This is a genomic window from Dyadobacter sp., assembly GCF_017744695.1.
In the GTDB taxonomy this organism is placed as follows: domain Bacteria; phylum Bacteroidota; class Bacteroidia; order Cytophagales; family Spirosomataceae; genus Dyadobacter.
Genome location: NZ_JAGIAS010000005.1, coordinates 461,372 through 517,002, shown reverse-complemented (window position 1 = coordinate 517,002; position 55,631 = coordinate 461,372). Strand labels below are relative to the sequence as shown.

Here is a 55,631-nt window from a genome sequence, read left to right as displayed (position 1 = left end):
TACGTACGAAACAAGCATCACGATGGCACAAGAACAACAAGAAGGGGTCAAAAGCGAAGAGCAGGACGACCTGGCACCCAAAACGATTGATACCCTTGAAATTGATCTTAACAATGAGTTGACGGAGGAGCACGAGGAGGAAACGCCTGATGTGGATTACAGCCAATTATCTAAGGAGCAACTGGTTAACCTGTTGGAAAACGAACTGGCAGGCATTCGCGGCGAGGCAGCAACTGCTGCTCAACTGAAAAAGGCGGAGGCTGTGGCCAGAGGGGTTCGTACGGTGCTCGACCAGATCAAACATAAAGACCGCGAAGCTGCGCTGAAAACGTTTGTCGAAGAAACAGGCGGTGAAGACGGGTTCGAATACAAATACGACGGCGATACGCAGAAAATCGACTCGCTGAGCCGTGAGATCCGTGGTCTTAAAAATGCCTTCTATCAAAGCCAGGAGAAGGAAAAAGAGAAGAATTTCAATGTAAAAACCGCGTTGCTCGGCCGCCTGCGTGCGCTCGTGGACGAGGAGGGTACGCGCGAAACGGATGCAACCGGCCTGAAATCGAGTTGGGAAGAATTCAAAAAAATCCAGGAAGAATGGAAAGCCGCAGGCAACGTGGCGTCGCCGCATAACGGTACGCTTTGGGCGACGTATAATGCGCTGATCGACCGCTATTTCAGCAACCGCAACATCTACTTCGAACTCAAAGAACTCGACCGCCGCCGCAATGCGGAACTGAAGGCGGAGTTGTGCGAGAAAGTGGAAGAGCTTGGAAAATCGCTGGAAAGCCGTCCGATGACGCGCGAGATCCTGAACGAAGCCAACCACATTTTTGAAGAATACAAACACTTGGGCCCTGCTCCGAAAGAAGATCAGGAAAAACTGTGGCAGCGCTTCAAAGAGGCACTTGACGTGCTTTATGATGCGCAGCGCGGCCAGTTTGCCGAGCAGAAGAAATCCATGCAGGAGAACTACGAACAGAAGCTGAAAATTTACGAAGCGATCGTTCCGTTCACTACCTACAACTCGGGAAGCATCAAAGAATGGAATGCCAAAACGAAAGACATTATGGCGTTCCAGGATCAATGGGTGGCCCTGAAAGGCATTATGCCGCGTGAGGAAGGCAAAGAGCTGAGCAAGAAGTTCTGGGCTGCGCTGAAAACGTTTTTCAATAACAAAGGCGAATTCTTCCGTCAGCTGGAAGCTAAACGCGAACAAAACCTCGACCTGAAAAACCAGCTTTGCGAGGAAGCCGAAGCCGTACTGTCGACCGGTGAGGACAACCCGGCCACCACGCAGAAGGTAATCGAGCTGCAAAAGAAATGGAAAGGCATCGGCCAGGTTCCCGAGAAATTCAAAGACACCATTTACGACCGCTTCAAAAAGGCTTGCGACGCTTATTTCGACCAGAAACGCGCCAAAAACCGGGAAGTGGAAGAAGAATTCGAAAACAATCTGAAACTGAAAACCGACCTCATCGACCGGATCGAGGCCGCAGCGAAGGACAAAGACGAGTCTTCGCTCAATTTGCTAAGCGCATTCAAGTCGGAATGGTCGTCGATAGGGTTTGTACCCAAGAAAGACATGCAGGCTATTCAGAAGCGTTATATCGCGGCTATCAACACCTATGTAAGCGCCATCGGCCAGCTTTCGACCAAAGAGAAAGAGCAAGCCGTGCTCGAAAGTGAAGTGGAACTGGTACGCGACGGTGAAAGCAACCGCAACCTTTACCGCAAAGAAAACGACATCCGCCGCAAGATCACGCAACTTGAAAACGACATTGCACTTTGGCAGAATAACATCGAATTCTTCGCGAAATCGAAAACTTCGGATCGTTTGAAAGCAGAATTTGAAAGAAAGATCAATAATGCATTAAGCCAGTTGGACGAGCTGAAACATCAACTCACTATTATTCAGGAGGCTATCTAAAACCTGAAAAAAAAGTTGAAAAATTTACTTTGAAAAGGTTGCATTGTATATCCCGCTCGACTACTTTTGCACCATGATAACGGAGTAACAAACGGTATCACAAAGAAAAAAGGCCTCCATAGCTCAGCTGGTAGAGCAACTGACTTGTAATCAGTAGGTCGTTGGTTCGATCCCGACTGGGGGCTCTTGAAAATCAAGCACTTAACAATCATGTTAAGTGCTTTTTTCTTATATTTGCCTCCAACTTGCAATGAAACTTGCAATGTTCTCGGCTCAATGCCAAAACTTGTGGAGCGCATAGGATTTTTCTAGGTTTGTGTTTTTAATCAACCTGGTCTGTTTTGGAGAGTTTCTTGCCTATCATTCAGTTCCTACTACCCGAGTTTATCCTCGAAAATTTTGAGTTAACTTCTATCGACCGGCAGGACAGTGTCTTTCATGTGCATATCGATGAGAAAAATACAGACGAGAATGATCCAGAAAGAAAGAACCTGCTCTCCAAAGGCTTTTTCCCGGCGATAACAGTTCAAGATTTTCCAATCCGTGGTCATAAGGTGTTCCTTCACATCAAACGCCGCAGATGGCTGAATGCCAAGACTGGTAAAGTTGTTTACAGAGACTGGACTGAGGTGGCTAATGGAACGCGGATGACGAGTGAGTTTTCCGCTTTTTTAAAAGAAATCGGTAGATACCAACCCGAATAATATCGGGTCTATTGGAGGGTTCTACGGAGTTGGTGGTAGAGCATTATTGCGTCAATTCGGATCGCCGAAGCGACCGCGATTTTCAAAGTGGGTTTAAAGATTGGAACCAGCGAGCCCATGCCAAAAAGTGGCTGTTGTTTCCTGAAAACATCGGTTCTCATTTATCAATCGATGAGACTAGCCTTTCTCACGGTGAACTGTACACTATTCTTACCAATAAATCTGCCAAAGGTGGCCGCGGCTGCATTGTAGCAATAGTGGCTGGAACTAAGGCAGAAGCAGTGATTGAGGTACTTCGCAAAATCCCGGAACCGCTGCGGAAGAAAGTGTCAGAAATCACCCTTGACATGGCAGGCAGTATGTCCATGATCGCCAAGCGATGCTTCCCACGGGCGGTGCGGGTGACCGACCGTTTCCATGTTCAAAGACTAGCCATTGATGCCCTCCAAGATATCCGGATCAAACATCGCTGGGAAGCCCTGGATCAAGAAAACGATGCTATTGAGCAGGCTAAAATATCTCAGAATGAATATCATCCGGAGATATTATCTAATGGCCACACCATTAAACAACTATTGGCTCGAAGCAGGTATGCGCTATACAAAAAGCCCAATGCCTGGATAGATAGCCAAAAAGAACGCGCCCTGCTTCTCTTTGAACGCTTCCCTGATTTGAAAAAAGCGTACGAACTGACAATAGAGCTCAGTAACATCTTCACGACTACGACCCAGAAAATATACGGATTGACCAGACTGGCCAAATGGCATGAAAAGGTACGGCAGTCCGGCTTTAAATCATTCAATACCGTTGCCCGCTCGATCCAGAACCATTATAAGTCTATCGTAAATTATTTTGATAACCGAAGCACCAACGCCTCGGCAGAATCTTTCAATGCCAAGATCAAGGCATTCAGGGCACAGTTCCGAGGCGTTCGGAACATTGAGTTTTTCCTTTACCGGCTTACTCAACTATATGCTTAATCCAAGTCGCTCCACAACATTTGGTCTTGATCCAGTAAAAGAGTAGAGTTTTCGACCGGACGGGAATGCGAGCCGGGTCGATGGAATGCGGTTGCGGGAAGAGTTACAGGTATCAGGGAGGCTGTAAAGTCGCTTAATTCTTATCTCAATAACTTGGAACAACAATTACTGGACGCTCATGCCGCGTTGGTTCGTGACAATGCTTTGATAACAGCGGAAACAATCAAAAACAAGTTTTTAGGGGTCGGCCCCAAGCAGCGGCTACTGATGGAAGTGATCGCTGACCATAACGAGCGGATGAAGGCATTGATCGGCCAAGAATATGCTATCGGCACATTCAACCGCTACAAGGTGCTCGAACGCCATACAATGGCATTTTTGAAGCATGACTACAACGTTGCGGATACCGACATCAGCCGTATCGATTTCGCTTTCATCGCCGATTATGAGTTCTATCTGCGCTCAGTTCGTAAGATGGGCAATAATGCAGTGGTGAAACATATGAAAATGTTTCGTAAGATCATCAACATTTGCCTGGGGAATGGCTGGATGAATCTTGATCCTTATCTGAACTTTAAGGGCAAGTTTAAGAAGGTCGATAAAGCGATCCTTACCCGCGCCGAACTTGATTTGATGGCGAATAAAGAGTTCGCCAGCGACCGGCTCGCCCAGGTCCGGGATACCTTTCTTTTTTGTTGTTTCACCGGCCTGGCTTACTCCGATGTCCAACTCGAAAAAAGCCAGATAGCGCGAGGGATTGACGGCGAGCAGTGGATATTCAGCCAGCGGAAGAAAACGAACGTCAAATCGCATATTCCGCTGCAGCCAGAAGCGCTTCAAATCATCGACAGATATAAAGACCATCCGCTTCGTGAATCTCGCGGCCTCGTGTTGCCAGTGCCGAGCAATCAAAAGATGAATGACTACCTGAAAGAGATTGCCGTGCTCTGCGGGATTGAGAAGGTTCTCACCTCACACGTAGCCAGGCATACGTTCGCCACGACTATAACGTTGCAGAATGGTGTCCCGATTGAGAGTGTTTCCAAGATGCTTGGGCATACGAACATTCGAACAACGCAGATTTATGCAAAGATCCTTGACACCAAGGTTAGCGAGGATATGCAGGCTTTGAAAGGGCGGCTTTCGAAAAGATCTGGCACGGAAGGTTAGCGCTGCACCTTCTCTCTCACGACCCCTCCTATTTGAGAGAGGGGATCGCGAGAGAGAAGGTGAAAAACAAAAAGGCGGAAATTAATTTGCACTTAAAACCGCAGGCCTTGTCTCGCCACTCCAATTCGATTGAATTCGACGACAGCATCGAATGAAAGATCCCATAAAATAAAGTTACCAACCGCAATTCTTTCTCTTAAAGAGCCTATCAGATCTTCTTTTACAACACGCTTGGATTCATGCCGATCAGTGACAAAATAGATTTCATCTCCTTCTAACACAGATACCAAGTCAGCAGCCCTAGCAGAATCAAAATCGGTTTCAGTGCCAATATAGATCCACTCTTCACCATTTTGCCTTTGCCAGGTGATAAGCCGAAAATAAGTACTACTTTTTATGAAAAGGTTCTTGGAATCCATTGAATAGGAAGGAAAAGTTCTACTTAAATACTGTATTGACCAGACCGTAATCTCTTCACAAACTCAATTGCTTCTTTCATCGTTTCTGGATACTTAAAATATCCGTTTCCGCCAGGTTCAGCGATATAGTGAAAGGTAAGACCGTTCTGATATAGATATCGCACTACAGCCCATTTCTTATTAGCGTTTTTCCTTGGCGGTCTAAACCGGTGGGGATACAGGGCCATTGCTCCTGCACATTCCGGGCACTTTCGTGATTGCTTTTCCGCTAGGGTATAGTCAGCATTTAAATTAGCAGCCTTTTGACAGGTCAGGCAAACTAGCTTATGTCCCATACAATGAATATGTTTCTAAAAATCCCGTTGGTGTTACTAACAATATTAAGGAATTTTAGTGGCACGTCTAACATTCGGGTGTACATAGGATTTTTCCTCTTTCTCTTCATAAGCCAATCTAATTCTCTAAAATTTAATGATTGCCTCTTACCTGCAATCGGCCAGATGTACAATTGTCGGACAATTGAATCTGGCCGCCCAGTCGCTCCGAAGTCGCGGGCGGAGAGTTTTATAAATATTCGTAGATATACGCTTGGGATAATTACTATTTCAGAATGTTCGAAATAGTCAAATATTTGGTAGCTTATGGCGGCAAACGACGATAAGGAAGCCTGAATGGTCTGAGGCGTCGGCTTGTGACGACGCTTGAAATGTATGATTAGGTTCTACGCATTTCAGACCTCATGGCTCGCAATCAAGCTTATATAGTCTCTAACATTAGGGGTAACATGAAAACAAGAACACTTCAATATTTTGTAATTTTCTGGATTACATTGAGTGTTATCTACTATTATTTCGTCCCCTACTTCCTAGTTGTTCTCCAATTTTTTATAATGCTAATTGGGTTTTTCGCTTGGGCTTTTTATCAAATTATTAAAACTATCCAAGAGATAAGGGCCTTGTCAAGACAAAGGATATTATCTACATTAGCGGCTATCACTCTCTTTTTGTGTACTCTATACCGTATACCTAACCGGCTGATAGAGAAAGTTGATTGGCATATTTACTACTCAAGGAGAACTAAGATTGTCGAGCTGGCAAAAATCGGCAAATTGAATTCAAATGTCAGTTGGAATGAATGGATATGTCAACTACCATACGAATTTCCCATCGTCTCAAATGGCGGAAATGACATTGGTATCCGTAGAAACAAAAGCACCGGAAAAATAACAGTATCATTTTTTGTTTTTAGAAACTTTTTCAGTGCACCATCTACCTATTTTGTCTACACAAATGATCCTAACGAAATCAAGACAATCAATGAGTTAATGGAAAACGACCCGGATAACAATTGGAAAATCGACAAAAATTGGTATCGCACACACCACGAGTAAATTTTGGTTCTTGCGATCGAGTCAATCCGTAAATGGACAGCCACCAACTACAAGAAAAAACTTACCTTTGTGACAATTGCAAGCCAGCCACCACAATCTGGTGAGCGACAAGGTGAGTAAGAGATTTGACAGGGGGCAAATAGTTGATATGCAATTTGTTACATGATAAAGTATGTTCCCAGCGGGATCACTTAAAGCGCCTCAAAGGGCGCTTTTTTCGTTTAAAAACGTCATTTTTTCACTGTTTTCGAAGATAAGCACATCATTGACTGGTTCCATGCCAAAACAAAATAGGTTAAGAATTTCAGGCAACGCTGTACATCGATTCCATAGTCTTAAGGTCTGACTTATTAACTTCCCAATTATGCAGATTCCCAAATTCTCATTTCTGACACTATTTACAATCGCCGTGGGTTTCATAGGCTGTACCAATTCCATTGACCCCGTTGAAGAAGAATGGGTATTATTGATCCAGAACGTAAAAAGGCCCGACATTGGGGCTATCAAGCGAAAAAGTGTAACCCCTGCCGGGGCATTAGATAAGATTGTTACAGAAGTCGACGGCGAGCAGTATGCTCATAGCTCCCCCGGGGTTCGGCAATACCTTTACGACACCCTTGGCAGGCTTGTAGGTTTTGCAGATCAGTTGTTGCCTGAAAACAGCCCGCCAGGATTATGTGACGTGATTTACGAGTATAAAGATGATAGGATCTTCCGGCTGTATTACACGGTCAGGGGAGAGGGCTACTGGGGCGATTTGGATCCAGGGCTGAGCATGCGGGAATTTGTGTACGACAGGCATAATCGGGTTACTAAGACTTACTCGTATTATGTGGATGGTAATGGTCTCGCCCGCATGGATGAAGATAACACTTACACATTACAGTATGACCAGGAAGGCCGCCTTACGGAGATAAGAACTGCCGGTATCACCAACCTGCGGACGATTTACACTTATTCCGGTAAAAATTTAATGTCTTCGACCCTTACCTACAACGAATCTGAAAAAGTAATAGCGGAACACCGATCTGAGTACAGATATGATGACATAGCCAATGGTTTGAAAGGCCTTCCGGAAATACCCAAGTTGTTTCAACCGGGATCTGCTTTTCTTGATCAGGTTTTTGGGGCAAACAACTTGGTTTCGATTAAGACTGTCAGCAATTTTTTTTCGGCCAACATAGAAGCGAGCGAATCTAATGTTGACTATAAAAACACATTTGATCAGGCGGGGCGGGTGATTGAAAAAGTGGCAGATTTCAAGGATAACACTCCGTTGGTAAAAAATAGCTATCACTATAAGTAGCGCTCTAACTCCCTCACATAATCTGACTGGACGAGCTCGCCGGGATTAGGCTTCCGCTCTGATCAACCTTTTCATTTTCCCAACCCGCTCAGCCACCGTCGTATCCCCCCGAATCTCCACGACACGCGATTTAACTTTCATCAGCCATTCTTCATGGACCTCAATATTCCGCCCCGAAAAATCCCGGTCGTCATATTTTGACGCCCAATCGTAAAACTCCCTGAAAAGACGGCTTCTTTCAGGATCGGTGTAGATAATGTTGCCGTACCGTTCAATTTCGCGGTTTACGAGGCGCTGCATTCTGATCTCCTTCGGAACGTAAAGGAAAACCACCAGGTCAAACAGGGACAGCCATTCATCTCCCCAGCTGATCAGCGAGCCACCCACAATGTAGCTGTTGTTCTTCGAAATGGCCTCTTGCAACATCCTGCTCCGCGTAGGCGCATCCCTGCGTACGGTGTAAGGCACCTCCGATCGTTCCCAGAAAAAGTCGTCGGTATCGAAATACGGTATCTTTAATTCCACCGATAATGCATTCCCCAGCGTGGTCGACCCCGCGCAAGAGGCGCCCATGATGTGTATTTTCATAACCAATAATATACAATCGGACACAAAGTATTAAAAAAGTAAAGTGTGTACAAAACCGTCATCTCCGTTCTATATTTTGAAATGGCCGCTGCCTAACATTGTCCCATAAATCCGGACAACGAATCTTGCAATGATGGACATTTCCAACGACACCCGCGTACATGCATATAGCCTCGCAGCGCTCACCAGGTATTTTCTCAAACTGGGCACCTTTGGCTTTGGCGGCCCCGTTGCCCTGATCGGCTACATGCACCGCGACCTCGTCGAGCAACGGCAATGGATCAGCGAAGAAGAATACCGCGAAGGACTCGCACTTGCCCAACTTGCTCCCGGCCCGCTGGCTGCGCAGCTGGGTATTTACCTCGGATATGTGCATTACGGTGTTTGGGGGGCTACGCTTACCGGCCTCGCATTCGTTTTGCCGTCTTTCATCATGGTCGTCTTGCTAGGAATGGCTTATCAGCAGTTTGGTGGCCTACCGTGGATGCAATCGGTATTCTATGGGGTCGGCTCGGCTGTGATCGGTATTATCGGGTTGAGTTGCTATAAACTTACCATCAAATCAGTCAGTAAGCTCGAAGTCGCCGCGATCAAAAACAAGTGGATCTTATGGCTTTTCTTTGCGGTAATGGCGGTGGTGACAGCCATCACCGAGCGCGAGGAGGTTTGGCTCTTCATCGTGTTGGGCCTGGCCTACATGGTAATCAAGGCGCCGCCGAAATGGCTTCAACGAAGCGGTACTCCCCTTTCGGCAGTAATACTGGCCGGTACAGGCTTCTGGACCGCCAACCCTGCCAAACTCCTGCAACTGGCCCTGTTTTTCACCGAAGCCGGTGCATTTGTGTTCGGAAGCGGCCTGGCGATCATTCCGTTTCTGCACGCGGGCGTGGTAAATGAAATGGCATGGCTCAACGAACAACAATTCCTGGATTCTGTCGCGGTGGCCATGATTACCCCGGGTCCCGTAGTAATCACCGTCGGGTTCATCGGGTTTCTCGTTTCCGGCTTTGCCGGTGCCGCTGTGGCCGCGCTGGGTGTCTTTCTGCCATGTTTTGTATTCACAGTCCTTCCTGCACCCTATTTCAAAAAAATATCCAAAAACGAGAGCATCAAAGCCTTCGTTGACGGCATCACCGCGAGCGTGGTAGGCGCGTTGGTCGGATCGGTGTTCGTGATCGGTACGCGGTCCATTGTCGATGTGACCTCCGCGGTTATCGCTATCGCCACCGTATTGGCATTGATTTACATAAAAAAATTACAGGAGCCGTATATTATCGCGATCGCGGCAGTGCTTGGGTTCTTCCTGAAAGGATATTCCTGGTGAATGGCGGTTGCTCCATCCACGGACGTTCACGGTCTGCCGTAACCATCGGAGCACTTACAAATCCCGAAAAATTGCACCGAACTGGTACAAGATGGCATTTTAATACCGAATATCAATGCGATGCCATCTCGCTGCATACTGCCTCGTCACCCGGCAGCAACCACAAAAAGAACCCGACCAATCCCAGCAATATTATATTCGTAACCGTGGCAATACGGTATGCGGAAATGTATGCCGCCACATCCGGCAGCGTGCCCAGACCGGAAAAGAAAATCCCGCCTATGACCCCTATTCCCAGCGCAATGGCAGTTTGCTGAAAAGTCGAAAAGGTACCGGAAGCCGCGCTGGCCAGTTCAATTGGAATGTTTTTCAATCCGACGGCCAGCAACGAAGGTAACACGGAGCCGCACCCCGTGCCATAGGCAAACAGCATCGGATAAAGCAGCTGCCGATTGACCTCCGGGCCGTTGAGCACTACAATATGCAAAGCCAATGTGACGACCATGATCAGCACGCCGGCCTGTAATACTTTCTTGCCAAACAGCGGGACCAGACGCAGCGAAACCAGCGAAGCAATCACATAACCCACTCCCTGAAATACAAATAGCATCCCTGTTTCCGCGGAACTGAATCCAAGGCCAGTTTCCAACAACAGGACGTTGATCAGGAAATAGGAATCCTGTACCATGAAGTAGAACAGGACAATGGCCATCCCGATATTGAAATCACGGAAACCGAATAGCCGCACATCCAGCAATGGCAAATGCCCTTTCAACCGCTTTTGCTTCTGATCGCTTATAAAAACAACGAGCAAAACAACTCCCGCGACGAGCATTCCAATACACCACAACGGCCAGTTCAGTTCACGCCCGCGTATGAGCGGGTATATCAGGCAAACGAGCGCCCCTGTGAGCAGGAACACGCCGGATTGATCGAATCCAGCGTTCTGCCGGCGCCGATCGGGAGGTAAAAAGAACAGCGCGAGGGGCATCACGAGCAAGCCAATGGGTAAGTTAATGAGGAAAATAAGCCGCCAGCCATCCAGCATCCCATCCATTTCAGGCAAAATACCTCCCAAAAACTGGCCGATCACCGAGGCGCTTCCCGCCACGCTTCCGTAAATTCCCAGGGCTCTGACCCGCTCCCGGCCACCTGGAAACAGCTCCTGGATATAAGTGATGCCTTGCGGGATCATCCAAGCGGCGCTGACGCCCTGGAAGAAACGGGCGATATTCAGCTCCCAGGGTGTTTGCGCAAACCCGCATACCGCCGAGGTTGCTACAAACAGCAGCATAGCCGCTATAAAGACCTTCTTTTTACCCCAATAATCCCCTGCCCGACCGCCCGTTACCAGAAAGGCCGCATAACCCAGCAGGTAGAGCGCAATCACAAGCTGGATATCGCCATCGGTGCCGCGAATGCCCGTTTTGATATGCGGAATGGCTACATTGACGATGAAAATGTCCATTACCGACAGGAATACTGACGACGAAATAATGGCCAGCAACAGCCATTTTGAAATTTGTACGTTCATTGCTTTGTTGGATGATCAGAGCGTCCCGAAATGGCCGGTCCGCATTCAATTGCGGTCAAAAGTCAGGCTACCGGCGCTCGTAATCAAGTAGTTTATAACACGATACCAGGTATGGCGAACGATACTATTGATGTAGATCAGGCAATTACAAATGAAGGTTCTGAATCTTTTTCAGAAAAAAATAATCCGATGAATATCGCGCTCGACATCATTGGCGGAAAATGGAAGCTGATGCTCCTGAACAGGATCCGGGAAGAGTGCCCGATGCGTTTCGGTGTGCTGCGCCGCAAACTTCCCCACATTACGCAGGCGACGCTTACGGCGCAGCTGAAACAATTGGAACGGGACGGCATTCTGCTGCGCGAAGCCTATGCAGAATCGCCGCCACGGGTGGAGTACAAACTGACGGAGATCGGCAAAAGCCTGATCCCCATTATGGATTCGCTCTGCGCGTGGGGAGAGAATTACCAGCGGCGAACCCTGTAACAGGGCGATACGATTATTCCCTAACGGAGCTTGCCTTTAACACCTTTTCCGGCGCTTTGCGTAAGCTAAGTACCTTAAAAGTCTTCGCCTCCGCATTCACGCGGGTGAATGCATACGCGCACGAGCCCGCAAGGACGATGAACAACGCGTCGATGAAAAAGATGTCGAAAGCCCCTTGCTGCCAGGTATTCCAGATCCAGAGATCGGTAGAAATGCCGTTGGCAATGGGTACACCCGTGCAAAGAACAGCCGAAAATAACAAGGTGTGACGGTTCATTAGCGGAAGGCTGCGCAGGACCATCAGGTAAGTGCCGAGTACGAGCCAACTGTAAAAATAGGTTCGGTAAATCACCGCCTGATCGACGTGATCGAGCATTTTAACCATGATAAAGGTGAATGCCGTCACAGGTAACATGCTCAGGCAAGCAGCCAGGAAAAAATTGCTCGCCCAGAAATTGAACCGGCGTTTGCGGAGCTCGGTAGCGACCTTGTCGCGCGCCACCAGCCAGATCATAATGCCCGAAATGATCACTGCGCAACCCATCAGTCCCAGCAGAAAGAACACGATCCGAAGCGGCTTGCCACCAAAGTCCCCGAAATGCAGGTGGTATACGAGGCTTTTGACCCCGTCGATATAGTTGCCATCGGTATTGGGCGATTTTTGTTCCAGCACTTTTCCGTTGGCAATGTTCACTGTCGCGAATCCCGATCCGGCGAAGTTGGTCTCGGCGTTTGGTTTCGCTTCCAGGCTTACCTGCATGCTCTCGTCCATATAGTTACGGATATAAATGCGCGAGATTTTGCTGCCTTTCCATTCATTTTGCCATTTCTCCACGAATGCATCCATGTCGAACTTACCGTTCATGGGCTTGTAGGTATATGCTACTTCGATGGTCTTGTTGTATTGCAGGCTTTCGTATAGTTTATCGGTATCGCCATTGTACAGCAGATTCGCAAAAGGGGCCAGTAACACAAAGTTCACGATCAGCACGACGCCCGTCACCGCAAATACCAGCTGGAACGGGAAACCGATCACGCCCAGGACCGTGTGCATATCCGTCCAGACGGTCTTCCATTTGCTCATGGGCCTGAACAGGAAGAAATTGGATTTGATCTTTTCCCAATGCAGCAGCAAACCGGTAATCAATGCAAACAGGAAGAGAAAAGCGACGATACCCGCGACCAGGTAACCGAACGGCGTACCGATATTAATTCCCACCTGATTCAGTTGCGCCAGGAAATGCAGGCGGTACAGGAACTCGGCCATGTCGTAGCTATCGGAATAATCGCCGGCCTTTTTGTCCGCAAAGTGATAGCGGAAATAAGCCGCATCATCGTCCTGCTTCCTCCCTCTTCCCCTTTTTCTTTCCTCCTTCGCCGATTTCGGCTTAGGCTTGCTGATCGTCGTATCCTGCGAGGCCGTCATGTCCACGTACGTTCCCTGTCCCTGGCGCAGCAGGTAAAAATTGAAGTTGCGGCCCCTGAGGTTATAATGCTGCGAAAGCGAATCGAGCAGGTGATTGTACGGTGGATCAAACTGGTGCCCTACTTCCGATTTACCCTTTTGCCAGGCAGAAATATCGTCTTTAAAAAAGGAAAAAGACCCCGCGAAAAATATGACATACAACAACGCGGCAATGATGATCCCGCTGATCGTATGGGTGTGAAAATAGATATTATACTTCCTATGATCCATGGTTAAGATTGAATTTCAGTAGATAAGGCAATGCAAACACGATTGTCAGCAGGATGTAGAGCCCCCACACGCGCCAGACATTCGTGGCGATGAACGCATAAAGCAGCAGGAAAGCCCAAAGCAGGTAGCCCGTAAAACAGGCAGTGATGATCACATATTCTTTGGGCAGGAAAGCCGTGAAAAACAAATGCAGGCTCATCATAACGACATATCCGCCAACACTTCCGGCGAGGATTTTGCTCAGGCGCAACCAGGGCGATCGGGTCAGGTATTTCTTATTGGCAGGCATAAAATCAGTTGATAACAAGTTCGAGTGTGACCCCACACAGGTAAAGTATCGCAACTCCCGCCGGGCCGAAGTAGCGGAATGGAAAAAAGAGCACGGATACCGATCCCGCCATCATCAGGATCACTACCGCCGCAAACAGGCCGCTTCCTGTTCCCAGCAAACTGACGCATAGCACGGTCGCGATCAAAAACAACGCGCCTGCCGCAAGACGGCTGTACAACGGTTTGGCGGCCAAAGAGGCCATCACCGCGTTTTTATCGGGCCAGGAGATTCGTGTGGAGGTGTTCATCCAGAAAAGGAACCCCAGAAAGAATAGTAGACAAATGGTACTGAACATAAGACTGGTTCAAAAGACGCACCCGCGAAGAAATGCGGCTTAGGCTATTGGCTATGAGAAGTTGAGAGTAAATTATTTATAATTAGTTTAAATAAATTTCACAAATATAAACCCAAACGCGGAAATGGCTGCAAAAAATTGCGCAGTACTGAAAAAAAAAGAAACAAAAGGTTACATGGTTAGCAGCACGAAAGCGGAGTATATTAAATTTATTTATACATTAATAAACCCAAATACCCTACACATGCCCTACACGGATCGGTTATGGGAACGGCATTACCAACATCTCGTAAACCACTTGACATGCAAACATTTAACCTCCCATCCATACTGGTATTGTTGTCATTGACCTGTTCAAATTCGATCGCCCAGGGTGACCTGAATAGCGCCGAACGCAAAATCGACAGCCTCTTCCAGTGCTATTCGCAAGATAAACCAGGCGGCCAACTGGCCGTGAGCCTGAATGGGCAAGTGGTGTATTCCAAAGCCTGGGGATTGGCTAATCTGGAAACCGGCACCGCGCTCACCACCGAATCCCTCATCGAAGCGGGTTCAGTGTCCAAGCAATTCACGGCGGCGGCCATTTTACTACTGGAAAAACAGGGGAAATTGAAACTCGACGACCCGGTAAGCCAATATATTTCCGGCCTCCCCTCCTACGGCAAGCCGATCCTCATCCGACACCTCATTCATCACACAAGCGGGCTTCGCGAATGGAGCGACATCGCCGAGTTGGCGGGCTCTCCGCGCGTGTTACGCGTGATGGACAACCTTGCAGCGCTACGCATCATTTCCCGCCAGAAAAGCATTAATAACCAGCCAGGGGAAGCATTCCGGTACAGCAATTCCAATTACATTCTGCTGGCACTGATCGTCGAAAAAGCTTCCGGGACGTCATTCGCTGATTTTACGCAGCAACACATTTTCGGACCAGCCGGCATGACGCACACCCAATGGCGAAGTGATTTCGGCAAAGTGATTCCGGGGCGCAGCCAGGCTTATGAGATCGTCAAAGGAACGTTCCGGACGCTCATGCCGGACGACGAAATACATGGTCCTGGCAGCTTATTGACAACCGCTGAGGATTTACTGAAATGGACGGCATTTTATTCATCCGGGAAATTAGGAGGTCACGCACTATTGAATAAGCAAACCGCTTTGGACACCCTCAACGACGGCACGATTAACAACTATGCCGCCGGGCTTTTTATAGAACACAACATGGTCAAACCGATGTTTCATCACGGCGGCGCAACCGCCGCTTACCGTGCCAGACTCATTTGCTCACCCGCACTCGGCCTGTCTGTTGCATGGCTCAGCAACACTTCCATGCTGGATACCGTCGGTTTTAATCCCGCGACGGCAGTCCTGGAAATCCTCGCAAAGCCGGAGGATATAGCCGCTTTGCCGCGGAAAAAGTCAGAGGGTTTACCCATAGATCTAAAACGACTGCAACGGTTTACCGGCTTTTACAAAAGCGCCCAATCCATGCGGGACGTCGGGATTACATTGGGCAAGGATGGGCTGCAATTGTCGGACATACTGTTAGAACCCATTGACGATCATCAGTTCTACTTTTTCAATATTCACCTCAGGTTCAACAATGCAGGCGGACTCACGGTAACCCCGCCTTCTTCCGAGCCGATGGCCTATTATCTCATTGACAGCATAGCGATCAAAACACCGTTGCAAGATCACATCGGCAAGTATTTGTCAAGCGAGGCCGAAACCACGATCGAGATCGTAAAATCAACGACGGGACCAGCACTGCAACTTGTAAGTGGGGTGCGCTACGCGCTGATACCTTGTTCCCGCGACCGGTACCTGGTACCCGATTTGAAAACCGATCTTCTCATCAAAAGGAACAAAAAAAATGAAATAATCGCTATCGACCTCACCACGCCGCGAACGCTGGGCCTGCGATTCGAAAGGGTTAAATCAAACACTTTATAGCGAGGAAACCCTGAGGTTATTTCTATTACATAAATTATAGAAACCTATGATCTATGTTATTTTGAGAATACATGAAGGCGAATGAATTTTGTGGCCGGAAATATCATGTTTATCAAAATGGGATACAGAACATTAGGAAATACCGGCCTCGAACTATCAGCCATCACGTATGGCGCATTTGCGATCGGCGGTACGATGTGGGGTGGGAACGAGAAAAAAGATTCAATCGAAGCGATTCATGCTTCTATCGATCATGGGGTTACTTCGCTGGACACCGCTCCGTTCTACGGCTTCGGGCTGAGTGAAGAACTGATTGCCGAAGCGCTCAAAGGCAAAGACCGGACCAAAGTGCAGATCCTCACCAAGTTCGGGCTCGTTTGGGATGGCAGCAACCACGGAAAAGGAATGCATTTTTTTGATATGGAGGACAATGGTCAAAACCTTGCCGTTTACAAATACTCCTCGAAAGCGAATATCATCAAGGAAGTGGAGGAGAGCCTCAAAAGGCTGAACACCGATTACATCGACCTGTTACAACAGCACTGGCCGGATATTACGACGCCCATCGATGAGACGATGGAAGCGATGGAAACACTCATTCAGCAAGGAAAAATCCGTGCGGCAGGTGTTTCCAACCACGGCTTGCCATTACTGAAAGAGGCGTCCAAAACATTCGTCCCGGCATCCAACCAGGTAGCTTACAGCATGCTGAACCGCGCTATCGAGGCGGAGCTGGTGCCCTACACGGTTGAAAACAACATCGGCATCATCGCTTACAGTCCCATGGAAAGAGGGCTGCTATCCGGCAAGTATTTCCGGGATGAAACCCTGAAGAGCGACGATCATCGGAACGGTTACTTCGGCCAATTCGACCTGGACAAAGTGAAGGCGCTGCTGGAAAAGCTTTCGCCGATTGCCGAGGAAAAGAAAGCGACGCTCGCCCAGCTTGTGTTGCGGTGGACCACACTCCAAAAGGGCATTACCGTCGTGCTGGCGGGTGCACGCAATGCAAGTCAGGCCATTTCCAATGCCCAGGCAATGAGTGTCGTGCTTTCAGCAGACGAACTGCGGGCTATTGACGGGCATTTGGGCGATTTTGGGCTGTAAGCCGTAGGCTATAAGCTGTAAGCTGTACGCACGCTTATAGCTTATAGCTTAACCCATTCACACACGCAGCTTGCCGCGGAAGCCTCTTGCCGCATAATACGATTCGGCCCCGTTATGGTAGTAGAAAACCGTGTCGTAACGGCGATCGCAGAATACCCCGCCACCGAGCTTGCGGATATCGGCCGGCGTTTTGACCCAGCTGGATGTTTTAAGGTCGAACTTTCCGAGTGTCTGCAAATGACGGTATTCTGCCTCGTCCAAAATTTCGATCCCGATTTCGGCCGCAATATCCAATGCCGTGTTTTCCGGCTTGTGCTCTTTTCTGAAATTCCACGCGTCGCGATCGTAACAGAGGCTCCGGCGGCCTTTGGGACTTTCCGCCACACAATCGTAGAAAATATATTCGCCGGTCTTTTTGTCGAAACCGATCACGTCCGGTTCGCCGCCGGTAAGCTCCATCTGGTCGAGCGACCACAGCTTTTCGCTTTGGGCATTCAGCCTCGCCTCCACATCCGCCCACTGAATGCCTTCGTGGCGATTTTTATGTTTTTCAAAACGTGCTTTTAAAGTCTTAATCAGTTCGTCGCGACCTTCTGCTGACAGTTCTTTTTTATCAATGGCCATAATACTTCTTCTTTTAATTTAACTCACTAAAAAACGCTAGTCGTTCAAACCTTTGCCATTCAGGATGCGCTCGATATTTTTCTCGATGCGGAGCTGGCGGGTCTGGGATTGTTTGGGAGCAGAAAAATAGATATTGTATGCCCGCTGCCGCCCGGGCGTCAATGCATCGAAAGCTTTCTTCAATGCGGGTATTTCGTCGAAAGTGTCCTGCAATTCGGGTGGCGCCGGCAATGATTTGTCGATCGTTACCTTCATACCCGACTGCTCCGCCTGCACGGCTTCCCGGATATAGGCTTTGAGGACCGGCTCCAAAACCAAGACGTCCTCCGCTGTGGCAAAGCGTATCTGCCGTCCTACCTTCGTATTTTCACCCGTTTTGATCAGTACGTTTTCGGGATCGCTCAGCAAGTAACCTTTCATGAATAGCAACGCGCAATAAGCCTTGAAGCCCTGAATGACCGCGATATTGGTGCCTTCGAACGAATAGCAGGGCTTGCCCCATTTAAACTCCTCCGTCAGTCCGCAATCCAGCAAAATGGTTCGCAATTCTTCAATCACTTCCCGCCATTGCGCGGCCTGGACTACGTATGCATCGACTTTGGTATTCATGATAAAGTGCTTTTAAATTTGAACAGGGACCAACCTTCTGCTTGCGGGCCGGAAATACCATGATATCACCGTCAGCACGAGCAGCAAAAGCGGCGGCGCCACTTCACCGATCGGATCGCCGAGCGCCATGTGCGAGACGATCGCCCCCGACATGCAAAAGAAGAACCCTGCGTATGTCCATTCTTTCAGAAGCGGGAATTTAGGAATAAGTACTGCCACTACACCCAAAATTTTCCAAACGCCGATGATGGTCAGCAGGTATTCGGGATAGCCCAGGTGCGCAAACATAGTCACCTCCTCCTTCATTTTCATCAGCTGCACAATGCCGGTCGACATCATGCCCAGGGCGAGCCAGGCAGTAAAAATCCAGTAAATAATTCTGTTTCTCTTTTCCATAACCATTTATATTAATTGTTTGACAACTTGTTCCAACCGGTTGTGTGCCATATTGATACCCTTCGCAAAAGGTAGTTTCAGCATGGCCTCGCGGTCGGCGGGAGATTTATATACAATCTGCATGGTGAGCTTGCTGGTGCCCTCGGTGAGCTTTTCGAACACGAGAAATTCGAGCTGTACGGGGAAAGGCGTATTTTCCATCTGGAACGTCCGCGTGATCTTTTGCTCCGGCACAAACTCATGGATGACGCCGTTCGTCCTCAATACCACATTACCCTGCTGGTCCGACGTTTCGTACTGCCAGCTACCGTGGGGCCTGCTTTCGAGTTTCACCACCTTGGTGCTCATCCACTGCTCCACGATCTCCGGCTCCACGTACGCCCTGAAGAGCAGGTCCAGCGGCAGGTCAAACTCCCGGGTGATCACCAGGTCCTGCCTCCCGTCTTCGGCGTTGATTTTCGTTTTCATTTCCATCTGCGCTACTTTTTGGATTGATAGTTTTTCATAATGGATTCCAGTTTGTTGAACCGGTCATCCCACATTTGCCGGAAAGGCTCGATGAAGTCGGCGATCTCTTTCATTTTGTTGGGATTTAAGTGATAGTAAATTTCCCGGCCGGTCTGCTCCTGATTCAGCAATTCGCATTCGGTCAGAATCTGCAAATGCTTGGAAACCGTTGGCCTGGCCGTGTCGAAGTTCGAGGCAATCGCCCCCGCCGTCAGGGATTGCGATGCCAGTAATAGCAGGATCGCCCTTCTGGTCGGGTCTGCTATGGCTTGAAAAACATCTCGTCTCAGGTTCATTGTGTAGTTATTTGGCTACGAATTTATATGTAGCCACTTAACTACGCAAATTTTTTGTGAATTTTTTTGAAAAATTATTAGTTAAATCACTTTTTGTAAGCGTATTAGGGCTTTTACACTCATTCTGAAAAACATGGCACGCGGTTATTTTCTTTTGATTGCATTGCTTTTGACCGGCATCGTCGCGCGGGCAGCACAACCGGTCAATATCATATTCATCATCGGTGACGACATCAGTTGGGACGATATCGGCCCCTACGGCAATGGCAAGGTGAAGACGCCCAACCTTAACAAGCTGGCACGTGAAGGCATCAAGTTTACGAACATGTTCCTCACAGCCAGCTCTTGCAGCCCCAGCCGCACGAGCATTCTCACCGGCCGCTACCCGCATAATACCGGTGCAGCCGAACTGCATTCTCCGCTCCCGGCGCATTTGAAATACTTCCCCGAAATCCTGAAACAGAAAGGATACTACACTGCATTGGCAGGCAAATGGCACGAAGGCCCCAACACGCGTCGTGCTTACGACACGCTGCTGGTCAACCAGGCGCAAAATGGAGAAGGAGGTGAAGCGCAATGGGTCAATCTTTTGAAATCCAGGCCGCAGAACAAGCCGTTTTTCTTCTGGCTATCGCCCTACGACGCGCACCGGCCCTGGTCGGCTTCGACGAATGGCCCGCAGCACGATCCCGAGCGCGATGTAGATGTACCACCCACGCTCGTGGATACGCGCGCGACCCGGGAAGACCTCGTGGCCTATTACAATGAAATAGCCCGTTTGGACCATTATGTAGGGGAGCTCGAAAACGAACTTGCCGCTCAGGGACTTGCTGAGAATACCCTGATTATTTTCACAGCAGACAACGGCCGCCCGTTTCCCGGCAGCAAAACCCGGCTGACGGATGCGGGCATTAAAGCGCCGTTCCTCGTGAAATGGCCGGCGGGAATCGGGGCTGGACAAACCTGCCAGAGCTTGATCAGCGCGGTGGATATTGCTCCCACACTACTGGCTCTGGCAGGTGTCGACGCCGGGCCTACGTTCCAGGGCAAAAGCTTCGCGCAATTATTTAAAAAACCAGACCAGGAGTTCAGAAACTACGTTTTCGCCGAGCATAACTGGCACGATTACGAGGCTTACGAGCGCGCTGTTCGCACGAAGGATTTTTTATACATCATCAACAAAAGGCCGAAACTCGACAATGGCGGCCCGATCGACGCAAACCAGAGCCAGTCGGCCAAAGCCCTGAAAGCCGCACGGAAAACGGGCAAGCTAAGTCCATTGCAGGAGGATGCATTTAAGGCGCCACGACCATCGGAAGAGTTCTTCGATAATTTTAAAGATCCTGCGCAAGTGGAGAACCTGCTTGGAAACAATACCTATTCCCAACAAATCCAGGCATTAAAAAAGATACTTGCGCAATGGCAGAACGACACCGGCGACACCGCCCCCGAACACCTCACCCCCGACTGGTACGACCGCGAAACCGGCGAACCGCTACCCGCCAAGGACAAACGCGGTGAAATGCCCGGAGCAGCAAAGCATGCGGACAGGATTAATGCGAAGGGGCCGTTTTAATGACGGTCGAAATTATTTCAAAAGCACCAGTTCCACTGCGCGAATATCGGCGAATTGACCTCCTTTGACGTCCGTAGCCAGTAATTTCAACTCGCCGCTGCCCTTTTCCAGCCTGATTTCACCGACTTTCAGTGTACGGAACTCCTTTTCATAAGATTCTGCGGTCCTTTTCACGCGATCAGGGCTTGGGATTAGTGGAGGGTCAAATGCTTCGGGGATACTGCCGGAGATTTGGCTCGTATTCAAGACCAGTTTGAATGTATCACCCGCGTCGGCGCTTGTGTAACGCACATTTACCTGGTACTTCCCGCTGGTATGGACATCCACATTCCAGCTCACATAGGAGGCGGTATCCGACCAATTTGCGATCCACGAAGAATTGGGAGCGGAAGCACTGTACGAAAGAGTACCCTTGGGCGATTTGTGCAAAACGGCATCCTGGGAAGGTAATACCGTCTTTGGAAATTGGCTATAACCAACCGGCAACCCGCGCGACGAATTTATATTTTTATAAATATCCCCATACCAGGCATCGAATGCCATGCGGAGACTGTCGGCTAACGCAGGGTGCCAGGAAGCGATATCGCGTTGCTGCGCCGGGTCCGCTGCGAGATCGTACAGCGCGTTGTTCTGATAGACGTAATGCCCTTTTCTAACGCTATTATTTTTATTGATGGATAAAAAAAGCAGGCGGTCCGGCAGTTCCGCGGCTTCTGTCAACGCGGGTTGGAGGCTGATACCGTCGTGCGGTTTGCCGGTCTTTTTCATAGGTATGCCTGTCAGATCAATCAAGGTAGGAAGCAGATCGATGTATGCCGCATTACCATTCACCACCTTTCCTGCGGGAATAACGCCCGGCCAGCGAATAAGGAACGGGACACGCACGCTACCCTCTCCGTCAGTGCCTTTCCTGCCCTTCATATCTCCGTTCCATCGCCAGGAATTAGGCCCGTTGTCGCTGAGGTAGATGACGATGGTATTGTTCGTAAGGTTCAGGTCTTCGAGTTTTTGAAGGACCCGTCCCACATTATCGTCAATGTTTTCGGTCATCGCCAATGCCGCAATCGTCGTTTCTTCGTCCTCCTCGCCTTTGTTCCGACTGAACTGCCGGATACCCCGCGCCTTCACCCTGTTATAATATTCATCCGGCACCTGAAAAGGCGAATGCGGCGTATTGTAAGGGATATAGCACAAAAAAGCCTTATTGGCCTTCTTACTCTTTTCAATAAAATCAATGGCCTTCGTTGTCAGATCATCCGCAATGTAGCCGGTGCTTTTTGCCGGCTCGCCATTATGATCAACGGTTGTATTGAAATAATTGGCGTAGTGCCCGCTGAGCATTCCGTAAAACTCGTCGAATCCGCGGCCGTTGGGATGGTAGGGATACTGGCTGCCATTATGCCATTTACCGAAGCAGCCCGTGGCGTAGCCGTCCTTTTTGAGCAGATCGGCCAGCGTAACCTCATCCAGGTTCATAAATTCCCGCGAGTTGGACACACCCCACACGCCCGTGCGGTAGTGGTAACGCCCGGTGAGCAGGCCCGCGCGCGTGGGGGCACATAGCGGCGAGACATAAAACCTTGCAAACTGTGCCCCCTCCTTCCCAATCCGATCGATATTTGGCGTGCGGACGTTGGCATTGCCATTGATACTCAAATCGCCCCAACCCTGATCGTCGGCCAGGATGAGAACAACGTTTGGCCGCACTTGCGCGTCGGCCTTTTCATTCCGGAACCATATCGTGCACAGTACCAAAAGGATCGTGCGGAGGAAGCGTGTGTTTTTCATTTTCAAAACCTATTTCTTGAAATACCTGTCCTGTGTATACTTCGGCTGAAACTTGTCCATTGTCCGCTCGAACTTTTCAGGCTCGTATTGTAGCGGAAGAATCGTTTTAGCCGTGTAAGCCACAGTGTCACCCGTTTGTTGCTGCCATTGGATCAGCAGTTTTTTCAAACTTTCCTCTTTCTGGCGGTATTCGGCTTTGCCCGACAGGTTTTCCGTTTCCAGCGGATCTTTTTGGAGGTTGAAAAGCTGGGTGTAATCGCGGTTTGGGTAACGGATCAGCTTCCATTCCTCGTCCCGCACCGCCCTGATCAGGTTTCGGTATGCTGTAAAACTACTTTCCCGGACGCCTTTGGACTTCCCGGCGATCACATCCGCAAGGCTTTTGCCATCAACTGCCTCCGGCTTGGGAAGGCCGGTTACCGAGGCCAGCGTGGGGAAAATATCATAGAGATACACCAATGCATTGGATACCTGACTCTTCGGAATGCCCGGTCCGGTTATGATGAAAGGCACCTTCATGCTGTGCTCGTACAAGCTCTGCTTGCCCAGCAGCCCGTGGCTACCCACCGCCAGACCGTTATCGGCAGCATAAACGATGATCGTGTTTTCGTAAAGCCCCTTTTCCTTCAACGACCGGATAATGTCGCCCACGCGGGCATCGAGATGACTGATCAGCCCATAGTAGTCCGACAATGTAGCCTTAACAACTTCCGGCGTGCGTGGCCAGGGCGCCAGGTTTTCGTCACGCACCTGGGCCTCACCATAGTCGAACGGGTGCACCGGCTTGAAATTGCCGGGCAATGGAATGTCTTTTTCGGGGTATTTGCCGACGTAATCCTCTCGCGGCGAACGCGGATCGTGCGGCGCTGTGTAGGCAATGTAGCAGAAGAACGGATTGGTTTTTTTGCCTTTTGCATATTCATCAATATAAGAAAGCGCTGCTTCGGTGAAGATGTCGGTCGAGAACCCTTTTACCACCGGCTCGCCGAGTTTACCATTGTTCAAATCCCGTACCGGTACCTGAAAATGATCGCTCATGCCGCCCAGCATGACTGCTTTACCTTTCTGAAAGGAGGCCTCGAAAGTTTGGCCGCCATTATGCCACTTACCGGTACCGAATGTTTCATACCCGTTTTCCGCGAAATGCTGGGGCATCGTATGAACGCCGTCGAGCACATCATACACGTGAAACAGGCTCTTCCCACTCATGAGCATCGCGCGGCTGGGAGCGCAGATAGCCCCGTGATGCCCGCCCATGACGTAACAATTCGCAAACCGCGTACCCGATTTCGCCAATTGATCGATATTCGGCGTTTTCACGACGGGGTTACCGGCTATTCCCAGCGCGTCGGCCCGCTGGTCGTCGGCAAAAATGAACAGGATATTAGGTTTTACGGCTGGTTTCAAAGCCGGCTGCTTCTCAGGCAGATATTGAAGGAATAATGGCGCGGCCAGCAAAACGGCCCACAACCAGCGTAGACTTGCAAAGCTTTTCAAAACGGGTTTAGTTATGGTTTAAATACAAACAAAAAGGTTAGGCCCTAATTTACATACTTATCCCACCATTTTACTTGGCTTTACCATCCCGCAAACAGAAGTTTAGGACAACTTACCACCAATGCGCTGTGCATGACAAAAAGCCGGTCCTCGTGCCCATAGTGGGTTGGGGTACCGGCTTACATGCATGCTGTTCTTTTCCTTTCTTATTTGCCCAGTGCAGCCACAATCGCCTGACCAACAGCCTTAGCCGACTGTGGGTTTTGCCCGGTGATCAGCCGCTGATCGGTCACCACGTGCGTTTGCCAGTTCCCCGATTTCTCGAATTTCGCCCCGCGTTCAATCAGCCGGGATTCGAGCGCGAAAGGCACGACTTTATCCATCCCTACGGCAGCCTCTTCCTCATTGGTGAATGCATTGACTTTCTTACCATTAACCAGGTAGCTCCCATCGGCGAGTTTGATATTCACCAAACCGGCCGGGCCATGGCAGACAGCCGCTACCACGCCATTTTTCGCGTAAATCCTGGCTGCGATAGCCGCGATCTTCGCGTCGTCGGCAAAGTCCCACATTGCCCCGTGTCCCCCTGCATAGAAAATCGCCTCGTAATCCTCCGGCTTTACCGCGTCAGGGGTCAGGGTGTTCTCCACCTTTTGGCGGGCCTGTTCGTCATCCCAGAACTTCTTGTTAACCGGGTCGGTCAGATCGAAACCATCTACGGGCGCCTTACCGCCTTTGGGGCTCACGAAATCAATTTCATAACCAGCATCACTGAGCACTTCCCACGGATGGGATACTTCACCGAGATAATATCCGGTAGGTTCGCCGGTACTGCCTTTTGTAGCGTGGCTCGTTACCACGAAGAGAATTTTCTTTTCCATTTTTTGTCCTGTCTGGGCCATCGCGTCACTGTTCGAACTGATCACAGAAGCCGCGAGAGCGAGTTTTACCAAAGCATTTGCCATGTTTTCCTGAATTGTTTTGACAATGCAAAATTGCTACCCGCAGCCGGGATGCGACAGGAAGAAGGTCACTAGTTTGGTGTGATGTAGATCACACTAGGCAGACAGGCGGCTGAGCGTTTCGCGCGACACGCCCAGATACGAAGCCAGCAACGTTTTAGGCACCCGCTGCGCCAGTGAGGGGTATATTTGCAACAATTCGTGATAGCGCTCGGCGGCGCTATGGTTCATAAATGACAGAATGCGCCTTTGCAGGGCGATATAGCCCGCATTCGACTTTTTCCTGAAAAAATATTCGATCTGGTGCATTTCACTGCAAAGCTTTTCGCGGTTCGCCAGCGACAGGCAAAGCACTTCCACATCTTCGAAACAGGTAATATCGAGTGTGGCGTCGGTTTGGTTGAAGTATGCCTGGTAATCGGATATCCACCAGTCCTCCATGGCCAGTTGAAGAATATGCTCTTTCCCCTGCTCGTTGACGAACGACGATTTCAGCAGACCTTTTATCACAAAAAAGTCGTGCATTACCGGTGCGCCCTGTTGAACGAGGAACTGATGTTTCCGGAATTTACGACTGGTAAAATGCGAACTGACGTACGCAAACTCCTCGGGAGTAAGCGATATCAGCTTGCCAAAATGGGTTTTGAGTTCGTCAAACATTACTTGCAGATCCATCCGTAAAACGTCAATCCTGGCAATTCTACGAATTAATGCATTAAAACTTCAGTGCTCGCCGCCGAAGTTTTGCACCAGACTCGCGTAGGGTGCTTTTTTATGCAAATAAGGTTCGGGAGATAGCCGCGCGGCGCAACCCAAATAAGTATATGCGGGATTCATTAAATTCTTACGGTGCGGCGTCGACGCCATCCACTGTTCCACCACAAACCGCGCGTAGGCGGCATAAGTGAACGGAATACAGAGCTGGTGATCGCTTTCATTCAGGAATTCATATTGATTCAAACGGCGGTCCCATCGCGCGATCATAAAATCACCGCTTATCAGGGTCTGGTATCTACCGATATTTTCAGCAATCCTTTTAAATCTTTTGGTATACAATTCCACCCGCCGCTGAGCCGTACGTTCGTAGGGGCTATATGGATTGGTATGATTGAAAAACATACGATAAACCATCGAAGTGGCATGTCCCGACGATGCCAGGTATAAACCAGGGTCATATTCAAATGGCGGCAAACCGTACTTTCTTCTCACTTCATTGCTCGCCTGAAAAACGGCCGCATCCAGAAACAAGGTATCCGGATTCTGCAACGGGATCAACTCATTGCATTTGGGTAATGCAAAAAAACGGCTCTCGTCCAACGCATAATATTGATTTCTATGCAAGTCGAAACCTAAATGCGAATACAAATAGAGGGCAAAAACAATAAGGGTTTCCATGGCATTGCAAAATGAATTCAATCATTTAGAACAATATGTATGAAAAATAATAATAAAATAATTTCTAAAAAACTTTGCGGTGCAGTATTGTCTTCACTGACTGCACTATTAAAAACCATTTTCCAGAATATGCTGACAAAAATCGGCCTGCTGCTCCTCTCGCTGTTGCTTTGCCTACGCGTTCATGCGCAGGTGCAGGCCATCGAGCAACAATTTACCGTCGCCGCCGACGGAAGCGGCGATTTCAGGACCATCCAGGAAGCCGTCAATGCCGTGCGCGACCATTCGCAGATCAGGGCCACCATCCATGTCAAAAATGGCATTTACCGTGAAAAACTCGTGATCCCGGCCTGGAAAAAGAACATTACGCTGACCGGCGAAAATGCCTGGCAAACCATCATTACCAACAACGACTTTTCCGGGAAGGACTTCCCGCAACGCGATTTGACCGGCAATGCCCAATTCAGTACCTATACCTCCTATACGGTACTCGTGCAAGCCAGCGACTGCACCCTGCAAAACCTCACCATCGAAAATACGGCCGGACGCGTGGGGCAGGCCGTAGCGCTGGCTACCGAGGGCGACCGTATCGACGTTTACAACTGCCGCATCCTGGGCAACCAGGACACGCTCTACACCGCCAAAGACGGCCGGAATTTTTACAAAGATTGCCTCATTACCGGCACTACCGACTTTATTTTCGGGGAAGCAACCGCCGTTTTCGAGCATTGCACTATCCGGAGCCTTACCAACTCCTACATTACCGCCGCTTCCACCACCCGCGAACAAGCGTTCGGCTATGTCTTCTTGAATTGTAAACTAACCGCGAACGAGGAGGCCACCCGGGTATACCTGGGTCGTCCGTGGCGGCCATTTGCGAAAACCGTTTTGATCGATACCGAAATGGGCGGGCACATCACCCCGGAAGGCTGGGACGCGTGGAAGGGTGACAATATGTTCCCTGAAAAAGAAAAAACCGCATTCTACGCCGAATACAACAGCTCGGGCCCCGGCGCGGATGCAAGTGCCCGGGTTGCCTGGTCCAGACAGCTCACGCCAGAGGAGAGGGAGAAATACACGATCGAAAACATTCTTTCGGGCTGGATTCCGGGCAAAAAGCTACGCTTGCAGCCCTCGGGCATACCCGATACCAGTTTTTCGGTGAAAGGCTCCTACCAACACGAAATCACACGACATCCGAACATCCGCATTGCGGATTCCACCATGCCGGCCACGATCCAGCTCGTGCGGAATATTGCATACCGCACCACCCCTGCCGGGAAAAAGCTGTTGCTGGATATCTACAAACCTAAAAAGCGGGGCAAGATGCCGCTACCGGCCGTGCTGATGGTGCACGGCGGCGGCTGGCGTTCGGGCGACCGCACGCATAACAACACCCTCGCACGCAAGCTCGCGGGCAAGGGATACGTCTGCATCACGGCCGATTACAGCCTATCCACCCACGCTCTCTACCCCGCTGCCGTGCACGACCTGAAAGCCGCGGTGCGCTGGATGCGGTCACATGCCGGCGAATACGGCATCGATACCGCACGCATTGCGATCCTGGGTTTCTCGGCCGGCGGCGAACTTGCCGCATTTGTGGGAGCGACCAATGGGGTAGCTAAATTTGAGGGCATAACCGGTCAAAACGAAGGGTCCAGCGCGGTGCAGGCTGTGGTAAACATGGATGGGACGCTGGCCTTCATTCACCCGGAGTCTGGCGAGGGCGACGATTCCAAATCCATTTCCGCGGCTACCTACTGGTTGGGTTATCCCAAAACCGAGCGGCCCGACCTCTGGAATGAGGCTGCCCCGCTAACACACGTCAGTGCAAAGACGCCGCCGTTCCTGTTCATCAACAGCTCGGTGGACCGTATGCACGCCGGAAGAACGGATTTTATCCAAAAACTGAATGTATTTGGCACGTACAGCGAAGTCAGGACGTTTCCCGAGGCCCCGCATACTTTCATGTTTTTCGACCCGTGGTTCGAACCGACGCTCGCTACCATATCCACTTTTTTGAAAAAGGTTTTACCAGACGGTGGACTCCCTATTCGCAAGTAAGCAAAACAGATTAAGGCTGTGCCAGCTTCATGATCTTTCCTGTGCCATGGTTACAGATGTAAAGTTCATGGAACTGGTCGGTGCCGAAAGCGGAAATTTGCCCTACCCCTTCGGCAATGATGCTGTTTTTTACCACTTTGCCATTTTGGGTTTCGAGTGCGAAAAGCCGCCCGCTCACATAGTCGCCGAACACATATTTGCCCGTGAGCGACGGCACCGATTTGCCCCGGTACACAAACCCGCCCGTTACCGAATGCTCACCATTGGCCTGGGGAAGGTCCAGCACGGGATCGATCAGCCCTTCGGTGCCACAATCACGTTTAGGATTATAGCAATCGATACTCTCCTTTAACCGCCAGCCATAATTACCGCCTTTGACGATGATATTGATCTCCTCCCGCTTGTTCTGCCCTACATCCCCCGCCCAAAGCGTGTTGGTCGCATCATCGAAGCTGATCCGCCACGGGTTCCGCAGGCCATAGGCGTATATTTCCTCCCTGAACCCCTCCTTGTTGCCCGCAAACGGATTGTCCGGCGGGATACCGTAATTCCCCCTGGTTTTGCTATCCACATCCACGCGCAGGATCTTGCCCAGCCAGGCACCTTTGTTCTGCCCGTTGTTGCTCGGGTCGCCCCAGCTGCCGCCGTCGCCGGTGGAAACATACAGGTAACCATCCTTGCCGAATTTCACCGCTCCGCCATTGTGATTGTCAAAAGGCTGATCAAACGTAAAAAGCACCGTCGCACTCGCTGGGTCGGCCTGATTTGGATCGCTAGCGCTCACTTTGTAGCGTACAATAGCCGTTTCGAGTTTGCCGGACACTTTCGTCGTGTAATTCAGGAAAAAATAGCCGTTGTTTTTATAATCCGGATGAAAAGCCAGCCCCAATAGCCCGGCCTCACCGCCATAGCTTACCAGCTTTTTAATATCCAGGAATACTTTTGCGGATGGAGTTGACGCGGCGTTTTCAAAAACACGGATCGTACCTTCCTGTTCCAGCACAAAAATCCGGTTGGTGCCGTCATTCGAGTGCGTAAGATCGACAGGATAATCGAAATGCAGCTTTGGAAAAGCCTCCACCACCTTCACTACCGCGGCAGCACCGGGCCCTTTCGGCTTCGCGGCATTGCAGACGGTTAGAAGCGCAAGGCCGGCAAGGCCTCTTATGACAAAACGTTTCATGGCAAATCGGGTTTGGGATTAAAATCAGCAGCCAATTTCCTGCCCGCTTTACAAGTCAAATGCCTTTCAGATTTACTCCCTGTCTTTTAAAGGCATTACCCCTTCCTATTTTAGTATTTAAACTTTCAAAAAGTTTTGAAAGTTTAAATACATTAATACCTTTGGAATATGGAACTCGAAGACGCTAAACGGAAATTCATCGAATCATGGGGTAAGCTGGGCTCTGAATGGGGCATTAACCGCACCATGGCGCAGGTTCATGCACTACTGCTGATCTCCCCCGACCCGCTTACGACCGAGGAAATCATGGAGACGCTCAGCATTTCACGTGGCAATGCCAATATGACCCTCCGCGATTTGATCGGTTGGGGCCTGATCGAAAAGCAACACAAGCCGGGCGAGCGGAAAGAGTACTTCTTTGCCGACAAGGACGTCTGGAATATCGCCAAGCAAGTGGCCAAAGAACGCCGCAAACGCGAATTGGAGCCCGTTATCAAGGTGCTCGATGAGCTGTCGAAGGTCACCGGAGATGCGAATGACCCCGAATTCAGCACGTTCAACAAGTCGGTTACGGACATTAATAAGCTGGCCAAGAACGTCGACAAAACCCTGGAAACCATGCTCGGCGCGGAAGAAAACTGGTTTTGGGGTGGTATTTTCAAATTATTCAAGTAATATTTTTTTGACCTAAACTTTCAATTTTTACTGAAAATTCAAAATATACTATACAAATGAAAACACTACATAACCACATCATTCTTTTCGACGCCGAGTGCCCGATGTGCAACCTCTACACAGGCGCGTTCGTGCGGAACGGGCTGCTGGACGCCAATGGCCGTGAGGCCTATCAGCAATATTCCGGTGCGGCCTGCCCCAATCTCGACTGGCAACGTGCCGTCAACGAAATTGCGCTCGTAAACCAGGCGACCGGGGAAGTTACCTACGGCATAGAAAGTCTGCTGAAAGTTTGCGGAAACGCCATGCCTCGCCTCGCGCCCCTATTCCGGTGGAAACCATTTTTGTGGATAGCCGGCAAAGCTTACGCCTTCATTTCATACAACCGCCGCGTAATCATCCCGGCGGCGGCCTCCGAAAACCGGTTCGGGTATCAGCCGTCTTTCAATTTGAAGTATCGCATTGCGTGGATAATATTGAGCTGGGTTGTTACTTCGCTCGTGCTGGCCACCTACCCCTCGCTAATTGGTGGAAATATTACTGGCGAGATGTTTGTGCGAGAGTTTGCGATCTGTGCCGGGCATATTATGGTCCAGAGTTTTGTCCTGACACGCTGTCAAAAGAGTAAAATGTGGGACTATCTCGGTAATCTGGCAACCCTCTCGCTGGCAGGTTCACTGGCTCTTTTTTTGATCACCATTATCTGTATGAGGTTCAATATTAGCTGGTACATTGGATGGACGGGCGTCTTCCTCATCCCTATTCTGATGATCCGGGAGCACGTGCGGCGATCCAGGTTCCTTGAAATAGGTTACTGGCCCACCGTTACGTGGATTTTGTATCGGGTTCTTGTTTTCATCATCTTACTAGCATACTATGAAATACGATAAAATAGTGCTTGCAGGAGGAAACGGCTACCTGGGCCGGGTTTTACACCCTCGCGCGCCTTGGAGCAGGAGGGAAACTTGGAAACGGGCAGCAGTATGTATCGTGGATCCATGAACAGGATGCTGCAAAATGTACCGAATGGCTGTTCCGGCACGAGGGGGTTTCCGGGGTACTGAATTGCACTTCTCCAAGGCCGGTAAAAAATGAAGTATTAATGGCGGCAATCCGCAAGGCTTGCGGTATGGCATTTGGCGTTCCGTCTCCGGCCTGGTTGCTGGAACTGGGCGCGGGAATAGTCGGCACCGAGACGGAGCTTTTACTCAAAAGTCGATGGGTGTTGCCCAAAATACTATCGGACAATCGTTTCGAATTCAGTTATCCCGAGATTGAGCATGCCGTCAATGATATTGTGTGGCAACCATAATGCATTATATTTCTGCTAAAATTTCAACCGCAAATGGAGCAGCTTCGCGCCAAGTTCGATACTTACGGCCCGCTTTCGGAAGAAACGGCGGAAGATCTGGCGAAGCTGATCCGGCCGCATTCCTATGCGAAAGGAGACTATTTTTTGAAGGAAGGACAAACACCTAAAAACGTCGGTTATGTCGTAAAGGGGCTTCTTTCGCAGTATTACGCATCGCCGGACGGGGATTTGGTGATCAAGAAGTTTTTTCCCGAAAACCATTTTGCGGGCTCCCTACCCGCCATGCTCACGCATTCGCCCAGCATTTTCGCAATCAGGGCGCTGGAACCAACGGAAACATTGGAATACAATTTCTACGATTTCAAATCGCTTACCGAGAAGCATGCCGACCTGGCCGCATTCTATATCCGGTATATGGAGCTCCATTGGGTCATTGAAAAGGAACCACTGGAAATTTCCTTTCGATACGACAATGCCAGAACACGCTACGCCAATTTTCTGAAAGACTACCCCAATCTCGAACCGCGTCTCAAACAGCACGAAATCGCGTCGTACCTCGGCATTACCCCAACGCAGCTCAGCCGTATCCGTGCGGAAATGTAATTTTTCAAAGTCTCAACATTTGTAAATGTTTTGGCTTGACGGGCTCCCGACATTTGTCCCGTTCAAACCAAAACAACGACAAATGCTATGAAAAATGAAACCGATTTCCTGACGGACTCCCTCGAAAATAAGGCTGCTATCTTCGCTGCGGGCGAAGGTGAAGTGCTGGCTATGGGCGGCAACAGCATCACATTAAAGGTAACCAGCGACATTTCGAACGACCAGCTGGGTGTTTATGAAATCAAACTGGCGCCTGCCACGATCGGTGCGCGATTGCATTATCACCGTTTCATGGACGAAACATTTATCGTACGCAAAGGCACGTTGACGATCGAACTGGCCAGCGGTCCCGTCCACGCACATGAGGGCGCGGTGGTGTATGTGCCGCGTATGACCGCGCACGGGTTTTCCAACCAATCCGCCGAAGAGGTGGTAATCAACCTCATATTCAACCCTGGTCAGCAACGGGAAGGCTTTTTCCGCGGACTGAAATCGATATTGACCGAGCCGGTGATCGACCCCGCGAAATACCTGAAATTGTACCAGAAATATGACAGCTTCCCGGTAGACGTGCAGAATATGTTGCCGGTTGGTCCTCCGCAATAGCCGCTAAGCTCCCGCATTCCGCAATTTCTGTTTCAGGACGCCCGCCGCTTTGGTATAACCACCCTCGGCACCGTCGATGAAGTGGATATGGCCGTCCTTGAGGTCATGGACGTAGCACGACATCACGGATTCGCCGCTCACATGCAATCCGTAGCGAATCTCCCCTGCCGCTTCCATGGCGTCGAGGGCGGCTTGAAGCTGCTCACGCTGCCCGGGCGTACCGGTAATCACGGTGTTGATCTTCCCATCCATCACCAGCGTGTCCGACATTTCGACCAGGCTATTGAGGTAGTCCCTTCCATATGACGTCCGGAAGTATACGTAACCGAAGAGCCAGGCAATCCAGGATGCCGCCAGTCCCAGAATGCTCGTGCTGCCCTCCCTGACCCGCATCTCCATTTCCATCTTTTTGAAAGTGGTCCGCCAGATCAGCCTGGCAACAGAAATAGGCTGCCTCCGCGGAAAAGGGCCATAAATACCGTCGACATACTCCATCACCTTCGCAAACAACGCGGCCTGATTTTGCCCGGCCGGCGCGGTCACGAGCAGGGTCACTACCTCCTGGTCCAGTTCGGGCGGGCCGATTTTGTCCCACCGGCATTGCATACCGCTCAAGTCCAGTTCGTCGTCGGGTTCCGGTTCATAATCGAACCGGTAATGCTCGCTTTTGATGCGTTTCTCGGCATAATACAAGCCGTCGCCTAATATGACTGGAATTGAAAATGCGCCCGCCACGCGCAATTTGCTAACTTTCAGTTCATATCCTTTGGCATAAATCTCGCTCACCGCCACGATTCCAATGCGGAGGTCCAATGCAAAATTCTCCCTCGTATTCTTTCTGAAAACCGCCAGCGCACGCATGGCCGCATCGGCAATGGCAGGCGGCACGATGAATGTGGCCCCGTCGCCGCCAAAAAAGAACGGAACGGTAATACCCGCCTTGAATGCGATATTGAGCACGCTCACAATACTGCCCGTGGCGATCAGATTCACCGTCTCGTGCAATCCGCTCGCAACAGCCGCCGTCGAATTCCGGATATCGGTCACCACCACGTGCCACGACTCGGGCACATTGTAAAACAGATGCTCCTCCGTAAGCAGTTCGCCGAGCGAAATATGGTTAGCAGGCAAACGCGAATAAAACTGTTCGTTCCGGGCCAGCGACATGATCGTTGTATAAGTTCAGGGTTAATTTAAACCTAATTTCTCAAATAATTAAGCCGCTGAAAATCGATAATCCTGTCAAGTTTTTGTTTTTTGCAGGTTAAAATTGAATGCCTGCCGCGTTCCGGGCCATCCCGATAATACCAGACAATGGCCGCGACTAACCTGAAACCCGCGTTTGCTGAATGCTTCGACCGACTTTTTATTATTTTACACTCCTGTTTCTCCTGTTGCAATCGGCCTGGGCCACGGCTCAAACAACACCCGCCGGTAGCAAAGCCTGGCTGAAAGAATACAATGAATACCGCGAGTATGACGATGTGTATGTCGTCAAGAAGGTGAGTATTCCATGCCGATCGTACGAAACCTTCGTCACCGACAAAAACGGCCGGAAACTCTCGCCCGCCTACCGCGATATCGGCGACTTTGCCGAGGGGCTGGCCGAGTTTGTACCGATGGAGCTCGGGCCCGAAGGACACGGCTTGCACGGCTTTATCGACAAGCGCGGTAAAATTGTCATCGAACCCAAATACACCTCCACCGACCGGTTCCGAGACGGTAAAACCTGGGTTATATACCCATCCGGCAAACACTACGGACTTTCATACATCGATCTTAAAGGGAATGAAATCTACAAAATCCCTATTCACCATTATACCAGAAACTATCTGATCAAGGATTCGGATATCGATTTCCTTTGCAATCATGATACGAAAGAGGATGTTTTATGGTGGATACAAAGGCCGATGGATTTCCATATACTGAACTTCAATTTCAGCCGCTTCATCGAAAAAGAAATAAAAGCCTCCAAGTTCATTTACCATTTCCTTTACAAAGGCAAATACGGGATCATCGATAAAAATATGATGCTGAAAGTCCCGGTGGCACTCGACGACATCGATCCTGATTACAAATACTCCGGCCAGGGAATGGAGCGCGTGCGGTACGGCGATAAGTACGGTTATATTAGTCCCTTCACCGGCGATCTCATTGTTCCGTTTGAATACACCGATACCCGCAAACCTACCAATGGTTTGTTTTGGGTAAAAAAGGATGGGAAATGGGGCTGCATCGATAAAACCGGGAAGTTACGCATTCAGCATTTGTACGACGAAGCCACCGGCTTTACTGCTGAAAACCGCTCCGCGGTCGCTATTAATGGTAAATTCGGGCACATCGATAAATCGGGCAAAATACGGACGCCATTGAAATATGACTTTGCTTCGTATTACAATCACGGCATATCGATGATCCGCATCGATGATCAATACGGTTACATAGATACGACCGGCCGTTTCATCACCAAAATCATCTACGACGAAGCCCTTCCTTTCGATCACATTACCACCACCGTTGAGCGCTCATGGCTCCGTTTTGAACTTTCACTCGACGGCAAGGAGAAATTCGTGGGTTTCTCCTATAAACTGAATGCGGTATTTATCATCCTCGGCGTCATCATTTTCATTTGGCTGAACAATTTGCTTTACCAGCGCGTGTTGAAAAAACGCCTGGCGAAAGTGACCAGCAAAAAGTAAGGCTTACCATTTCAGGACAGCCTCGTGATCCGCTTCCGGATCGCCCGCCGTTCGGCGGCAGTTCTGGCCAGCTGCAAGGCACTTTCCAGGTTTTCCAAAGCCTTCTGCCGGTCGATCCCGTCATAGAGTTCACCCAGTAATGCGAAATAGAAGTGATTGCCTTCCAGCCCCAGGACTTCCGTTTCATGGATTCCTTCGGCCTTTCCTTTCCATTTGGATATTGCAAACGCCCGATTAAGCGCTGCAACGGGGGAGTAATTGCGTTTTAATAGCTGATCGTAATAGAAAACAATGCTGCTCCATTTCTCCGGGCTATCCTCTTTTTGCGTATGCCAGTAAGCAATTCCGGCCTCGAGATGGTACCGTGAAACCTCATCGCCCTTTGCTGCCGATTGCAGAAAAGCGCATCCATTTCTGATCAGATCGGCATTCCACAGGCCGGGATCCTGTTCCTCGTAGAGCACCCGCTCGCCCGAAGCGTCCGTACGTGCGTCGAAGCGCGAGGCGTGAAAGCACATCATCGCCATCAGCGCATTGACTTGCGGCTTGTTTGTAGCATTGTTTTCGATCAGCATGGCACATAGCCGCATTGCTTCCAGGCAAATATCCTTTCGAAGCGTACGGTCCTGGCTCATCGAATAATATCCTTCATTGAAGAGCAAGTAGATGGTGGTCAGCACAGAGCCGAGCCGCACATCCATTTCTGCCGGAGCCGGCATTTCAATGCGAATATCAATCTCCCGGAGCCGTTCCCGGGCCCTGGTTAGCCGCTTGTTAATGACTTCTGTCGTCGTCAGAAACGCGTCGGCAATCTCCTGGATGCCAAATCCGCAAAGTACCCGCAGCGCCAGCCCGACCTGCGACTCTTCCGATATAGCCGGATGACATACCGCAAAAAGCATTTGCAACTGGCTGTCTGTAATATTCTCCGGGGTAAGGTCTATCTCAAATGTCGCGTCGCCATCCATGCCGGACCGGATCTCCGGCAAAACCCTTTCCTCGTAGATTGAATGCCGATGCAGGTAATTCTTCGCCTTGTTTTTGGCTGTGTTATACAGCCAGCCCGCAGGGTTCGGCGGCGGCCCCTCGATACCCCATGCCTGCGCTGCCACCAGGAATGTATCGCTCGCAATATCTTCCGCCACCTCTATCTCCCTGAACCCGAAATGCCGGCAAAGTACCGAAACGATCTTCCGGTATTCTGTCCTGAACAAATGCGGGATCAGCGGTTCACTGCTCATGAACGGAAACGATTTTCCGTACCTCGACGCTGTTTCCCTCGCCGTTCAGGATCGGGCATTGCGCTGCCAGCCGCATTGCATCATCGAAACTCTCCGCGCGAACCACGATAAACCCAGCAAGCGATTCCTTCGTTTCGGCATACGGCCCGTCCGTTACCATGCCGTTAGGTTTGAGCACTTTCCCTTCTGTGGAAAGCCCCTTCCCTCCCGCGAATTTTCCCTCTTCCACAATACCGCTGATCCAGCGATGGTACTGCTTCATGTATTCCTGCATTTGCTCGGGAGAAGGCTGGGCTCCCTTTGTCAGGAGATCAAGGCGCATGAGGATCAGATATTCTTCCATGGTGTTGATTTTAATGTAAATATTCTGATAAATTTTAAGATATTACCGTTATTAAGCCACTTGATTCGTAACGAAACAAGACGTAACTTTAAACCCGCGACACACTATCAAAATGCAAGAATTTCACCTCCGCATGCATTTGGCTGCGCTTCGGCAATACCTTCGCGATCGTCAGGACTCTATGCCCCGGAAGGAATTGGATCAGGTGCTGGACATGATAGCACTTATTCAAAAAGCGTTAAATGAAGAGAATAACAATACTACTGATTAATTCAGACCAGAAATTATGACGACAGAAACCAACCAATCGGAGCTGGAAAAGCTACTTGCGGATAGCAAACAGGCCTTGAAAGACTATTGCGAATACAAGGGGGTTCAATATCCGATGGATCAATGGGTGACTATTTCTGAGTATTGCAAACGGTTCAAAATCCCCAACACCCAGACCGTGACAAACTGGATTCAGAGGGGGATTATACCCAGGGAGAACGTCGTAACCATCCCCGAATACAACAATATCCGGCTCATTAAAGCTATTCCCTATCACGACAATCAGCGATCCTGAAAAGCAAACATTTCAAACCGCCTCATAGCTCAACAAAACCACCCCGCTGCTAAACACACGGTGGTTGATCAGCTTCAAATCCAGTTTCCTGGTTAAACCCTGAAATGAGGGCGTACCTTCTCCGATGGCTACGGGGTCGATCATGAACTGATATTCATCAATCAGGCGCGCCTCGGCAAGCTGGGCGATAATGCTGCCGCTGCCGAGAATGGTCATGACTTTGCCGGGGATAGCTTTGAGTTTTCGAACGGCTTCAATAAGATCGCCTTTAATGAGCGTGGTATTTTCCCAATCCGCGCTTTCCAGGGTGGTTGAGAATACGATCTTTTCGGATTCATTCATACCCTGGGCAACCTCCGGCATACTTTCGATCGCCATAGGCGTCGGCCAGAAACCCGCCATCATTTCATAGGTAACCCTGCCGAACAGCAGTGTGGCTTTCGCTTCAAGGTTATCGGCGGCGAACCCGTTTTCTTCCTCTCCGTGCCGGTGCCAGCTGATGTCGTTATCAGGGCCTTTAAAATATCCATTGAGCGTCGTGAAATTGTAGGCAATGAGCTTTCCCATGATGGTCTGTTTTTGAGGTGAATATTGTTTCAACTAACCCCATTACAAACGGGATGCCGGAAACAGGACAGACGCGTTGCATTTTTTTCAACGAAGCACATTCACAACGCCCTTGTAGTTCAAAAACGATCCATTCGTCAATTCTACCCTGATTTTATAGGGATAAACGCCCGGCGAAGTCTTTTGGCCGTGATAGGAACCATCCCAGCCAGCCGAGGGATCGGAGGCGGCGAAATTGGATTTCTGGTAAATCACTTCGCCCCAGCGGTTGTAAATAAACATCTCCGCGACCTGCTTCACACAGGCATTGCCAAACACATAAAAAACTTCGTTCAGCTGATCGTTATTAGGCGAGAATGCGTCGGGAATATCGATGCCGCAGGGCTTCACGTACACCTGTACCCGCGCCTCCCGCGTGCAAGTTTTGTCGGCGTCCGATACTTCCAGATGATACAATGTCGACTTTGGCGGCGATGCCCAGGGATCGGGACAGTCCGTACAAGACAGGCCCGACTGGTCCCAATGGTATGTGTAACTACCGGCAGGCGCGACAATGGGTTCTACATGGACGCTATCACCCTGCGTAATGGAAAGCGTGGGCGTGACGAACACATCAAGCTTTACAACTTCGAGGACCGTCGTCACCAGGCTATCGCAGCCGGTCGCCTGCGGAATATTCTGAACGTAAGTGCCGGGCTCGGAATAGGTGCTATCCCCTACCTTCACACTTTCCCCTTCGCAAATGCGGAGGTTTTGGGTAAACTTCCCGACCGGGTTCACGGTAAGCGTCAGGGTTACAGTGCTGTCACACACACTGCTTTTACTCACATTTCGAACAAAAACACCGCTGGTTTTCAACAAAGTGTCGCCCAGCGCAAAAACATCACCATCGCAAATAGTCTGTGCCAGCGTTGCGGTTTTCCTTTTAAAAGCGACTGTAAAATCCAGCCCAAGCGCACATGATTCGTCGAGACTGCCGCGCGGCACCATTTCTACGTGAAACCGGTCACCCAGGTTCGCTTTCACACGAATCTGCTGGGAGGTTTGGCCGTTATTCCAGCTATACTTGCCGAAACCCTCGGGCGCCGCCAGCGTAATATAGCCATCTGTATCGGGGCAATCGGCCACCTGCTTGATCTCCGATTTAAGACATTCTGCATCGAAATAGGCATAACCGAAATGCCTCATACGCGTACACCCATGAGCGGTCACGACGATCGTGAGCTTCTTGCCTACAAAATTCCGGAGATCTATCGCACCCACCGTCCAGTTGCGATACTGAATATCGCCCGAGGCTTGGAACCCCTCCACCGTGTTGGTACCTTCCAATTGAATATCATAGTTGCTGCAAGGCAACTCCTCTCCGTTGCTGTCGAATATCAGGATATTGAAGCCGGGTTTCTGATAAGGTTCGTGGTTGGCGCGGCCGTCGATGCCGGTATTTTGCAAAATGACCGCGAATTTGTACTGAAAAAGGGTATTATCGGCCGTGACGGTATACTCGGTATGAATGCGGCTGAAATGTCCGCCTTCGTTCACATTGCCTATCCGGATGGAATGCGTGCTCCCCGGCGCCACCATCGGAATGGATGGAATTTTAGGGTCGTTACCGTCGGAAAGGCTGGTCACGTAATGTTCGTTGTTACGCGTCCCATTTTGCTCGCTTTGGAAAACGGTTTGCTGGTTGGCATCGGTAACCGCACCGTAGGTAAGCACCCAGCCATTGGAATTCCCCTGCTCAAAGCCCACATTACTGCAATCGACCTGGGCCTGCGCAGCACACAGCAAAAGGTTGAAAATGGCGGTTAGACGTAAAATGTGCTTCATAAGGGTCCGAGGTTCGTTGCAACATTTTACGCGTTATTAAACATGGCCGTTGCGTGAAACAGGGAATCTTTTTGAACGCAAACAACATCGGCAAAAAAATCCGGCATTGAGGCTGGATACCAGCGTAAAAGCGGTGTCTTCACTTCTTTTATCGGCGTGCGGGGCGTGCTGAAAATATTTACAGGCCAGTGATGGGGGTTTTGATATAAAATATATGTCCTCATCATGAATGCGGCCTGCTTGCAATGGCATTGTACAGAAGCATTTATCTATCCTAAACCCTTAATATTATGAGATCTTTCTCTCTTTCCACCCTGTTGGTGCTCTTTATGCTGTGCCAGCCAGCCTGGTCGCAGGACAAGAAATACAGCATCGTAATCAAAGGCGGGCATGTGATCGACCCGAAAAACAACATCGACGCTGTTGTGGACGTGGCCATTGAAGGTACGCCGGGCGGCGAGGACGGCAAGATCGCCCTGGTAGCCAAAAACATCGACGCCAGCCAGGCCGTGCAGGTGGTGGATGCCAAAGGGCTCTACGTGACACCCGGACTGATCGACATTCACGTACATTTTTTCTGGGGGACGGACCTCAAAGGTACTTACCGCAACGGCCCGAATGGACTGCCCGCCGACGGCTTCACGTTCCGATCGGGCGTTACTACCGTCGTGGATGCTGGAAGTTCCGGCTGGAAAACTTTTGAGACATTTAAAAAACAAACCATCGATCTTTCCAAAACACGTGTACTCGCATTCCTGAATATTGTGGGTGAGGGAATGGCTGGCGGGAAATTCGAAAACAGCCTCGAAGAAATGGACGCGAAAGCAACGGCTGAAATGGCTAAAAAGTATCCCAATGACGTCGTAGGCGTAAAACTGGCGCATTTCGTAGGGCACGACTGGACACCCACCGACCGCGCATTGGAGGCCGGTAAGCTTGCCAGCATTCCCATCATGGTAGACTTCGGCAGCGCTAACCCTGTGTTGCCCCTGGAAGAGTTGTATTTGAAAAAATTCCGGAAAGGCGACATTTACACCCACTGCTTTGGCGGAAACAGCAACAACAGCGGCCGCGGTCGCGAGTCCATTGTGGATGTTTCTACCAACAAAGTGAAACCCTACGCCATCGAAGCGCAAAAAAGAGGTGTAATCTTCGATGTTGGCTTCGGGGGTGCGAGTTTCCTGTTCTCCCAGGGACAACCGGCGATCAAGCAAGGTTTTTATCCCAACTCCATCAGCACCGACCTGCACACGAGCAGCATGAACTCGGCCATGAAGGACATGAACAACATCATGTCGATGTTCATGGCGATGGGTATGGATTTCAAAAGTGTGATCAAAGCAAGCACCTGGAACCCCGCGCAGGAAATCCATCGCGAGGAATTGGGTAACCTCTCTGTTGGCGCACCCGCCGACATCGCTATACTGAACCTGCGCGACGGAAACTTCGGCTACTACGCCCGCGACGGCAAGATCACCGGCAAGAAACGCATTGAAACAGAAGCGACGATCCGCGGCGGCAACATTGTGTATACGCTCAATGCCCGTGTGGAGCCTGTGAACCTTCCCCGTCCGGAACGTCCCGCCGGGGCGCAGGGTCAACAAGGCCAGGGTGGAACCCCGCGATAGCTCTGAAAGATATTTATTTCGGAAAAAGGGTATTCCAAAGCATTTAATACATCTTTAAAACAATACCGGACAATGTCTGACAACCCTTGACCACGCTTGACAAAACGTGACCACACCTTGACAACGTCCGACAAATTATTCCTGCAACGCCCTTTAACCATTCAAACCCCCAATACCTTAACACCAATGAAACGCAGAGAACTTTTGAAAGATCTTTCCATGATCCCCCTCGCGGGAGGCGTTCTGAGCGCGGCGGCCGGCGCTCCGGCGGCCGGCCCGGCGGCATTTGCCGAAAGCAGCAAACCGAAATGGTTTCAGAAAGCCGCCTCAGCGGTTTCAGCACCCGGACCATTGAAGGCCGGACCGCAAATCTATCAGTCGATCGGTGTAGAGCCGATCATTAATTGCCGGGGGACATTTACCATTATCGGGGCTTCCATCGAGCTGCCCGAAGTTCGTCAGGCTATGGAGTATGCATGCCAATATAATGTACAGATCGACGAGCTGGCATTTGGTGTGGGCCAGCGCCTCGCCGAGATCACCGGCGCCGAATGGGGTATGGTATCCTCGGGCTGTGCGGCGGGCATGAATGAAGTCACAGCGGGTATTATCGCCGGCGGTAACCCCGAAAAACTGATCCGCATTCCTAACCTGGAAGGTTTTGAAAAAACAGAGGTGATCATTCCCAGGTCCTCGCGCAACGTGTATGACCACGCGATCCGTAACGTAGGTGTGAAAATCATTACGGTCGAAACCATCGAGGAACTCAAAAAGGCTATTACCCCGCGCACAGCGATGATTTACATGATGCCCGGTGATGAGCCGTGGACTGTAAAAGCCGTAGCGGATATCGCCAAGCCTGCCGGTGTGCCATTACTGGTGGACGCTGCTGCGGAGCGTTTGACAATCCCTAATATCCACCTGCAAGCCGGTGCATCCGTAGTGGCTTACAGTGGTGGCAAAGTAATCCGCGGGCCGCAATGTGCTGGCCTCATGCTGGGCAGCAAGGACGTCCTGATGTCGGCATGGCAGGCCAGCGCACCGCATCACGGTCCCTGCCGTAACAATAAGGTGGGCCGCGAGGAGGTAATAGGTATGCTGGCGGCCGTCGAGGCATGGGCTACCCGCGACCACAAAGCGGAAATGAAAATGTGGGTTTCGTGGCTGGATAATATTACCAAGAAATTGAACGGCATCCCAAGTGTTCAACTGGAAGTTCGCGAGCCGAAAGAAGGTGCGTTGGACAATGCTACACCGACATTGACCGTTACCTGGGACCCTACCAAGCTTAATATCACTGGCCAGGAGGTGGCAGACGAACTGCAAACTACTAAACCTCGTGTGGCCGTAGGAACCGGCTATCGCAGAGGCCCCGCTTCGACGCAATCGGGCCCTCCTACCACTTCGATCACGATTGCCGCTTACATGATGGGTCCGGGCAATGACAAGATCGTGGCCGAGCGCGTGCACGAGATACTCACCCGCAAGCGCAGCGCCCCGAAAGCCGAAGCCACCATGAAAGCGCCCGCTGCGGAGATTGCAGGCCGTTGGGACGTAAGTATCGAATTCTACACCAGTGCCAGCAAGCATACATTCATTATCGAAAGACAGGACGGCAACTATCTGTACGGAACGCACAAGGGCGAATTCGCTACCCGCGAACTTTTTGGTAACATCGATGGCGACGAGGTCCGCTTCCAGAGCCGGTTCAGCGTACCGGGAGACAACCTGACGATGACGTTCTACGGAAAGCTTTCGGGCGACACCATTACCGGTGAAATCGATATGGTGGAATACGTGAATGCGAAGTTTGTTGCCAAGAAAGCGACCTTCCCGGGCAACCGCCAGCGGATCAATATTCCTGCCGGACGCCCGTTATCGACCTAGGACATTGTTTCACATAACGGTAATTAACATAAAAAGCCTTGGATCGATGCCAGGGCTTTTATGCTAATTACTAAATCTAAAATTTTTAATATTTCCGGGCCTTTCTCATTTGCAAGGCTGAACAGTCTGATCCTGCGGGCACTAACCGATTTTCGGGGCACGAAACTACGACCAAAATGCGCAAATACGAAGGGTTTTTTGCGCAAGACGCGATATTTTCTCAAAAAAATCGGAGCACAACTGTTGCGCCGAATCATTAAAATACTACTTTTGCATCACGATTGACGGCCAGGTGGTGGAATTGGTAGACACGCTACTTTGAGGGGGTAGTGCCCGTTCGGGCATAGGAGTTCGACTCTCCTTCTGGTCACAACTAAAAGTGCGTTTGGGATTAACCAACGCACTTTTTTTATGCCCAAAAATTCAAAATGAGCCACTAGGACAGTCTTGGGACAATTAGATCGGCTCACGCAAATGCCAGCATTCCCACCTCCTTCATCGACTCTTCCAGGAAACTTTTAGCTGAAACCAACGAGTAATCTGCGACAAAACGAACCGAACTTCCCGGTTTGGTAAAGGTCACTACCTGTTCAAACATAAGCTCGGCATGTTGCGCATTTAAAACAAACGAGGTAATACGGACAATTTCCTCACCCTCCTCGCTACGATCGCGATGCAGGCAAACCTGAATGGCTGTTTCAGGAATTTGAATGATTTTGAAGTTCATAGTGGTGTTTTGGCTTGAAAGTGGTGAAAGTTTGTCACCCAGGATTGGCACAGCGAACATCGGAATGCTTCCAGTTTTACTATATTTACATAGACGCGCTTAACCTAAATAACATTGTAAATATAATATTCCATTTGGAAAATTGAAATACCAATTGGAGTTTTATATAACGAAAGATTGAACCTGATGATAGAAGTTGCGAGAATAGCGGCAATCATGAAAGCACACCACTTGAACACGGGTGAACTGGCTCAAATTGTGCAATTATCTCCGTCTAAAATCTCGAAGGTCCTTGCGGGAGATCAAAAATTCACTTCTGACGCGGTAGGCATATTGATCAAAGAGCTGGAAATCCACCCCAATTGGTTATTTGGCTACGAAGGCGAACCGAATGCTGTGATGTACCTAAAAGACCTCGTCCACAAAAGCGAAGTTGAAAAACTGGAAGCAAAAATCAGGGAGCTCAAAGACGAACTCGGAGAGGTATATAAGCAACTGGCAGAGGAACGGAGAGTAAAGTAATCACTTTTTGGGATTCAATTCCCGGATGCGCCGCTCACGCAATGCGGTGCGGTATTCACAAATTTCAACATCGATTTCAAGCTGCCGTCCCCTAGTTTTCCCAGGCAATGCCCGCTCCATTTCCAATTCACTCACATAACGCCTGACCCGATACGTCACGACCGCCAGATCGGCCACTGCGATAACTTTCAAACTAATAAACTGAATAAAATACGAGACTGGCGCCGCGAGATACACAATCGTCTCACGAGGAAAAGACCCTGGCAACTGCTGGGAGATGCCAATAATGAATGTCGATAAAAAGGTTACTGTTTCGGTCTTGTACTTGAATGATCTTTTCTTACGCCGTTTTCTGGCTTTTATTTCCATCCTTCAAGCACCTCTAAAAGTCTCTTAGCCTGACCATCCACGTGGTGCTTGCCCAAGACAATCGATTTGCCCGTTCGGGGGTTAGTAAGGACGATGTCGCCCCCGAAAAAGATTTTTTTGATAAGAATAAAAATGCCGCGCCCCACGATGAAAGCGACGCCGACACAGGAAATGTAGAAGATAATGTCGTTCAATAGCATGTGCAAAATCGTTTTAGTTTGTAATCTAACAAAGCTAGAAAGTTTTTCCAGAAATACAACTTTCCCGTTATCCAGTTGCATTCTACTTATCAGGCAATTATCTTTACAAACGTTTGAATAACCCTGAAATCTAGAAAAGTGTTGAATTACGCCCTCTGCATGAAGTTTACTTTCCTGCTTGGTGTGGTAGGCTTGGTGATGGCTTACGAGAGTAAATCTTTGGCGCAATGCAAGGAAACCATCAGCCCATCGAACCACAAGAAAGTTCACTACCATATAGTCCCGCTCTCCGGCCCGAAAGAATACCTTACCCTAGCCAAAACGGGTGAGGAAAGGATCCTCAATTACCACAATGACGAGTTCGGCCAGGTCTACCACGTTCAGATGTTCACCGAAATCAGGTTTTCGTCGGTAAAAGGTAATTTCTCGCTCTACACCACTATCAGCTCCACCGACCGCAGCAACTGGCAGAGCGAGTTTGTCCTCTCTACCCCCATCGAGCCCAAGGAGCTCGAAAAAATGAAAGGGACGGTGCAAATTGAAATACTACTGCCCGATGACAAGCGGATATTTAAAGTGAATGCTAAAAAGAACCAATTGCTTCACGAGGCGATCGCGTGCATGTACTAGGCGCACGTCATACGTAAAATAGCTCCTTGTTGAGTAGTGCCACGATTTTGTTGAAGTCCTCGGGATTGGAGGCAAAGTCCATATTGTTCACATCAATTTCGATGATTTTCCCGTCTTCATAGTTCTGTACAAAATCCTCGTAATAGCGATTGAGATTGGCAAGATAATCCGTCGAAATGTCGGCTTCAAACTCGCGGCCGCGCTTTTTGATCTGTGACACCAGCTTGGGAATATCCGCTTTGAGGTAAATCAGCAAATCGGGCTGGGACACAGTGCGGATAATGGATTCAAACAGCAGCAGATAAGTCTGGTAATCGCGGTCTGTCAGCACGCCCGATTCATACAGGTTGCGGGCAAAAATGTAGGCATCTTCAAAAATAGTCCGGTCCTGAACAATCGTCGAATAGGTTGTTTCCCGGATTTTCTGGACCTGCGCAAATCGGTTGTTCAAAAAATAAATTTGCAGGTTGAACGCCCAGCGCTCCATATCTGTATAAAAATCAGCCAGATAGGGATTTCCTTCCACCGCCTCATACATCACCTCCCATTTGAAATAATCCCCCAGCATCTGGGTCAATGTAGTTTTACCTGCGCCGATGTTACCAATGATAGCGATGTGCATAAGGAAGTAGGATGAGTTGAGTAATAATTGAACGAGTGCTCACAAAAATATGTATTTCAACGGATAACCGGTCAGCTACAAAACTGATTTTCGGCATTTTCTTAAAACTTGCATTATTCGTATATTTGCGGCTGATTTGGAGAAAAGAATTAAACGATGAAACCTTACAGGGTTATCCTATATTATTACTACACGCCCATCGCCGATCCCGATACTTACCGCGATGAGCATCACCTCTTTTGCGTGGCAAATAACTTGCTGGGCCGCATTATCGTAGCTCCTGAGGGGTTGAACGGCACGGTTTCGGGCACGCCGGAGCAATGCGAGGCTTATATGAATTATGTCCGCTCCGACGCGCGTTTTGCAGGCGTACAGTTCAAAGTGGAAGAGTCGGACCATGTTGCATTTCAGAAGCTGCACGTGCGCGTGAAGGACGAGATCGTCAACTCCGACCTGCCCGTGAATCCGCTGGTACGCACAGGAAAGCACCTCGAACCGGCCGATTTCAAAGCCATGCTGAACGACCCGGATGTGGTACTCGTGGATATGCGCTCTGATTACGAGCATGAAGTAGGCAAGTTCAAAGGCGCGATCACGTTCGATATGCACAACCTCCGCGAACTGCCGGAGCATATGCACGAGATCGAACATTTGAAAGACAAAAAAGTAATTACCTATTGCACAGGCGGTATCAAATGCGAAAAAGCCAGTGCATACCTGCTCGACGAGGGCTTCACAGACGTTTACCAGCTTCACGGAGGCATTATACGTTACGGTCTGGAAGAAGGCGGTGAAAACTTCGACGGCAAATGCTACGTGTTCGACAACCGCATTACCGTGGACGTGAACAGCGTGAACCCGACGGTGATTTCTAAATGCTACATCTGCGAAGAAGCCTGCGACCGCATGGTGAACTGCGCAAACCCGGAGTGCAACAACCACGTGCCGATCTGCGAAAAATGCGGCTGGGAAATGGAGGGCGCCTGTTCGGCAGAATGCAAAACGCACCCTGCCAAACGCGCTTACGACGGCACCGGCTACTACGTGGTCAATAGCAACCACTACCATCCGATGCAAGGACTGAAAAGCCAGCAGAAGAATATCAAAAAGATGAAACTCGCATTGAAAACTGAATCGGCTTAGCCGGTTCAGTTTAACGGTTTTTCGAGCACGTAATCGTTCATCCAGTAAGGGCCGATGGGAATGTCCTGCTCGTCGACGACCCGAAAACCCATTTTTTCGTAGAACGTTTTAGCCTTGTTATAGCGGTTCACGTTCAGCGACAGCACTGTTCCCCCCAGCGACTTCACGTAGTTTTCAGTTGCATGCAAAAGGTATTTACCAGCACCGGTTCCCTGCGTGGCGGGAAGCACATATATTTTGTGTAATTTGAACTTTCCCGGCTTCTCCTCCGACACTGACGAAAAGCCGACGGACGTTTCGTCGCTTAGCAGGATCATGAATTGCTGCCCGGACTGCATCTGGTCCGCGAGGGATTCGGGAGAATATATTTTTTCGAACATAAAATCGATCTGGTCCTTGCTAAGGATGTCACGGTAAGTGGGTTCCCATGTTTTTTCCTGGATTTCGATGATGGTCGGAATGTCCGCGACCGAGGCTTGTAGTGTTGCGAATGAAGGCATATTGCTTAAATTTGGCAGCTTGAAAAGCGCAATTAAATATTTATTCACTTAAAAACCATGTTACTGAGCCGGCAGACCAGATCGCACGAAGCAGCTAAGCACCCGATCAGTAGAAATATATGAAACCCCTCATTTTAGTTACAAATGACGACGGAATAACGTCAAAAGGAATCCGAACACTGGTTGAAATCATGCAGACGCTGGGCGAGGTGATCGTGGTCGCTCCCAACAGCCCGCAGTCGGGAATGGGCCATGCCATTACCATCGGTGAACCGCTCAGGCTTTATTCCACCCATATTTTTGATGATGTGACGGAATATGAATGCTCGGGAACGCCGGCCGATTGCGTTAAACTGGCTAAAAACTACGTGTTGCAGGACCGCAAGCCCGACCTCGTGGTAAGCGGCATCAACCATGGGAGCAACAGCTCGATCAGCGTGCTGTACTCCGGCACCATGTCGGCGGCTATTGAGGCGGCCATCGAAGGCATTCCCGCAATCGGTTTTTCACTTTGCGATTTCAGGGAGGATGCGGATTTCAGCCACGCTGTTCCCTACATCAAGTCGATTACGGAAGAGGCTTTGAAAAATGGTATTCCAAACGGTATTGCATTGAATGTGAACATTCCTGCTAAAACAGACCTGGCGCTGAAAGGCGTAAAAGTGTGCCGCCAGGCCCGTGCTAAATGGCAGGAGAAATTTGATTATCGCGTCGACCCTAATGGTCGCGGCTACCTTTGGATGGCCGGCGAGTTTGTGAATTTTGATACGGAAAAAGAAGACACCGATGTCTGGGCGCTGGATAACAACTATATTTCAGTGGTGCCATGTCAATATGATCTGACAGAGTATGAAGCGTTGAAAAAGCTATCGACCTGGGATTTGTAATTTAACCAACAGCTATGGCATTAGTAGGCAGTTTATTAAAAAAAGGCATCCATTTCAGCAACATCGTTGCCAACCGCCGCAAGGCAAGTTTACACCAGCAGCAGAAAAAGACCCTGGCCAAATTGCTGGCCAAGGCCAGATATACCGAGTTTGGCGAGAAGTACAATTTCGACGAACTGCTTTCCACCATTCTTTTCGGTGAAAAAGGGGCATTTTACGAGCTCTACAAGCGTACCGTTCCCGTGTACGATTACAACAAGATATTCAACGAGTGGTGGCACAAATCGCTGGAGGGTGAAAAGGACGTGTGCTGGCCGGGAACGATTAAATATTACGCATTGAGTTCGGGGACCTCGGAGGCCGCCTCCAAGCAGATTCCGGTGACGAAGGCCATGACAAAGGCTATTCAAAAGACCAGCATCCGGCAGATTCTTTCATTAGGTCACTACAAAGACCTGCCGCCTGATTTGTACGAAAAGGGATTCCTGATGCTCAGCGGCAGTACCAATCTGAACCCGCACGACACGGGCAGTCTGGCAGGCGATTTGAGTGGTATTCAAATCCAGCAGATCCCGCGCTGGTTCAGACCTTACTATAAACCAGGCCAGAAAATCGCGGCACAACGCGACTGGGGCCTGAAACTGGAAGAGATTACGCGCGTAGCGAGCGAATGGGACATCGGATTCGTCGTAGGCGTGCCTGCGTGGATCCAGTTGCTTTTCGAAAAGATCATCGCGCATTACAATGTGAAAAACATCCACGAAATCTGGCCGAACCTGCAAGTGTTCGCCCATGGAGGCGTTTCGTTTGAGCCGTATCGCAAAGGTTTCGAGAAGTTGCTGGGCAAGCCGATGACCTACATCAATACTTACCTTGCTTCGGAAGGTTTTATCGCTTACCAGTCCCGACCGGGTGCGGTGGGGATGGAATTGGTGTGCGATAATGGCCTGTTCTTTGAATTTATCCCTTTCACCCCTCAAAACTTCGATTCGGACGGTGTAATGCTCGATAACCCCGAAACGCTGATGATCGACCAGGTGGAAGAAGGAAAAGAATATGCATTACTGCTGTCGACTTGCTCGGGCGCGTGGCGCTACCTGATCGGCGACACGCTGAAATTCGTGGACAAATCGCGTGGCGAAATCGTCATTACGGGTCGCACGAAGCACTACCTTAGCCTCTGCGGTGAGCACCTTTCAGTGGATAATATGAACAAGGCGATCGACCTCGTTTCCCGTGAAATGGGTATTTCGGTGAAAGAATTTACCGTTTGCGGCATTGAGCACGGCAGCCTGTTCGCGCACGACTGGTACGTGGGCGTAGAAGAATCCAATGTAGATGCAGAGGTTTTGAAACAAAAAATCGACGCAAAGCTCGCGGAACTCAACGACGACTACGCCGTAGAACGCCGTCACGCATTGAAAGAAGTGTTCGTAACGGTCCTGCCCAACCAGGCATTCTACGACTGGATGGAGTCCAAGGGCAAGCTCGGCGGGCAGAACAAATTCCCCCGCGTCTTCAAGAAAGACCTGATCGACGATTGGAAAAACTTCCTGAGATCCGAAGGTTACATTAAACAATAACCCCTACTTCAAAAAATTGGTATAAGCAATCTGACAGGCGATGAGAATAAAAACCACGCCTGTCACTTTGTTAAACAGGGTCACCACTTTCGGCGTAAACAGCTTTTTGAGCCGGTGCGCGAAAACAGCGATGGCGCTTTCTACCAAAAACACGGCAATCACGCTCGCGGTAAAGAACAATATCACCTGGTTGAGGTTAAAATGCAGATTCGTGCGGATGTACGAGGCAATCGTAACCCAGCTGATGAAGTTCACCGGATTCAGGCCATTCAGCAGGAAGCCCGTCGTGAAATAGTAAAGGAAATTCCCGAAACGCGTTTGCGGTTCTGCGATCTGGGGCTGGCCTTTGATGATATTGCTTAACCCTAATGCAGTCAGAAATATCACACCCGCGCCGGCCATCCATTGCTGAAAATTGGGAATATCGGGCAGCAATGCAGTGCCGAAAATGGCAAAGAAGACGAAGATAATATCACAGATAAATACGCCGAAAGCGATTTTAATCCCCGTACGATACCCGTTATCGACGCTGTTTTGGACCAGTGAAAAAAATACGGTCCCAAAAGTAAGACATAATGCGACGCCCGTCAGCGTCCCGTAAAGTAGTGCTTGCAGCATATCAGATACCTTTCAGTCTCGCGGTCATTAATATGGCTGCAACCGAAAGCGAATCGGTGATTTCGGAGCGCATAACCATTTCTACCGCTTCTTTCAAAGGTAATTTCCAGACTTGCAGATCTTCGGTATCTTCCGGCTCGGCCTGATCTTGCGTGAGCTCCTCGGCAATGAACAGGAAGCCCTCTTCGTTAGTTGCCGAGTTGGATGTGTGAATGCGGGAGAGTTTCGTCCACTTGTTAGCCAAAAGGCCGGTTTCCTCTTTCAACTCGCGCTTGGCGGCGTCGAGCGGATCCGCACCCAGTGCACCGCCGCCCTCGGGAATTTCCCAGGAATATTCGTCGATTGCGTAACGGTACTGGCCTACGAGGTAAATGTTGTTGTCGCTGTCCACCGGGATCACCCCTATCGCCTGATTTTTAAATTTAACCAAACCGTAAATGCCTTTGTTGCCCGAGGGGTTAATCACGTCACGGTGACTGAGTTCCAGCCAGGCATTCTCATAAACGGTTTCCGACGATAGTGTTTTCCAGTTATTTTCAGTGGATATAACCCGCATTTTCTTAGTATTTTTGGCTTTTCATTGACAAATCTCAAATGCAAATAAACCAAAATAAGCTTAAACAACGTCTCATCATGCTGTCTTTTGTAGCCAGCATTCTGTTGACAGCATTAAAGTTTTTTGCATTCTATCTTACCTCTTCCAACGCCATTCTGAGCGATGCTCTGGAATCGATTATCAATGTAATCGCAAGTGGTTTTGCGTTTTACAGCGTTTACCTATCTTCTCAACCCAAAGACCGGAACCATCCTTACGGCCACGGCAAAGTAGAGTTTTTTTCAGCAGGTTTTGAGGGCGCATTGATCATCATCGCATCGATATTCATTGTGGTAGAGGCCGTGAAAAGACTAATGGACCCAGCGCCAATCGAAAACCTGGCGCAAGGCTCGCTGTTTATTGTTTTCACGATTTTTGTCAATACGGCCATTGGCTACAAACTGCTCACCGAAGGCCGCCGGGCGAACTCGCTGGCATTGGTCGCAGACGGGAAGCATTTAATGTCCGACAGCATCAGCAGCGTGGTCCTCATTTTAAGTGTAGGTTTGATCATGCTGACGGGCTATATGTGGATCGATAGCGTCGCTTCCCTTCTGTTCGGGCTTTTCCTGGCTTACAGCGGTTCGCAGCTGGTAAGCAAATCTGTGGCCGGCCTGATGGATGCCAGCGATGAGTTACTGCTCGATAAAGTGATCCGTACTTTAAATGAGAACAAAAAGAACGAGTGGATCGACGTCCATAATCTCCGCGCCCAGCAATACGGCTCCGACCTGCATATCGACTGCCACCTGACTTTACCCTATTACTGGGAATTGCAAAAAGTACACGAGACGATCCACGATTTCGAGAACATTCTGAAAGCACCGCAAGTGGGTGAAACGGAAATTTTTGTTCACGCCGATCCATGCGTATACCAATGTTGCTACTTTTGCAGGATCGACAATTGTCCCGTCCGCCAGCACGCGTTCGTGCAGGACATTGAATGGGACGCAGCAAAGCTCACCAAAAATGAGAAGCTGTACCGCGAAGCCAGAATCAATATTCAGGAATAATAATCAAATCTAAATTCTAACCAATCATGGACTTTTCTCGTCGCGATTTCCTTAAAAAGGCCGGAGCCACTGCGCTTGCGGCCTCTGCATTCACTGATTTGTTCGCCGAACCGGCGGCTAAAAAACTCTGGTTTGACATTTCACTGGCCGAATGGTCATTGCATAAGGCTCTTTTCGCGAAAAAACTGACTAACCTCGATTTCCCTGAACTGGCTAAAAAAGAGTTCGGTATCTCGATCGTAGAATATGTAAACCAGTTCTTCAAAGACAAAGCAGAAGATAAAACTTACCTCGCCGAGCTGCTGAAAAGAGCCAAAGACAATGGCGTGACCAACAACCTGATCATGATCGACGGTGAAGGCGGCCTGGGCGAACTCGACGCTGCGGTGCGTAACAAAGCGGTTGAAAACCACTATAAATGGGTGGAAGCTGCGAAATACCTGGGCTGCAAAACCATCCGCGTGAATGCACACGGTAAAGGTTCCGACGAAGAAATCGCGAAAGCTGCGGTGGACGGTCTGGGTAAACTGGGCGAATTCGCTGCCAAAACCGGCATCAATGTGATCGTTGAAAACCACGGTGGTTCTTCATCAAACGGCAAATGGTTGTCGGGTGTGATGAAGCAGGTGAATATGAAAAACGTAGGTACCCTGCCTGATTTCGGTAACTTCTGTATCAAACGTTCGGCCAACGGCTGCGAAGAATCTTACGACCGTTACCTGGGAACTCAGGAGCTGATGCCTTTCGCCAAAGGCGTGAGCGCGAAAACATACGATTTCGATGAAAAAGGCAACTGTATCGAAACCGACTACGCTAAAATCCTGAAAGTAGTAAAAGCCAGCGGCTTCAAAGGCATTGCAGGTATTGAGTACGAAGGAAGCAAGCTTTCCGAATATGATGGTATCAAGGCGACCAAAGCGCTCCTCGAACGCGTAGGGCCAACCGTGTAATCGCATCCGTAACAACAAGTGACAACACTTGACTATAAATGACAACACCTGACAAATAGCTTGCCAGGTGTTGTCATTTATAGCTCCTAAATTCACGCAAGACCGCCTATGTCACCCTGAGCGGAGTCGAAGGGTATTTGCATCGCGCCAATATGTTTCGACTGCGCTCAGCATGACATGATCGCCCTACATTCCGAGATAGGCCAAAAACTCCTTCTTGGTCGTTTCCTCCTCGAATTTACCGCCGTAATAGGCCGTAACTGTCGAGCTGCCTGAGTCGCGGATCCCGCGTGACTGTACGCACATGTGCTGCGCGTCGATTACCACGGCAACATCTTCCGTTTGTAATGCCTCTTTTAATTCGTTAGCGATTTGCACGGTAAGCCGCTCCTGTACCTGCGGGCGTTTGGAGTAGTATTCTACAATGCGATTCAGTTTCGACAAACCAATCACCTTTCCGCTCGAAATATAAGCCACGTGAGCCTTGCCGTAAATGGGCACAAAGTGGTGCTCGCAGTTCGAGAATACCGAAATATCCTTCTCCACAAGCATTTGGTTATATTTATACTTGTTATCAAAAAGGGCGATAGCGGGCTTGTTCTTGGGATCCAGACCGCTGAAAACCTCCTTGATGTACATTTTCGCAACCCGTTTCGGCGTGCCTTTCAAACTATCGTCCGTCATATCGAGCCCCATAATCTCCATGATATGGCGGAAATGCTTTTCAATAAGCTCCATTTTAAGCTCGTCCTCCATCGCGAACGCGTCGGCGCGGAGGGGTGTCTCTATTCCTGAAAACAAATGATCGTCACCAACCTCTTCAATGTCCAAAGCTTCACTGGACTGGATACTCGACAAAATTCCGTTCTGTTTCATATAGTCTGATTTTCAGGTCGAGACCTGCTTCAATTTTGGGTCTTATAATTGAATAAATAACGATCGCGATATTTTCTGCGGTCGGATTAAGGGTTTTGAATTCTACCACGTCGAGATTCAGGTTCCGGTGGTCAAACCGGTCGATAACGGATTCCTTCAATATGGCGCTCAACACTTTCATGTCGATCACGTAACCGGTTTCGGGATCAACGGGCCCCGTTACTTGCACGATCAACTCATAGTTGTGTCCATGAAAGTTGGGATTGTTGCATTTGCCGAAAACGTCCCTGTTCTTTTCCTCCGGCCAGTCCGGATTATGAAGACGATGGGCTGCAT

At 49.7% G+C, this 55,631-nt stretch carries 60 protein-coding genes and 2 tRNA genes (1 of these 62 cut by a window edge); 30 read left to right on the top strand and 32 right to left on the bottom strand.

Annotated features, from left to right (window positions below; all coding sequences use genetic code 11):
• The first annotated feature begins 22 nt into the window (after window positions 1-22).
• The 5 genes from J7619_RS20620 to J7619_RS20600 all read left to right on the top strand — a co-directional run bounded on the left by J7619_RS20620 (window position 23) and on the right by J7619_RS20600 (window position 4,781).
• Window positions 23-1,927: a DUF349 domain-containing protein gene (locus tag J7619_RS20620; protein ID WP_291203002.1), complete on the top strand. Its 1,905-nt coding sequence runs from the start codon at window positions 23-25 to the stop codon at window positions 1,925-1,927.
• Between the two features lie 112 nt (window positions 1,928-2,039).
• A tRNA-Thr gene (locus tag J7619_RS20615) sits at window positions 2,040-2,112 on the top strand.
• Window positions 2,113-2,268: 156 nt separating this feature from the next.
• Window positions 2,269-2,631 (top strand): transposase, encoded by a 363-nt coding sequence (locus tag J7619_RS20610; protein WP_291202999.1) that lies wholly within the window; start codon window positions 2,269-2,271, stop codon window positions 2,629-2,631.
• 11 nt (window positions 2,632-2,642) lie between these two features.
• Complete coding sequence (locus J7619_RS20605) at window positions 2,643-3,611, top strand: transposase (RefSeq protein ID WP_409012753.1); 969 nt, start codon at window positions 2,643-2,645, stop codon at window positions 3,609-3,611.
• 153 nt (window positions 3,612-3,764) lie between these two features.
• Complete coding sequence (locus J7619_RS20600) at window positions 3,765-4,781, top strand: site-specific integrase (protein WP_291202996.1); 1,017 nt, start codon at window positions 3,765-3,767, stop codon at window positions 4,779-4,781.
• Window positions 4,782-4,873: 92 nt separating this feature from the next.
• Here J7619_RS20600 and J7619_RS20595 read toward each other — a convergent pair whose 3' ends face one another.
• On the bottom strand, window positions 4,874-5,200 hold the full coding sequence (locus J7619_RS20595) for a hypothetical protein (RefSeq protein WP_291202993.1): 327 nt from the start codon (window positions 5,198-5,200) through the stop codon (window positions 4,874-4,876).
• A gap of 784 nt (window positions 5,201-5,984) precedes the next feature.
• On the opposite strand from J7619_RS20595, the gene J7619_RS20590 reads away from it, so the two are divergent.
• On the top strand, window positions 5,985-6,590 hold the full coding sequence (locus tag J7619_RS20590) for a hypothetical protein (protein WP_291202990.1): 606 nt from the start codon (window positions 5,985-5,987) through the stop codon (window positions 6,588-6,590).
• A gap of 364 nt (window positions 6,591-6,954) precedes the next feature.
• Window positions 6,955-7,896, top strand: coding sequence for a hypothetical protein (locus J7619_RS20585; RefSeq protein WP_291202987.1), 942 nt, complete (start codon window positions 6,955-6,957; stop codon window positions 7,894-7,896).
• Between the two features lie 45 nt (window positions 7,897-7,941).
• Here the strand turns inward: J7619_RS20585 and J7619_RS20580 are convergent, their stop codons facing one another.
• Window positions 7,942-8,484, bottom strand: coding sequence for a shikimate kinase (locus J7619_RS20580; RefSeq protein ID WP_291202984.1), 543 nt, complete (start codon window positions 8,482-8,484; stop codon window positions 7,942-7,944).
• Between the two features lie 130 nt (window positions 8,485-8,614).
• Between J7619_RS20580 and J7619_RS20575 the strand changes: the two genes are divergently transcribed.
• The gene (locus tag J7619_RS20575) at window positions 8,615-9,808 is read left to right on the top strand and encodes a chromate transporter (RefSeq protein ID WP_291202981.1); all 1,194 of its coding nucleotides are present in this window, start codon (window positions 8,615-8,617) and stop codon (window positions 9,806-9,808) included.
• A 112-nt stretch (window positions 9,809-9,920) separates the two neighbouring features.
• Here the strand turns inward: J7619_RS20575 and J7619_RS20570 are convergent, their stop codons facing one another.
• Window positions 9,921-11,342, bottom strand: coding sequence for an MFS transporter (locus J7619_RS20570; protein WP_291202979.1), 1,422 nt, complete (start codon window positions 11,340-11,342; stop codon window positions 9,921-9,923).
• A 189-nt stretch (window positions 11,343-11,531) separates the two neighbouring features.
• Between J7619_RS20570 and J7619_RS20565 the strand changes: the two genes are divergently transcribed.
• Window positions 11,532-11,828: a helix-turn-helix domain-containing protein gene (locus J7619_RS20565; protein ID WP_291202974.1), complete on the top strand. Its 297-nt coding sequence runs from the start codon at window positions 11,532-11,534 to the stop codon at window positions 11,826-11,828.
• A gap of 13 nt (window positions 11,829-11,841) precedes the next feature.
• On the opposite strand, the gene J7619_RS20560 is transcribed toward J7619_RS20565, so the two are convergent.
• Genes J7619_RS20560 through J7619_RS20550 form a run of 3 tightly spaced genes read right to left on the bottom strand, consistent with a single transcriptional unit; the run spans window position 11,842 to window position 14,150 of the window.
• The gene (locus tag J7619_RS20560; RefSeq protein WP_291202971.1) at window positions 11,842-13,524 is read right to left on the bottom strand and encodes a PepSY domain-containing protein; all 1,683 of its coding nucleotides are present in this window, start codon (window positions 13,522-13,524) and stop codon (window positions 11,842-11,844) included.
• Window positions 13,514-13,813 carry a hypothetical protein gene (locus tag J7619_RS20555; protein WP_291202968.1) on the bottom strand — a complete coding sequence of 100 codons (300 nt, stop codon included), beginning with the start codon at window positions 13,811-13,813 and terminating at the stop codon, window positions 13,514-13,516. Before J7619_RS20555 ends, J7619_RS20560 begins: the two co-directional genes overlap by 11 nt.
• A gap of 4 nt (window positions 13,814-13,817) precedes the next feature.
• The gene (locus tag J7619_RS20550) at window positions 13,818-14,150 is read right to left on the bottom strand and encodes a hypothetical protein (RefSeq protein ID WP_291202965.1); all 333 of its coding nucleotides are present in this window, start codon (window positions 14,148-14,150) and stop codon (window positions 13,818-13,820) included.
• Window positions 14,151-14,453: 303 nt separating this feature from the next.
• Here J7619_RS20550 and J7619_RS20545 point away from each other — a divergent pair, with 303 nt between their 5' ends.
• Complete coding sequence (locus tag J7619_RS20545) at window positions 14,454-16,103, top strand: serine hydrolase (protein ID WP_291202962.1); 1,650 nt, start codon at window positions 14,454-14,456, stop codon at window positions 16,101-16,103.
• Window positions 16,104-16,184: 81 nt separating this feature from the next.
• Window positions 16,185-17,210, top strand: coding sequence for an aldo/keto reductase (locus J7619_RS20540; protein ID WP_310589813.1), 1,026 nt, complete (start codon window positions 16,185-16,187; stop codon window positions 17,208-17,210).
• 57 nt (window positions 17,211-17,267) lie between these two features.
• Here the strand turns inward: J7619_RS20540 and J7619_RS20535 are convergent, their stop codons facing one another.
• Genes J7619_RS20535 through J7619_RS20515 form a run of 5 tightly spaced genes read right to left on the bottom strand, consistent with a single transcriptional unit; the run spans window position 17,268 to window position 19,642 of the window.
• Complete coding sequence (locus J7619_RS20535) at window positions 17,268-17,834, bottom strand: DUF4256 domain-containing protein (RefSeq protein WP_291202958.1); 567 nt, start codon at window positions 17,832-17,834, stop codon at window positions 17,268-17,270.
• Window positions 17,835-17,870: 36 nt separating this feature from the next.
• Complete coding sequence (locus tag J7619_RS20530) at window positions 17,871-18,443, bottom strand: YdeI family protein (RefSeq protein WP_291202955.1); 573 nt, start codon at window positions 18,441-18,443, stop codon at window positions 17,871-17,873.
• Window positions 18,444-18,455: 12 nt separating this feature from the next.
• Window positions 18,456-18,839: a DoxX family protein gene (locus J7619_RS20525; RefSeq protein ID WP_291202952.1), complete on the bottom strand. Its 384-nt coding sequence runs from the start codon at window positions 18,837-18,839 to the stop codon at window positions 18,456-18,458.
• Window positions 18,840-18,845: 6 nt separating this feature from the next.
• On the bottom strand, window positions 18,846-19,313 hold the full coding sequence (locus J7619_RS20520) for an SRPBCC domain-containing protein (RefSeq protein ID WP_291202949.1): 468 nt from the start codon (window positions 19,311-19,313) through the stop codon (window positions 18,846-18,848).
• 5 nt (window positions 19,314-19,318) lie between these two features.
• Window positions 19,319-19,642: a helix-turn-helix transcriptional regulator gene (locus tag J7619_RS20515; RefSeq protein ID WP_291202946.1), complete on the bottom strand. Its 324-nt coding sequence runs from the start codon at window positions 19,640-19,642 to the stop codon at window positions 19,319-19,321.
• Between the two features lie 133 nt (window positions 19,643-19,775).
• On the opposite strand from J7619_RS20515, the gene J7619_RS20510 reads away from it, so the two are divergent.
• Window positions 19,776-21,218 carry a sulfatase gene (locus tag J7619_RS20510; RefSeq protein WP_291202943.1) on the top strand — a complete coding sequence of 481 codons (1,443 nt, stop codon included), beginning with the start codon at window positions 19,776-19,778 and terminating at the stop codon, window positions 21,216-21,218.
• A 12-nt stretch (window positions 21,219-21,230) separates the two neighbouring features.
• Here the strand turns inward: J7619_RS20510 and J7619_RS20505 are convergent, their stop codons facing one another.
• The 5 genes from J7619_RS20505 to J7619_RS20485 form a co-directional block, all read right to left on the bottom strand.
• Window positions 21,231-23,006, bottom strand: a complete 1,776-nt coding sequence (locus tag J7619_RS20505; RefSeq protein WP_291202940.1) for a sulfatase-like hydrolase/transferase — start codon at window positions 23,004-23,006, stop codon at window positions 21,231-21,233.
• Between the two features lie 9 nt (window positions 23,007-23,015).
• On the bottom strand, window positions 23,016-24,503 hold the full coding sequence (locus J7619_RS20500) for a sulfatase-like hydrolase/transferase (protein ID WP_291202937.1): 1,488 nt from the start codon (window positions 24,501-24,503) through the stop codon (window positions 23,016-23,018).
• 206 nt (window positions 24,504-24,709) lie between these two features.
• A complete protein-coding gene (locus tag J7619_RS20495; RefSeq protein ID WP_291202934.1) occupies window positions 24,710-25,468 on the bottom strand; it encodes a type 1 glutamine amidotransferase domain-containing protein in 759 nt (252 codons plus the stop codon).
• Window positions 25,469-25,561: 93 nt separating this feature from the next.
• Window positions 25,562-26,140, bottom strand: coding sequence for a Crp/Fnr family transcriptional regulator (locus J7619_RS20490; protein WP_291202932.1), 579 nt, complete (start codon window positions 26,138-26,140; stop codon window positions 25,562-25,564).
• Between the two features lie 48 nt (window positions 26,141-26,188).
• Window positions 26,189-26,860: a CAP domain-containing protein gene (locus tag J7619_RS20485; RefSeq protein ID WP_291202929.1), complete on the bottom strand. Its 672-nt coding sequence runs from the start codon at window positions 26,858-26,860 to the stop codon at window positions 26,189-26,191.
• A gap of 129 nt (window positions 26,861-26,989) precedes the next feature.
• Between J7619_RS20485 and J7619_RS20480 the strand changes: the two genes are divergently transcribed.
• On the top strand, window positions 26,990-28,924 hold the full coding sequence (locus J7619_RS20480) for a pectinesterase family protein (protein ID WP_291202926.1): 1,935 nt from the start codon (window positions 26,990-26,992) through the stop codon (window positions 28,922-28,924).
• A gap of 10 nt (window positions 28,925-28,934) precedes the next feature.
• Here the strand turns inward: J7619_RS20480 and J7619_RS20475 are convergent, their stop codons facing one another.
• Window positions 28,935-30,107, bottom strand: coding sequence for a sorbosone dehydrogenase family protein (locus J7619_RS20475; protein WP_291202923.1), 1,173 nt, complete (start codon window positions 30,105-30,107; stop codon window positions 28,935-28,937).
• Window positions 30,108-30,275: 168 nt separating this feature from the next.
• Between J7619_RS20475 and J7619_RS20470 the strand changes: the two genes are divergently transcribed.
• The 5 genes from J7619_RS20470 to J7619_RS20450 all read left to right on the top strand — a co-directional run bounded on the left by J7619_RS20470 (window position 30,276) and on the right by J7619_RS20450 (window position 33,303).
• Window positions 30,276-30,782, top strand: a complete 507-nt coding sequence (locus J7619_RS20470) for a GbsR/MarR family transcriptional regulator (RefSeq protein ID WP_291202920.1) — start codon at window positions 30,276-30,278, stop codon at window positions 30,780-30,782.
• A gap of 56 nt (window positions 30,783-30,838) precedes the next feature.
• Window positions 30,839-31,672: a hypothetical protein gene (locus J7619_RS20465; protein ID WP_291202917.1), complete on the top strand. Its 834-nt coding sequence runs from the start codon at window positions 30,839-30,841 to the stop codon at window positions 31,670-31,672.
• An 8-nt stretch (window positions 31,673-31,680) separates the two neighbouring features.
• Entirely contained in the window at window positions 31,681-32,094 is a 414-nt protein-coding gene (locus J7619_RS20460) for a DUF1731 domain-containing protein (protein WP_291202915.1), read from the top strand.
• A gap of 33 nt (window positions 32,095-32,127) precedes the next feature.
• On the top strand, window positions 32,128-32,697 hold the full coding sequence (locus tag J7619_RS20455; protein WP_291202912.1) for a Crp/Fnr family transcriptional regulator: 570 nt from the start codon (window positions 32,128-32,130) through the stop codon (window positions 32,695-32,697).
• Between the two features lie 87 nt (window positions 32,698-32,784).
• Window positions 32,785-33,303, top strand: coding sequence for a cupin domain-containing protein (locus J7619_RS20450; RefSeq protein WP_291202909.1), 519 nt, complete (start codon window positions 32,785-32,787; stop codon window positions 33,301-33,303).
• Window positions 33,304-33,306: 3 nt separating this feature from the next.
• On the opposite strand, the gene J7619_RS20445 is transcribed toward J7619_RS20450, so the two are convergent.
• Window positions 33,307-34,470: a DUF3095 domain-containing protein gene (locus tag J7619_RS20445; RefSeq protein ID WP_291202906.1), complete on the bottom strand. Its 1,164-nt coding sequence runs from the start codon at window positions 34,468-34,470 to the stop codon at window positions 33,307-33,309.
• A gap of 182 nt (window positions 34,471-34,652) precedes the next feature.
• Between J7619_RS20445 and J7619_RS20440 the strand changes: the two genes are divergently transcribed.
• Complete coding sequence (locus J7619_RS20440; protein WP_291202903.1) at window positions 34,653-36,002, top strand: WG repeat-containing protein; 1,350 nt, start codon at window positions 34,653-34,655, stop codon at window positions 36,000-36,002.
• 11 nt (window positions 36,003-36,013) lie between these two features.
• Here J7619_RS20440 and J7619_RS20435 read toward each other — a convergent pair whose 3' ends face one another.
• Window positions 36,014-37,243 carry an RNA polymerase sigma factor gene (locus J7619_RS20435; protein WP_291202900.1) on the bottom strand — a complete coding sequence of 410 codons (1,230 nt, stop codon included), beginning with the start codon at window positions 37,241-37,243 and terminating at the stop codon, window positions 36,014-36,016.
• The gene (locus tag J7619_RS20430; protein WP_291202897.1) at window positions 37,233-37,586 is read right to left on the bottom strand and encodes a YciI family protein; all 354 of its coding nucleotides are present in this window, start codon (window positions 37,584-37,586) and stop codon (window positions 37,233-37,235) included. The genes J7619_RS20435 and J7619_RS20430 overlap by 11 nt, the downstream gene beginning before the upstream one ends.
• A 286-nt stretch (window positions 37,587-37,872) precedes the next feature.
• On the opposite strand from J7619_RS20430, the gene J7619_RS20425 reads away from it, so the two are divergent.
• Window positions 37,873-38,151: a hypothetical protein gene (locus J7619_RS20425; RefSeq protein ID WP_291202894.1), complete on the top strand. Its 279-nt coding sequence runs from the start codon at window positions 37,873-37,875 to the stop codon at window positions 38,149-38,151.
• 12 nt (window positions 38,152-38,163) lie between these two features.
• On the opposite strand, the gene J7619_RS20420 is transcribed toward J7619_RS20425, so the two are convergent.
• The 3 genes from J7619_RS20420 to J7619_RS20410 form a co-directional block, all read right to left on the bottom strand.
• On the bottom strand, window positions 38,164-38,718 hold the full coding sequence (locus J7619_RS20420; RefSeq protein WP_291202891.1) for a dihydrofolate reductase family protein: 555 nt from the start codon (window positions 38,716-38,718) through the stop codon (window positions 38,164-38,166).
• Window positions 38,719-38,805: 87 nt separating this feature from the next.
• Entirely contained in the window at window positions 38,806-40,545 is a 1,740-nt protein-coding gene (locus tag J7619_RS20415; protein WP_291202888.1) for a gliding motility-associated C-terminal domain-containing protein, read from the bottom strand.
• Window positions 40,546-40,571: 26 nt separating this feature from the next.
• A complete protein-coding gene (locus J7619_RS20410) occupies window positions 40,572-40,772 on the bottom strand; it encodes a hypothetical protein (protein ID WP_291202885.1) in 201 nt (66 codons plus the stop codon).
• A 63-nt stretch (window positions 40,773-40,835) separates the two neighbouring features.
• Here J7619_RS20410 and J7619_RS20405 point away from each other — a divergent pair, with 63 nt between their 5' ends.
• The 3 genes from J7619_RS20405 (at window position 40,836) to J7619_RS20395 (ending at window position 44,430) form a co-directional block, all read left to right on the top strand.
• A complete protein-coding gene (locus J7619_RS20405) occupies window positions 40,836-42,173 on the top strand; it encodes an amidohydrolase/deacetylase family metallohydrolase (protein ID WP_291202882.1) in 1,338 nt (445 codons plus the stop codon).
• A gap of 186 nt (window positions 42,174-42,359) precedes the next feature.
• Complete coding sequence (locus tag J7619_RS20400) at window positions 42,360-44,060, top strand: PLP-dependent transferase (protein WP_291202880.1); 1,701 nt, start codon at window positions 42,360-42,362, stop codon at window positions 44,058-44,060.
• A gap of 286 nt (window positions 44,061-44,346) precedes the next feature.
• Window positions 44,347-44,430 (top strand) — tRNA-Leu (locus J7619_RS20395).
• Window positions 44,431-44,526: 96 nt separating this feature from the next.
• Here J7619_RS20395 and J7619_RS20390 read toward each other — a convergent pair.
• On the bottom strand, window positions 44,527-44,787 hold the full coding sequence (locus tag J7619_RS20390; RefSeq protein WP_291202877.1) for a hypothetical protein: 261 nt from the start codon (window positions 44,785-44,787) through the stop codon (window positions 44,527-44,529).
• Window positions 44,788-45,003: 216 nt separating this feature from the next.
• Here J7619_RS20390 and J7619_RS20385 point away from each other — a divergent pair, with 216 nt between their 5' ends.
• Window positions 45,004-45,309, top strand: coding sequence for an XRE family transcriptional regulator (locus tag J7619_RS20385; RefSeq protein ID WP_291202874.1), 306 nt, complete (start codon window positions 45,004-45,006; stop codon window positions 45,307-45,309).
• On the opposite strand, the gene J7619_RS20380 is transcribed toward J7619_RS20385, so the two are convergent.
• Both J7619_RS20380 and J7619_RS20375 read right to left on the bottom strand, forming a co-directional pair.
• Window positions 45,310-45,678 (bottom strand): hypothetical protein, encoded by a 369-nt coding sequence (locus tag J7619_RS20380; protein ID WP_291202872.1) that lies wholly within the window; start codon window positions 45,676-45,678, stop codon window positions 45,310-45,312.
• Window positions 45,669-45,959 carry a hypothetical protein gene (locus J7619_RS20375; protein ID WP_291202869.1) on the bottom strand — a complete coding sequence of 97 codons (291 nt, stop codon included), beginning with the start codon at window positions 45,957-45,959 and terminating at the stop codon, window positions 45,669-45,671. Before J7619_RS20375 ends, J7619_RS20380 begins: the two co-directional genes overlap by 10 nt.
• A gap of 78 nt (window positions 45,960-46,037) precedes the next feature.
• Here J7619_RS20375 and J7619_RS20370 point away from each other — a divergent pair, with 78 nt between their 5' ends.
• Window positions 46,038-46,508, top strand: a complete 471-nt coding sequence (locus tag J7619_RS20370) for a hypothetical protein (protein ID WP_291202866.1) — start codon at window positions 46,038-46,040, stop codon at window positions 46,506-46,508.
• 7 nt (window positions 46,509-46,515) lie between these two features.
• Here the strand turns inward: J7619_RS20370 and J7619_RS20365 are convergent, their stop codons facing one another.
• Window positions 46,516-47,130, bottom strand: a complete 615-nt coding sequence (locus J7619_RS20365) for a deoxynucleoside kinase (RefSeq protein ID WP_291202863.1) — start codon at window positions 47,128-47,130, stop codon at window positions 46,516-46,518.
• A 156-nt stretch (window positions 47,131-47,286) separates the two neighbouring features.
• Here J7619_RS20365 and J7619_RS20360 point away from each other — a divergent pair, with 156 nt between their 5' ends.
• Window positions 47,287-48,273 carry a rhodanese-related sulfurtransferase gene (locus J7619_RS20360; RefSeq protein ID WP_291202860.1) on the top strand — a complete coding sequence of 329 codons (987 nt, stop codon included), beginning with the start codon at window positions 47,287-47,289 and terminating at the stop codon, window positions 48,271-48,273.
• Window positions 48,274-48,278: 5 nt separating this feature from the next.
• On the opposite strand, the gene J7619_RS20355 is transcribed toward J7619_RS20360, so the two are convergent.
• Window positions 48,279-48,773, bottom strand: a complete 495-nt coding sequence (locus tag J7619_RS20355) for a GNAT family N-acetyltransferase (RefSeq protein ID WP_291202857.1) — start codon at window positions 48,771-48,773, stop codon at window positions 48,279-48,281.
• A gap of 119 nt (window positions 48,774-48,892) precedes the next feature.
• On the opposite strand from J7619_RS20355, the gene surE reads away from it, so the two are divergent.
• Together surE and J7619_RS20345 are read left to right on the top strand one after the other, a co-directional pair.
• On the top strand, window positions 48,893-49,660 hold the full coding sequence (gene surE / locus J7619_RS20350; RefSeq protein ID WP_291202854.1) for a 5'/3'-nucleotidase SurE: 768 nt from the start codon (window positions 48,893-48,895) through the stop codon (window positions 49,658-49,660).
• A 14-nt stretch (window positions 49,661-49,674) separates the two neighbouring features.
• Window positions 49,675-51,243 (top strand): GH3 auxin-responsive promoter family protein, encoded by a 1,569-nt coding sequence (locus J7619_RS20345; RefSeq protein WP_291202851.1) that lies wholly within the window; start codon window positions 49,675-49,677, stop codon window positions 51,241-51,243.
• A 3-nt stretch (window positions 51,244-51,246) separates the two neighbouring features.
• On the opposite strand, the gene J7619_RS20340 is transcribed toward J7619_RS20345, so the two are convergent.
• Window positions 51,247-51,861, bottom strand: a complete 615-nt coding sequence (locus tag J7619_RS20340; protein WP_291202848.1) for a LysE family translocator — start codon at window positions 51,859-51,861, stop codon at window positions 51,247-51,249.
• Between the two features lies 1 nt (window position 51,862).
• Window positions 51,863-52,417 (bottom strand): NUDIX hydrolase, encoded by a 555-nt coding sequence (locus tag J7619_RS20335; protein WP_223408026.1) that lies wholly within the window; start codon window positions 52,415-52,417, stop codon window positions 51,863-51,865.
• A gap of 38 nt (window positions 52,418-52,455) precedes the next feature.
• Between J7619_RS20335 and J7619_RS20330 the strand changes: the two genes are divergently transcribed.
• Both J7619_RS20330 and J7619_RS20325 read left to right on the top strand, forming a co-directional pair.
• Window positions 52,456-53,469: a cation diffusion facilitator family transporter gene (locus tag J7619_RS20330; protein ID WP_291202844.1), complete on the top strand. Its 1,014-nt coding sequence runs from the start codon at window positions 52,456-52,458 to the stop codon at window positions 53,467-53,469.
• A 26-nt stretch (window positions 53,470-53,495) separates the two neighbouring features.
• Window positions 53,496-54,419, top strand: coding sequence for a sugar phosphate isomerase/epimerase (locus tag J7619_RS20325; protein WP_291202841.1), 924 nt, complete (start codon window positions 53,496-53,498; stop codon window positions 54,417-54,419).
• 186 nt (window positions 54,420-54,605) lie between these two features.
• On the opposite strand, the gene folE is transcribed toward J7619_RS20325, so the two are convergent.
• On the bottom strand, window positions 54,606-55,295 hold the full coding sequence (gene folE, locus J7619_RS20320; RefSeq protein WP_291202838.1) for a GTP cyclohydrolase I FolE: 690 nt from the start codon (window positions 55,293-55,295) through the stop codon (window positions 54,606-54,608).
• Window positions 55,255-55,631, bottom strand: partial view of a 6-carboxytetrahydropterin synthase gene (locus J7619_RS20315; RefSeq protein ID WP_291202835.1) — the 3' portion only. Its footprint extends 40 nt past the window's final position; the window shows 377 of its 417 coding nt (coding positions 41-417); its start codon lies off the right edge, out of view — the gene reads right to left on this strand; it ends in the stop codon at window positions 55,255-55,257. Before J7619_RS20315 ends, folE begins: the two co-directional genes overlap by 41 nt.

Excerpts from the sequence above, each read along its gene's own strand:
- J7619_RS20595 (WP_291202993.1), bottom strand. The coding sequence starts at position 5,200 with ATGGATTCCAAGAACCTTTTCATAAAAAGTAGTACTTATTTTCGGCTT.
- J7619_RS20455 (WP_291202912.1), top strand. The coding sequence starts at position 32,128 with ATGGAGCAGCTTCGCGCCAAGTTCGATACTTACGGCCCGCTTTCGGAA.
- J7619_RS20325 (WP_291202841.1), top strand. The coding sequence starts at position 53,496 with ATGGACTTTTCTCGTCGCGATTTCCTTAAAAAGGCCGGAGCCACTGCG.
- J7619_RS20415 (WP_291202888.1), bottom strand. The coding sequence starts at position 40,545 with ATGAAGCACATTTTACGTCTAACCGCCATTTTCAACCTTTTGCTGTGT.
- J7619_RS20340 (WP_291202848.1), bottom strand. The coding sequence starts at position 51,861 with ATGCTGCAAGCACTACTTTACGGGACGCTGACGGGCGTCGCATTATGT.
- J7619_RS20550 (WP_291202965.1), bottom strand. The coding sequence starts at position 14,150 with ATGTTCAGTACCATTTGTCTACTATTCTTTCTGGGGTTCCTTTTCTGG.
- J7619_RS20475 (WP_291202923.1), bottom strand. The coding sequence starts at position 30,107 with ATGAAACGTTTTGTCATAAGAGGCCTTGCCGGCCTTGCGCTTCTAACC.
- J7619_RS20465 (WP_291202917.1), top strand. The coding sequence starts at position 30,839 with ATGAAAACACTACATAACCACATCATTCTTTTCGACGCCGAGTGCCCG.
- J7619_RS20495 (WP_291202934.1), bottom strand. The coding sequence starts at position 25,468 with ATGGCAAATGCTTTGGTAAAACTCGCTCTCGCGGCTTCTGTGATCAGT.
- J7619_RS20355 (WP_291202857.1), bottom strand. The coding sequence starts at position 48,773 with ATGCCTTCATTCGCAACACTACAAGCCTCGGTCGCGGACATTCCGACC.
- J7619_RS20420 (WP_291202891.1), bottom strand. The coding sequence starts at position 38,718 with ATGGGAAAGCTCATTGCCTACAATTTCACGACGCTCAATGGATATTTT.
- J7619_RS20330 (WP_291202844.1), top strand. The coding sequence starts at position 52,456 with ATGCAAATAAACCAAAATAAGCTTAAACAACGTCTCATCATGCTGTCT.
- J7619_RS20365 (WP_291202863.1), bottom strand. The coding sequence starts at position 47,130 with ATGCACATCGCTATCATTGGTAACATCGGCGCAGGTAAAACTACATTG.
- J7619_RS20540 (WP_310589813.1), top strand. The coding sequence starts at position 16,185 with ATGAATTTTGTGGCCGGAAATATCATGTTTATCAAAATGGGATACAGA.
- J7619_RS20400 (WP_291202880.1), top strand. The coding sequence starts at position 42,360 with ATGAAACGCAGAGAACTTTTGAAAGATCTTTCCATGATCCCCCTCGCG.
- J7619_RS20570 (WP_291202979.1), bottom strand. The coding sequence starts at position 11,342 with ATGAACGTACAAATTTCAAAATGGCTGTTGCTGGCCATTATTTCGTCG.
- J7619_RS20375 (WP_291202869.1), bottom strand. The coding sequence starts at position 45,959 with ATGCAACTGGATAACGGGAAAGTTGTATTTCTGGAAAAACTTTCTAGC.
- J7619_RS20435 (WP_291202900.1), bottom strand. The coding sequence starts at position 37,243 with ATGAGCAGTGAACCGCTGATCCCGCATTTGTTCAGGACAGAATACCGG.
- J7619_RS20590 (WP_291202990.1), top strand. The coding sequence starts at position 5,985 with ATGAAAACAAGAACACTTCAATATTTTGTAATTTTCTGGATTACATTG.
- folE (WP_291202838.1), bottom strand. The coding sequence starts at position 55,295 with ATGAAACAGAACGGAATTTTGTCGAGTATCCAGTCCAGTGAAGCTTTG.
- J7619_RS20440 (WP_291202903.1), top strand. The coding sequence starts at position 34,653 with ATGCTTCGACCGACTTTTTATTATTTTACACTCCTGTTTCTCCTGTTG.
- J7619_RS20360 (WP_291202860.1), top strand. The coding sequence starts at position 47,287 with ATGAAACCTTACAGGGTTATCCTATATTATTACTACACGCCCATCGCC.
- J7619_RS20380 (WP_291202872.1), bottom strand. The coding sequence starts at position 45,678 with ATGGAAATAAAAGCCAGAAAACGGCGTAAGAAAAGATCATTCAAGTAC.
- J7619_RS20520 (WP_291202949.1), bottom strand. The coding sequence starts at position 19,313 with ATGGAAATGAAAACGAAAATCAACGCCGAAGACGGGAGGCAGGACCTG.
- J7619_RS20345 (WP_291202851.1), top strand. The coding sequence starts at position 49,675 with ATGGCATTAGTAGGCAGTTTATTAAAAAAAGGCATCCATTTCAGCAAC.
- J7619_RS20515 (WP_291202946.1), bottom strand. The coding sequence starts at position 19,642 with ATGAACCTGAGACGAGATGTTTTTCAAGCCATAGCAGACCCGACCAGA.
- J7619_RS20505 (WP_291202940.1), bottom strand. The coding sequence starts at position 23,006 with ATGAAAAACACACGCTTCCTCCGCACGATCCTTTTGGTACTGTGCACG.
- J7619_RS20565 (WP_291202974.1), top strand. The coding sequence starts at position 11,532 with ATGAATATCGCGCTCGACATCATTGGCGGAAAATGGAAGCTGATGCTC.
- J7619_RS20620 (WP_291203002.1), top strand. The coding sequence starts at position 23 with ATGGCACAAGAACAACAAGAAGGGGTCAAAAGCGAAGAGCAGGACGAC.
- J7619_RS20450 (WP_291202909.1), top strand. The coding sequence starts at position 32,785 with ATGAAAAATGAAACCGATTTCCTGACGGACTCCCTCGAAAATAAGGCT.
- J7619_RS20535 (WP_291202958.1), bottom strand. The coding sequence starts at position 17,834 with ATGGCCATTGATAAAAAAGAACTGTCAGCAGAAGGTCGCGACGAACTG.
- J7619_RS20545 (WP_291202962.1), top strand. The coding sequence starts at position 14,454 with ATGCAAACATTTAACCTCCCATCCATACTGGTATTGTTGTCATTGACC.
- J7619_RS20410 (WP_291202885.1), bottom strand. The coding sequence starts at position 40,772 with ATGATGAGGACATATATTTTATATCAAAACCCCCATCACTGGCCTGTA.
- J7619_RS20575 (WP_291202981.1), top strand. The coding sequence starts at position 8,615 with ATGATGGACATTTCCAACGACACCCGCGTACATGCATATAGCCTCGCA.
- J7619_RS20480 (WP_291202926.1), top strand. The coding sequence starts at position 26,990 with ATGCTGACAAAAATCGGCCTGCTGCTCCTCTCGCTGTTGCTTTGCCTA.
- J7619_RS20425 (WP_291202894.1), top strand. The coding sequence starts at position 37,873 with ATGACGACAGAAACCAACCAATCGGAGCTGGAAAAGCTACTTGCGGAT.
- J7619_RS20370 (WP_291202866.1), top strand. The coding sequence starts at position 46,038 with ATGAAGTTTACTTTCCTGCTTGGTGTGGTAGGCTTGGTGATGGCTTAC.
- J7619_RS20445 (WP_291202906.1), bottom strand. The coding sequence starts at position 34,470 with ATGTCGCTGGCCCGGAACGAACAGTTTTATTCGCGTTTGCCTGCTAAC.
- J7619_RS20385 (WP_291202874.1), top strand. The coding sequence starts at position 45,004 with ATGAAAGCACACCACTTGAACACGGGTGAACTGGCTCAAATTGTGCAA.
- J7619_RS20585 (WP_291202987.1), top strand. The coding sequence starts at position 6,955 with ATGCAGATTCCCAAATTCTCATTTCTGACACTATTTACAATCGCCGTG.
- J7619_RS20430 (WP_291202897.1), bottom strand. The coding sequence starts at position 37,586 with ATGGAAGAATATCTGATCCTCATGCGCCTTGATCTCCTGACAAAGGGA.
- surE (WP_291202854.1), top strand. The coding sequence starts at position 48,893 with ATGAAACCCCTCATTTTAGTTACAAATGACGACGGAATAACGTCAAAA.
- J7619_RS20530 (WP_291202955.1), bottom strand. The coding sequence starts at position 18,443 with ATGAATACCAAAGTCGATGCATACGTAGTCCAGGCCGCGCAATGGCGG.
- J7619_RS20510 (WP_291202943.1), top strand. The coding sequence starts at position 19,776 with ATGGCACGCGGTTATTTTCTTTTGATTGCATTGCTTTTGACCGGCATC.
- J7619_RS20390 (WP_291202877.1), bottom strand. The coding sequence starts at position 44,787 with ATGAACTTCAAAATCATTCAAATTCCTGAAACAGCCATTCAGGTTTGC.
- J7619_RS20580 (WP_291202984.1), bottom strand. The coding sequence starts at position 8,484 with ATGAAAATACACATCATGGGCGCCTCTTGCGCGGGGTCGACCACGCTG.
- J7619_RS20560 (WP_291202971.1), bottom strand. The coding sequence starts at position 13,524 with ATGGATCATAGGAAGTATAATATCTATTTTCACACCCATACGATCAGC.
- J7619_RS20405 (WP_291202882.1), top strand. The coding sequence starts at position 40,836 with ATGAGATCTTTCTCTCTTTCCACCCTGTTGGTGCTCTTTATGCTGTGC.
- J7619_RS20485 (WP_291202929.1), bottom strand. The coding sequence starts at position 26,860 with ATGGAAACCCTTATTGTTTTTGCCCTCTATTTGTATTCGCATTTAGGT.
- J7619_RS20490 (WP_291202932.1), bottom strand. The coding sequence starts at position 26,140 with ATGGATCTGCAAGTAATGTTTGACGAACTCAAAACCCATTTTGGCAAG.
- J7619_RS20335 (WP_223408026.1), bottom strand. The coding sequence starts at position 52,417 with ATGCGGGTTATATCCACTGAAAATAACTGGAAAACACTATCGTCGGAA.
- J7619_RS20525 (WP_291202952.1), bottom strand. The coding sequence starts at position 18,839 with ATGGAAAAGAGAAACAGAATTATTTACTGGATTTTTACTGCCTGGCTC.
- J7619_RS20470 (WP_291202920.1), top strand. The coding sequence starts at position 30,276 with ATGGAACTCGAAGACGCTAAACGGAAATTCATCGAATCATGGGGTAAG.
- J7619_RS20555 (WP_291202968.1), bottom strand. The coding sequence starts at position 13,813 with ATGCCTGCCAATAAGAAATACCTGACCCGATCGCCCTGGTTGCGCCTG.